Origin of the sequence: Rhodococcus sp. IEGM 1305 (assembly GCF_030058635.1) — a bacterium.
In the GTDB taxonomy this organism is placed as follows: Bacteria; Actinomycetota; Actinomycetes; order Mycobacteriales; family Mycobacteriaceae; genus Rhodococcus_F; species Rhodococcus_F opacus_D.
Map to the genome: position 1 here is coordinate 1 of NZ_JASHKX010000022.1, position 57,671 is coordinate 57,671.

General features: G+C 68.3%; 39 protein-coding genes and 1 pseudogene (1 of these 40 running past the window's edge). 19 read left to right on the forward strand and 21 right to left on the reverse strand.

The window, feature by feature from the left end; all coding sequences use genetic code 11:
- Nucleotides 1-10 precede the first annotated feature (10 nt).
- Complete coding sequence (locus QM693_RS25110; protein WP_280780504.1) at nt 11-1,087, forward strand: VIT1/CCC1 transporter family protein; 1,077 nt, start codon at nt 11-13, stop codon at nt 1,085-1,087.
- On the opposite strand, the gene QM693_RS25115 is transcribed toward QM693_RS25110, so the two are convergent.
- Both QM693_RS25115 and QM693_RS25120 read right to left on the reverse strand, forming a co-directional pair.
- On the reverse strand, nt 1,010-2,074 hold the full coding sequence (locus QM693_RS25115) for a GAF domain-containing protein (RefSeq protein ID WP_043779027.1): 1,065 nt from the start codon (nt 2,072-2,074) through the stop codon (nt 1,010-1,012). The two genes, QM693_RS25110 and QM693_RS25115, sit on opposite strands and share 78 nt — an antisense overlap.
- Nucleotides 2,075-2,154: 80 nt before the next feature.
- On the reverse strand, nt 2,155-2,469 hold the full coding sequence (locus QM693_RS25120) for an ArsR/SmtB family transcription factor (RefSeq protein WP_280780503.1): 315 nt from the start codon (nt 2,467-2,469) through the stop codon (nt 2,155-2,157).
- Nucleotides 2,470-2,602: 133 nt separating this feature from the next.
- On the opposite strand from QM693_RS25120, the gene QM693_RS25125 reads away from it, so the two are divergent.
- Nucleotides 2,603-4,177, forward strand: a complete 1,575-nt coding sequence (locus QM693_RS25125; protein ID WP_283353707.1) for an MFS transporter — start codon at nt 2,603-2,605, stop codon at nt 4,175-4,177.
- Nucleotides 4,174-5,694 carry an FAD-dependent oxidoreductase gene (locus QM693_RS25130; RefSeq protein WP_283353708.1) on the forward strand — a complete coding sequence of 507 codons (1,521 nt, stop codon included), beginning with the start codon at nt 4,174-4,176 and terminating at the stop codon, nt 5,692-5,694. Before QM693_RS25125 ends, QM693_RS25130 begins: the two co-directional genes overlap by 4 nt.
- Nucleotides 5,695-5,715: 21 nt before the next feature.
- On the opposite strand, the gene QM693_RS25135 is transcribed toward QM693_RS25130, so the two are convergent.
- From QM693_RS25135 to QM693_RS25150, 4 genes are read right to left on the reverse strand one after another with little or no spacing between them, the layout of a single operon-like run.
- Complete coding sequence (locus QM693_RS25135; RefSeq protein WP_283353709.1) at nt 5,716-6,948, reverse strand: cytochrome P450; 1,233 nt, start codon at nt 6,946-6,948, stop codon at nt 5,716-5,718.
- Nucleotides 6,949-6,973: 25 nt separating this feature from the next.
- On the reverse strand, nt 6,974-7,639 hold the full coding sequence (locus QM693_RS25140; protein WP_283333791.1) for an HAD family hydrolase: 666 nt from the start codon (nt 7,637-7,639) through the stop codon (nt 6,974-6,976).
- Entirely contained in the window at nt 7,636-7,905 is a 270-nt protein-coding gene (locus QM693_RS25145) for an AfsA-related hotdog domain-containing protein (RefSeq protein WP_283353710.1), read from the reverse strand. The genes QM693_RS25140 and QM693_RS25145 overlap by 4 nt, the downstream gene beginning before the upstream one ends.
- An 11-nt stretch (nt 7,906-7,916) precedes the next feature.
- Nucleotides 7,917-8,633: an AfsA-related hotdog domain-containing protein gene (locus QM693_RS25150; protein WP_283353711.1), complete on the reverse strand. Its 717-nt coding sequence runs from the start codon at nt 8,631-8,633 to the stop codon at nt 7,917-7,919.
- Nucleotides 8,634-9,116: 483 nt separating this feature from the next.
- Between QM693_RS25150 and QM693_RS25155 the strand changes: the two genes are divergently transcribed.
- The gene (locus tag QM693_RS25155; protein WP_283353712.1) at nt 9,117-10,589 is read left to right on the forward strand and encodes a glycoside hydrolase family 183 protein; all 1,473 of its coding nucleotides are present in this window, start codon (nt 9,117-9,119) and stop codon (nt 10,587-10,589) included.
- 56 nt (nt 10,590-10,645) lie between these two features.
- Here the strand turns inward: QM693_RS25155 and QM693_RS25160 are convergent, their stop codons facing one another.
- Nucleotides 10,646-11,857: an SfnB family sulfur acquisition oxidoreductase gene (locus tag QM693_RS25160; protein WP_283353713.1), complete on the reverse strand. Its 1,212-nt coding sequence runs from the start codon at nt 11,855-11,857 to the stop codon at nt 10,646-10,648.
- A gap of 126 nt (nt 11,858-11,983) precedes the next feature.
- On the opposite strand from QM693_RS25160, the gene sfnG reads away from it, so the two are divergent.
- Complete coding sequence (sfnG, locus tag QM693_RS25165) at nt 11,984-13,099, forward strand: dimethylsulfone monooxygenase SfnG (protein WP_105415672.1); 1,116 nt, start codon at nt 11,984-11,986, stop codon at nt 13,097-13,099.
- Between the two features lie 43 nt (nt 13,100-13,142).
- Here the strand turns inward: sfnG and QM693_RS25170 are convergent, their stop codons facing one another.
- The 3 genes from QM693_RS25170 to QM693_RS25180 form a co-directional block, all read right to left on the reverse strand.
- Complete coding sequence (locus QM693_RS25170; protein ID WP_280780495.1) at nt 13,143-14,798, reverse strand: FAD-binding dehydrogenase; 1,656 nt, start codon at nt 14,796-14,798, stop codon at nt 13,143-13,145.
- Nucleotides 14,795-15,502, reverse strand: coding sequence for a TetR/AcrR family transcriptional regulator (locus tag QM693_RS25175; protein ID WP_283353714.1), 708 nt, complete (start codon nt 15,500-15,502; stop codon nt 14,795-14,797). The genes QM693_RS25170 and QM693_RS25175 overlap by 4 nt, the downstream gene beginning before the upstream one ends.
- A gap of 107 nt (nt 15,503-15,609) precedes the next feature.
- On the reverse strand, nt 15,610-16,935 hold the full coding sequence (locus QM693_RS25180; RefSeq protein WP_283353715.1) for an MFS transporter: 1,326 nt from the start codon (nt 16,933-16,935) through the stop codon (nt 15,610-15,612).
- A 135-nt stretch (nt 16,936-17,070) separates the two neighbouring features.
- Between QM693_RS25180 and QM693_RS25185 the strand changes: the two genes are divergently transcribed.
- The 3 genes and pseudogenes from QM693_RS25185 to QM693_RS25195 all read left to right on the forward strand — a co-directional run bounded on the left by QM693_RS25185 (nt 17,071) and on the right by QM693_RS25195 (nt 19,891).
- A complete protein-coding gene (locus tag QM693_RS25185) occupies nt 17,071-18,240 on the forward strand; it encodes an LLM class flavin-dependent oxidoreductase (protein WP_283353716.1) in 1,170 nt (389 codons plus the stop codon).
- A 246-nt stretch (nt 18,241-18,486) separates the two neighbouring features.
- Nucleotides 18,487-18,738: pseudogene (locus tag QM693_RS37675) on the forward strand (VOC family protein); the annotation flags it as partial.
- A gap of 25 nt (nt 18,739-18,763) precedes the next feature.
- Nucleotides 18,764-19,891 (forward strand): RNA-guided endonuclease InsQ/TnpB family protein, encoded by a 1,128-nt coding sequence (locus QM693_RS25195; protein WP_502942673.1) that lies wholly within the window; start codon nt 18,764-18,766, stop codon nt 19,889-19,891.
- A gap of 185 nt (nt 19,892-20,076) precedes the next feature.
- Here QM693_RS25195 and QM693_RS25200 read toward each other — a convergent pair whose 3' ends face one another.
- A complete protein-coding gene (locus QM693_RS25200) occupies nt 20,077-20,589 on the reverse strand; it encodes a CGNR zinc finger domain-containing protein (protein ID WP_005258835.1) in 513 nt (170 codons plus the stop codon).
- Nucleotides 20,590-20,798: 209 nt separating this feature from the next.
- On the opposite strand from QM693_RS25200, the gene QM693_RS25205 reads away from it, so the two are divergent.
- From QM693_RS25205 to QM693_RS25220, 4 genes are read left to right on the forward strand one after another with little or no spacing between them, the layout of a single operon-like run.
- The gene (locus tag QM693_RS25205; protein WP_283353718.1) at nt 20,799-22,703 is read left to right on the forward strand and encodes a hypothetical protein; all 1,905 of its coding nucleotides are present in this window, start codon (nt 20,799-20,801) and stop codon (nt 22,701-22,703) included.
- Nucleotides 22,700-22,894: a hypothetical protein gene (locus QM693_RS25210; protein WP_280780487.1), complete on the forward strand. Its 195-nt coding sequence runs from the start codon at nt 22,700-22,702 to the stop codon at nt 22,892-22,894. Before QM693_RS25205 ends, QM693_RS25210 begins: the two co-directional genes overlap by 4 nt.
- Nucleotides 22,895-23,257 carry a hypothetical protein gene (locus QM693_RS25215; RefSeq protein ID WP_283353719.1) on the forward strand — a complete coding sequence of 121 codons (363 nt, stop codon included), beginning with the start codon at nt 22,895-22,897 and terminating at the stop codon, nt 23,255-23,257.
- Nucleotides 23,254-24,588, forward strand: coding sequence for a hypothetical protein (locus tag QM693_RS25220; protein WP_283353720.1), 1,335 nt, complete (start codon nt 23,254-23,256; stop codon nt 24,586-24,588). The genes QM693_RS25215 and QM693_RS25220 overlap by 4 nt, the downstream gene beginning before the upstream one ends.
- Nucleotides 24,589-24,604: 16 nt before the next feature.
- Here the strand turns inward: QM693_RS25220 and QM693_RS25225 are convergent, their stop codons facing one another.
- Nucleotides 24,605-25,411, reverse strand: coding sequence for a family 1 encapsulin nanocompartment shell protein (locus QM693_RS25225; protein ID WP_005251300.1), 807 nt, complete (start codon nt 25,409-25,411; stop codon nt 24,605-24,607).
- Nucleotides 25,408-26,460, reverse strand: coding sequence for a Dyp-type peroxidase (locus QM693_RS25230; RefSeq protein WP_283353721.1), 1,053 nt, complete (start codon nt 26,458-26,460; stop codon nt 25,408-25,410). Before QM693_RS25230 ends, QM693_RS25225 begins: the two co-directional genes overlap by 4 nt.
- A 153-nt stretch (nt 26,461-26,613) precedes the next feature.
- On the opposite strand from QM693_RS25230, the gene QM693_RS25235 reads away from it, so the two are divergent.
- Nucleotides 26,614-27,039 carry a pyridoxamine 5'-phosphate oxidase family protein gene (locus QM693_RS25235; protein WP_283353722.1) on the forward strand — a complete coding sequence of 142 codons (426 nt, stop codon included), beginning with the start codon at nt 26,614-26,616 and terminating at the stop codon, nt 27,037-27,039.
- 7 nt (nt 27,040-27,046) lie between these two features.
- Here QM693_RS25235 and QM693_RS25240 read toward each other — a convergent pair whose 3' ends face one another.
- Nucleotides 27,047-30,544, reverse strand: a complete 3,498-nt coding sequence (locus QM693_RS25240) for a serine/threonine-protein kinase (RefSeq protein WP_283353723.1) — start codon at nt 30,542-30,544, stop codon at nt 27,047-27,049.
- A gap of 69 nt (nt 30,545-30,613) precedes the next feature.
- On the opposite strand from QM693_RS25240, the gene QM693_RS25245 reads away from it, so the two are divergent.
- Nucleotides 30,614-31,285, forward strand: coding sequence for a cyclase family protein (locus QM693_RS25245; protein ID WP_280780463.1), 672 nt, complete (start codon nt 30,614-30,616; stop codon nt 31,283-31,285).
- Between the two features lie 6 nt (nt 31,286-31,291).
- Here the strand turns inward: QM693_RS25245 and QM693_RS25250 are convergent, their stop codons facing one another.
- The 3 genes from QM693_RS25250 to shbA are packed head-to-tail and all read right to left on the reverse strand — an operon-like array spanning nt 31,292 to nt 33,317.
- Nucleotides 31,292-31,582, reverse strand: a complete 291-nt coding sequence (locus tag QM693_RS25250; protein WP_280780462.1) for a MoaD/ThiS family protein — start codon at nt 31,580-31,582, stop codon at nt 31,292-31,294.
- Nucleotides 31,579-32,676: a WD40/YVTN/BNR-like repeat-containing protein gene (locus QM693_RS25255; protein ID WP_283333813.1), complete on the reverse strand. Its 1,098-nt coding sequence runs from the start codon at nt 32,674-32,676 to the stop codon at nt 31,579-31,581. The genes QM693_RS25250 and QM693_RS25255 overlap by 4 nt, the downstream gene beginning before the upstream one ends.
- A 53-nt stretch (nt 32,677-32,729) precedes the next feature.
- On the reverse strand, nt 32,730-33,317 hold the full coding sequence (shbA, locus tag QM693_RS25260) for an RNA polymerase sigma factor ShbA (RefSeq protein WP_283333814.1): 588 nt from the start codon (nt 33,315-33,317) through the stop codon (nt 32,730-32,732).
- 169 nt (nt 33,318-33,486) lie between these two features.
- On the opposite strand from shbA, the gene QM693_RS25265 reads away from it, so the two are divergent.
- The 3 genes from QM693_RS25265 (at nt 33,487) to QM693_RS25275 (ending at nt 37,505) form a co-directional block, all read left to right on the forward strand.
- Nucleotides 33,487-34,674, forward strand: coding sequence for a DUF8462 domain-containing protein (locus QM693_RS25265; RefSeq protein WP_029539211.1), 1,188 nt, complete (start codon nt 33,487-33,489; stop codon nt 34,672-34,674).
- Nucleotides 34,675-34,804: 130 nt separating this feature from the next.
- Nucleotides 34,805-36,760, forward strand: coding sequence for an aconitate hydratase (locus QM693_RS25270; RefSeq protein WP_283353724.1), 1,956 nt, complete (start codon nt 34,805-34,807; stop codon nt 36,758-36,760).
- A gap of 28 nt (nt 36,761-36,788) precedes the next feature.
- Nucleotides 36,789-37,505, forward strand: a complete 717-nt coding sequence (locus tag QM693_RS25275) for a M50 family metallopeptidase (protein WP_280780458.1) — start codon at nt 36,789-36,791, stop codon at nt 37,503-37,505.
- On the opposite strand, the gene QM693_RS25280 is transcribed toward QM693_RS25275, so the two are convergent.
- Both QM693_RS25280 and QM693_RS25285 read right to left on the reverse strand, forming a co-directional pair.
- Nucleotides 37,440-52,148 (reverse strand): non-ribosomal peptide synthetase, encoded by a 14,709-nt coding sequence (locus tag QM693_RS25280; RefSeq protein ID WP_283353725.1) that lies wholly within the window; start codon nt 52,146-52,148, stop codon nt 37,440-37,442. The genes QM693_RS25275 and QM693_RS25280 overlap by 66 nt on opposite strands.
- Before the next feature lie 134 nt (nt 52,149-52,282).
- Nucleotides 52,283-53,290 carry an NAD(P)H-dependent glycerol-3-phosphate dehydrogenase gene (locus QM693_RS25285; protein ID WP_105415523.1) on the reverse strand — a complete coding sequence of 336 codons (1,008 nt, stop codon included), beginning with the start codon at nt 53,288-53,290 and terminating at the stop codon, nt 52,283-52,285.
- Nucleotides 53,291-53,396: 106 nt separating this feature from the next.
- On the opposite strand from QM693_RS25285, the gene QM693_RS25290 reads away from it, so the two are divergent.
- Complete coding sequence (locus QM693_RS25290) at nt 53,397-54,065, forward strand: Rv1157c family protein (protein ID WP_283333823.1); 669 nt, start codon at nt 53,397-53,399, stop codon at nt 54,063-54,065.
- 8 nt (nt 54,066-54,073) lie between these two features.
- Here QM693_RS25290 and QM693_RS25295 read toward each other — a convergent pair whose 3' ends face one another.
- Nucleotides 54,074-55,390 carry an HNH endonuclease gene (locus QM693_RS25295; protein ID WP_283353726.1) on the reverse strand — a complete coding sequence of 439 codons (1,317 nt, stop codon included), beginning with the start codon at nt 55,388-55,390 and terminating at the stop codon, nt 54,074-54,076.
- Between the two features lie 121 nt (nt 55,391-55,511).
- On the opposite strand from QM693_RS25295, the gene QM693_RS25300 reads away from it, so the two are divergent.
- On the forward strand, nt 55,512-56,789 hold the full coding sequence (locus QM693_RS25300; protein WP_283353727.1) for a hypothetical protein: 1,278 nt from the start codon (nt 55,512-55,514) through the stop codon (nt 56,787-56,789).
- A gap of 96 nt (nt 56,790-56,885) precedes the next feature.
- On the opposite strand, the gene QM693_RS25305 is transcribed toward QM693_RS25300, so the two are convergent.
- On the reverse strand, nt 56,886-57,671 hold the 3' portion of the coding sequence (locus tag QM693_RS25305) for a class I SAM-dependent methyltransferase (protein WP_280780454.1). Its footprint extends 51 nt past the window's final position; 786 of the gene's 837 nt are visible here — the last part of the coding sequence; its start codon lies off the right edge, out of view; its stop codon occupies nt 56,886-56,888.

The window sequence follows — 57,671 nt, forward strand, 5'->3', positions numbered from 1 at the left end:
GAGGCGGACGATGGTTGGTGCACGACCGGATCCCGGTCCGCGTGAAATCCGGAAATGGCGTCGCTACCTCGCCGACGAACGCGCCGAGGCGGCCGTCTACCGCGACCTCGCGAAACGTCGGACCGGTGAGGAACGCGAGATTCTGCTGGCGCTCGCCGACGCCGAGGGACGGCACGAGGCGCACTGGCGCGGGCTGCTCGGCGAACATGTCGGCAAGCCCGTGCGCGGTGATCTCCGCACTCGCATCCTCGGTGTGCTGGCCCGGCGGTTCGGATCGGTGTTCGTGCTCGCCCTCGCGCAGCGCGCGGAGACCCGGTCGCCGTACCCGACCGACGTCGACGCCACCGACGCCATGGGCGCGGACGAGCGGATCCACGAAGAGGTGGTGCGGGCGCTGGCGGCGCGCGGGCGAAATCGGCTGTCCGGCACGTTTCGTGCCGCCGTGTTCGGTGCCAACGACGGCCTGGTCAGCAACCTCGCCCTCGTGCTCGGCATCAGTGGTAGCGGCGTCGACAATCACATCGTTTTGCTGACCGGCCTCGCCGGTTTGCTCGCGGGCGCGTTGTCGATGGGTGCGGGCGAGTATGTCTCCGTGCGGTCGCAGCGTGAACTGCTCGAGGCGTCGGCGCCGGGGCAGGGCGCCCGTGAGGCAGTGCCGCTCCTCGACGTCGACGCGAACGAACTTGCACTCGTGTACCGCGCGCGGGGCATGCCCGCGCAGGACGCCGAGAAACGCGCGGCCGACGTGCTGCGGAGAGCCGTTCAGCCCGAGCCCGTTTCGGGTACGGAAACCACCGACGAGCACGAGGCCATCGGCACCGGGCTCGGTGCGGCCGCCGCGAGTTTCTGCTTCTTCGCGTCCGGTGCGGTGATCCCCGTGTTGCCGTACCTCTTCGGCATGGAAGGCACCGCCGCGCTCGTGGTCGCAGCTGCGCTGGTCGGCGTCGCGTTGCTCGGGACCGGTCTGGTGGTGGGGTTGCTGTCGGGTGGACCCCCGGTCAAGCGCGCGTTACGCCAGCTGGCAATCGGGTACGGCGCAGCCGCCGCCACTTACCTGCTGGGCATGCTGTTCGGGACAGGCGCCTGAGAACGTCATCATCACCACGGGTGTGGAACCGTAGCCGGGGACGGGAAATGTGCGCACCGTGTGCCGGGACCAGGACCCGTCGGACAGGGCGACGCGGGCGACTCCGGGAACACGGGCCGTGATCCGTTGCCGCACCGCCGCGAGGTCTTCGCCGTGCAGCAGTCCGATCTGCCCGCCCTCCGCCGCGGCAGACAAACCCGCCAGCGGTGCGGTGATCCATTTGATGGCGTACCCGTGCTGTGAATCGACCAGTGCCGCATGAACCCCCGCGACCGCGTGCACGGTCGACGCGATATCGGAGTCCATCACCCGGATCGCCAGTTCGCCGACGTCGGTCTTGTGCGTGACGTCGTGATCGACGCCCCGCAGCACCACTCCCTCGGGTGTCGCGACGGCTCGGCGCACGAACCGGACGAGGCGCAGCGTTCCGTCGTCGTGGCGGGCGATGAGTTCGCCGGACAGGAACTCGCCGTCCCGCGCGTTGTCGACGCGTTCCATCAGCACCGCGATGTCGGAGAGCCGCGGCACCCTCCGGTACAGGTCGGCGAGACCGAAGTAGTGGTGCTCCGGCCGGGTGTCCGCGACTCCGTACAGATTCCGGAACTCACGCGTCCATCGAGTGCGTCGCGGACCCGCCGACACGGACAGGTTCCATTCCCACCCTGCCGCCCGGTGCGGTTGGGGCACCGGACTGTCCGCACGACCGGTGAAGATCTGCACCGCGAGGACGTCTCCGCCCGGACCGAGTACCGGTTTCCCCACGACGAGATCGATGTCGCCCACCGTCTCACCGAGGGTCACCTGCACCGGCTGTCCCGACGACCTGACCGTGTCGATGGCTCCCGTCACCAGCGTCAGCATCCTGCCGCGGTAGACGTTGCCGAGCGGCCGGCACTGCCGCTGTTTGATGCCCTCCGCGATCACCGTCGGTGCGTCTCCCAGGATTTCGACCAGTATCCAGCCGTCTCCGCTTCCCCGTTGTTCCACTCGTACCGCCCCCCTCATGGCGCACGATCATCGCACGGCGGCGATCCGGATGCTCGGCGAGACGGTCGCTGCGACGGCGTTCAGTCCGGTGTGGTCGCGACGGCGTCCAGGAGCCCGGGGAAGCGGGATTCGATGTCGGATCTGCGCAGCTGAGCCATCCGCGAATTGCCGCGGTCGACCTGCTTGATCAGCCCGGCTTCACGCAGAACCTTGAAGTGGTGGCTGCGGGTCGATTTGGACACCGGCAGCCCGAACGACGTGCAGTGACGTTCCGCCCCGTCCGCCTCCACCATGAGCTTCTGCACGACCTCCAGTCGCAGGGGGTCGGCGAGAGCGGCCAGGACGGAGACCAATTGGATCTCGTCGAGCGCGGGATGTCCCTCGGCGTCGGGCACGGCGCACCTCCAGGTTCGGGTCGTCGACCACCAGAGTGGAGGTTCGTCTTGCATCGAACCTAACTCTGGTGCATGGTTCGTATTGTATCGAACCTCTGGTGCACGGGGGCCGCACACTTCAGGAAGGATCGACATGACCTCGGAGCTGACCACGTCGGATGCCACGACACCGACGTCACCACCCGAAACACCACCGTCCGACCCGCGACGCGGGAACCTCACCCTCGCCGCCGTACTGCTGGCCGTTCTCGTCGTCCCGATGTCGATCTCCGGAACCGCGGTGGCGCTGCCCGCCATCTCCTCCGACATCGGTGGCGGCGCATCGGGCCAGCAGTGGGTGGTGAACGCGTTCAACCTGTCGTTCGCGTGCTTCACCCTGGTCTGGGGGTCGCTGTCGGACCATTTCGGCCGCGGCCGCCTGTTCGCCGCCGGTGCCGCCACGTTCGCGGTCGGGAGCGTCGCCAGCGCGCTGGCCCCGAACATCGTGGTCCTCGACGTCGCCCGCGGCGTCGCCGGTCTCGGTGGCGCCGCCATCTTCTCGTGCGGCGCGGCCATCCTGTCCTCCGCCTTCGACGGGCCCGCCCGTTTGCGTGCGTTCGCCCTGTTCGGGACGACCGCGGGCATCGGTGTGGCGCTCGGACCGACGCTGTCCGGGCTCCTCGTCGACACGGCAGGCTGGCGGCCCATCTTCGCGGTCCAGGCCGCCGTGCTGCTCGTGGTGCTCGCGGCGACCCCGGTGATCGGACTGGCACGACCGGCCGGCGAGGGGGCCGCGAAGTTCGACCTCCTCGGCACCGTCCTCCTGGTGCTGGGTCTGCTCGCCGCGATGGTCGGCATCGTCCAGGGCGAACCCTGGGGCTGGGGCAGCCCGGCGGTCGTGACGTCCTTCGTGCTCGCGGTCGCGCTGCTCGTCGCGTTCGCCCGCGTCGAATCGCGACGTCCGGCTCCGCTGCTGGACCTCGAACTGCTCACCCACGCCCGGTTCATGGCCCTGTGCCTCGTTCCGGTGGCGGCATCGTTCGGCTTCGTCACGTTGCTCACTTACTTCCCGACCTTCCTCCAGTTCGTGGCCGGCCAGTCTTCGGCGAAGGCGGGTCTGGTGATCGTGCTCCTCACGATTCCGGTCGTGGTGGGACCGCTCGCCGCAGGCCGTGCGGTGGGCGCCGGGGTGAACCCGCTCGTGGTGATCTGGATCAGCCTGGGAGCCTTGATTTCCGGTGACCTGGGACTTCTGTTGGCGGGACCTGACACGGTGGTCGCCGTCATCGCGGTGCCGCTGCTCCTCGCGGGCTGCGGAATGGGACTGTCCGCCGGTCTCGTCGACGGTCAGGCGCTCGCCCTCGTCCCCGAGGAGAAGGCAGGTATGGCTGCGGGCGTGGTGAACACGATGCGACTGGGCAGCGAGGCCATCGCGGTAGCGGTGTACGCGGCGCTGCTCACCGGTCTCGTCACCCGCAGGGGCGAGGAAGCGCTGGCCGGCGTCGACGGCGTGGGCAATGCGGCGGACGTCGTCGGCAAGGCCACCAGCGGCGATCTGGAGCAGGCCCTGGCGGCGGCCGGGCCGGACGTCCGGGACCAGGTGGCGCCGCTCGTGATCGACGCCTACAACAGTGCGTTCCACACGACGCTCGTCGTTCTGGCGGTCGTCGTCGCCGGATTGTCGGGTGTCATCGCGGTGCTGCTGCGACGCGGGGCGAGCGCGCGGTGACAGAGGCGGACGACCTGCGACAGCACTATCAGGTCGTGGTGGTCGGCGGTGGCCCGGTGGGATCGCTGACGGCGCTCGAGCTGGCGCGCAGCGGAATCGACGTCCTCGTCCTCGAGGCTGCCCCGCACACCACGGACGTTCCGAAGGCGGGGACGATCCACGCGCGGAGTATTCAGCTGCTCACTCGTCGAGGGCATTTCGCGGCGCCGGACGTCGGCGCAGGGGCCGCGTCGACCACCTTTCACTACGCCGGGGTCTGGGGTCTGGAGATCACGGCCCCGCCCGGCGAGGGACCGGCCATCGCCGGTATCGGGCAGAGCGATCTCGAACGACTCTTCACCGCACGGCTGATCGGTCTCGGCACCCCGGTGCTGAAGGCGGCGGTGGTCACGGACGTCGACCACGACGACGGCGGGGCGACGGTGACCTTCACCCAGGAAGGACGCACCCGGGTGGTGGCGGCCGACTGGGTGGTCGGCGCGGACGGCGCCCGCAGCATCGTGCGGCGAAGTGCGGGCTTCACGGCGACGGAAACGGCGCCGACCGCCGCCGCGCTCCTGGGCCTCGCCGTCCTCGACGACCCCGCGAACGCCCCCAGGGGGTGGGTGCGCACCGAACGGGGCTGGACCGTCCTCAACGTCAATCATGCCGGCTTCAGTCGCATCATCACGTTCGATCTCGGTGGTCCGCACGAGGATCATCGCCGGCCCCTCACCGCGGAGGAACTGCAGGAGACGGTCGACAGATTCGCGGGCCGTCCCGTTCCGTTCCGCAACGCGCGGTCGCTGTCCCGGTTCAGCGACTACTCGCGGCTGGTCGACGACTACCGGCTCGGCCGGGTCCTCCTCGTCGGTGACGCTGCGCACGTGCACTTTCCGCTCGGCGGGCAGGGGTTGAACCTCGGTATCGGCGACGCGATCGGCCTCGGCTGGCGTCTCGCCCTCGTCGCGGGGGGACAGGCCGACCCGTCGGTGCTGGACGTGTACTCGCGGGAACGGCGCGCGTGTGCGGCCGGGGTGATCGCCAACGTCGCGGATCAGCGTGAACGTATGCGAATCGGCGTCGACGGGGACCGCCTGCGACACGAACTCGGTGTCCTGCTGGAGGACCGCGACCGCAACCGGGCACTGGGTTCGGCGATCAGTGCACAGAGTCAGCCCGCGCCCAGCGCTCTCCAGGACGCGGCGCGCGGCGACTTCGCCGCGAACACCGTGATCGAGACGGACACCGGAGTCACCGACCTGATCCGGTTGCACGTCGCGGCAGGAAACCGGGGCCTCCTGCTGTGCGGGGACGCATCCGAATCCGTCCACGCAGTCGTCGAACCCCTCTGGGGCGAACGGGTGCGGCTGATTCGGGCGCGGAACCTCGGGGCCACCACCGTGCTCGTGCGCCCGGACGGTGAAGTGGCCTGGTCGGGGGAGTTGGGCGACGGCAGCGAACTCGTCGCCCGGCTCGCGGAGACGTTCGGCGGCTCCGCCGCCCGTGCGCGGTTGACGAGTACAGGTACTCGTTAACCGCGCACGGGCGCGAAGCGCCTACCAGCGGACGGGAAGCGACGTCGGACGCCGGAGAAGCACTCCCGAATCCCACGGCACCGCGGCCGGTTCGGTGGCGAGACCGAGAGTCGGGAACTCTTCCGCCAGCCGGACCAATGTCGTGGTGATCTCCATCCGGGCCAGCGACGCGCCCATGCAGTGATGCATGCCGTACCCGAACTGCAGATGGCGTTTCCCGTCTCGGAACGGGTCGATGAGTTCCGGGTGCGGGAACGTGTCGGGGTCCCGGTTCGCGGCGAAGGCGTCGGCGTAGACGAGGGCACCGACGGGGATCACGGAGTCCCGCAGCCGAACTTCGCGCGTGGCGATCCGGGGAAACGTCGAAATGTTTCCCAGCGGAAGCACCCGCAACAGCTCCTCGACCAACTGTGGCGCAGCGGCCGGTTCCTCCACCAGCAGCGACCACAGCGAAGGCGCCTGCAACAGGACGTACACGGCCTTCGCGAGCACGGACAGCACGTTCTGGTCGGCTCCGAGGACGGAGCCGAGCAGGATCGCGACGAGTTCGTCGTCGCTCAGCGGCGGTTCCGCCTCGCCCCGCGCCGCGAGGAATCGGTCGATCAACCCGCCCGGTTCGACGGGCCGCGTCCCCTGCACGAGATCGGTCACGTAGTGGTAGACGAGCCAGAAGTTCTCCAGCAGGCCGGGAATGTCGGTGTCGTGCGACAACTGCACGACCCGCGACGACGGGCGGAAGTAATCGATGTCCGACTCCGGGATTCCGAGGAATCCGGCATTCACCTCGACGGGCAGGCGGTCGAGCACCGTCGCGAACAGGTCGGGGTTCTCCTCGTTGCGCAGCAACGCGATCCGTCGGTCGAGGATGCGGCGGACCGACCCCTTCAGCTTCTCGACGCCGGTGGGGCTGTAGTCGGCGTTGACGAAACTCTTCATCCGCGCGTGATCCGGGGTGTCCAGATTCAGCAGAAGGTCCGAGGGCATCGTTGTGGGCTGAAAACTCGGCCCGCCTTCGACGTTGGTCTCCTTCCGGCCGAAGGACGGATCCGTGAGTACCTTCAGGACGTCGTCGTACCGTGTGACGTGCAGGGCGGTGTGACCGCTCGGCAGGGTGATTTCCGGCAGTCCGGTGGGCCCCTCCGCGGTCACCGCGGTGTACGCGACCGGCGGGTCGAGGTAGGGAATGTCGTTGATGGACACCGCGACATCGTGTCGGCGGCGACGTGGAGCGAGTGTCGAAATCTGGGTCGTCACGTCGTACTCCTTCTGTTGGTGGGATTCACAGGACGGCGGCGACGCCGGTCAGCCGGGACAATTCACTCGATGCCTGGGCATTGGTGCGGAAATGGACGGCACGCCAACCGCTCTCGCGTGCCGCGCGCACGTTCTGCTCGAGGTCGTCGATCAGGATGCACTGGCCGGCGTCGACGCCGGCCGTCTTCTCCGCGATCGCGAAGATCTGGGGGTCCGGCTTGCGCGCCCCGACCAGGCACGAGTCGACGAGAGCATCGAGCGGGCCGGCGGGTTCGATGATCGGTCTCCAGAATCGCTCCCATTCGACCACGTTGTTCGACAGGACGCCGACGCGCAGGCCGTGAGCCTTCAGGCCGCGTAGCGTCGCGGCCATCGCCGTGTTGACCGTGATCCCGTCGAACCACTGCTCGCCGAACGTCTCCAGCCGCGCCCGGGTGAGGTCCAGGCCGGGGTCGGCGGCGGCGAGGTGCTCTCTCAGTCTCGCACCCCACTCGCGCTCGGTGATCTGGGCCAATTCGATCGGGGCGAGAGGATGTGCTCCGAGGTCGTCGCCGACGGCGCTCATCGCCGCCTGCAGGGCGGCGGGTGCGATGCCCGTCTTCGTTTCGTACGCCGCGAAGAGTTCGGCGAGCGGGGGTGAGAGCACGCCACCGAAGTCGAACCAGACCATGGTGTCGTCCCGTGTCGTCATCGGACGATCCGGTCGAGAGCGGCAGTCGAGGCGCTCACTCGTTGCAGGGTGACCCGGCCGTGGGCGATCTGCCGGCCCTCCTGCGCCAGAGTGACGGACAGGACGACCTGGCGGGAGCAGATTTCCGCCTCGGCGACGGCTGCGCAATCGGTCGGCAACTCCAGCTCACCGAAGCTCTCGAAGACGGCGTCACACCCCACGAGGACGAGCATTCGCGGGGACAGGCCGAACAATTCGTGCGCGGCAACGAGGGCGGTCTGGCGCATGGCCTCGAAGATCAGGGCGCCCGGCACGTGGTCGAGCGGGTGACGAACAGGCCGGGATGGGCCTGATCGACCAGAACCTGGCTGCGCACGGTGTCGCCGGCGACACCGATCCGGCTGAGCACCACGTTGTCGAACGAATGTCGAGCCACCTCCCGAGGCTCGACCCGCTCGTGCAACGGATGCGGACGGGCGGGATCGAGTTGCAGCGGTGCCCGGCCCTTCTGCCGGAGGCGGTCCCACGCGTCGCCGGGCATCCACTGGATGGTCATGCTCATGGTGGCCGCGGCAGCTCCGTCCAGCGCCAGTGTCATTGCGAGCGTGATTCCGACGATGTCGGCGCCCCGTCGCTTCTCCGCGGTGATCGTGGCGTCCAGAACCCCCGCGGCGGGTGCGGGGCCCACTCTCACGGCGTCGAGGTCGACGACCTCGAGCGCTCCGGCATTGAACACGAACTTGGCGTCGAGCGGAGCTTCGACGTGCCGATGCGAGATGAGGATGGATGCCTGCCGGAACGTTTCGAGTAGCAGCAGCGGATCATACTGTCGTACAACGACATTGTGATCGCTGTAGTAGCTGTGGACTCTGGGGAGCTGCACACCGAGACGAAACTGTGGGTAGCTCTCGCAGATGATGTCGGTGAGGAAGACCTCGCAGATCGCGGCGCGGTGCACGTGTGCGCGGGGGATGGACGACGAATAGGACAGGGTCGGTTCCAGGACGGCGGTCATGTCGATTCCTTTCGTTGACAGCGGAATTCGCACGGGTCGACGCCGCCGAGCGACGACGGCGGTGATCGGTGGAATGCGGGACCCGTGCAGAACGGTGGTTCGCGCTGGAGCGGAAGAACGCGGGCGGGCCCGCAGCGCAGAGGGCGAGGAGCTCGGGGTCTCGTCGCGGACCGGGAATCCGGTGGATGCGCACGATCAGTGAATACCGGGCGATCCGGAGCGTCAACAGATGCAATCCGGTGTTCACCGATCCCTTGACGGTGTTCGGCACGCGAACACACCGGTCGAAAGTCGTTGACCTGCGGTATCGGTGACTCCGCGTACGGGTGACTTCCGCCGTCACGTGGCAGGAGTCACAGCCTCGATTTCGGATCGGGACAAAAATGTTACCGCCAGGTATGGCGTGTGGTAACCGGCGAGCGTACAAGCGCGATGCTATGTTCCCCTCGCCGGTAGTGGCCGGAGTTGACGGAGGGGTCGGGGATGTCGAAGAGGTGGGTCGCGTCGGTCGCGGCAGTGGCGATCGGCTCGGGCATGATCGCCTATTCGAACCAGAACACCGCCGTCGCGGAACCCGAGCCGGTGTCCAACGGCCTACCCGGCAGCGGTCCCTGCGCGAGCGAGGTGTCGAACGAGACACATTCGCTGATACCGGAGAAGCTCGAGATTCCGATCCCGTACCCCAAGATCACGACGGTGCCGTATCCCGCCCCCGTCACCGCGCCCGTCCGCGTGTCGCAGGCGTTGCCCGCCGACACGTGCACCGATCCGTGCCCCGACCTCACCGACGAGACCGACCACGCCCCGGGAAACCTGTCGAGCGTGCTGAACATCCCCGACGTCAGCGTGAAGTTCACACCCTTCCACTTCGGCATTCCCGTCCCGGGCGCCGACATCCAGTTGCCCCCGCCGCCGCCTCTCGTGCACCCCGCGACCGAGGAGGCGCCGCGCAGCGCGGCCCCGGCCACCCCGAAGATCGGCGACGTGACCCGCGTGGCCAAGGTGACCGGGTCCGGTTCCGTCAGCCGCACCGACAAGCGTTACCAGGTCAACGGCACCGACCTCGGCATCATGTGGGAGAGCGCCCCCGACCAGATCGCCGTCGCGTTCGGCGACACGGTCGGCAAGGGATTCCAGCCGCCCGGTGGTCAGGGCGACGACTGGCGCAGCAACGTCCTCGGTTTCAGCTCCGACCGCAACCTGTCCGACGGTATGAGCCTCGACAGCATGGTCCAGGACAGCCGATGCCACGCGGCGGAACTGCTCGACAGCCGCAAACTCGACAACATCGAGATCACCACCATCCCGACCTCGGGTTTCGCCGTCGGCAACCGGCAGTACATGAGCTACATGTCGATCCGCACCTGGAACAGCATCCCCGCCACGTGGTGGACGAACTACGGCGGCATCGCCTACTCGGACGACGGCGGATCGACGTGGACCAAGGACCCGTACGCGAAGTGGGACAACATCTTCGGTGTCACCAAGTTTCAGGTCGCGTCGATGGTCCCGGCCGGCGACTTCGTGTACATGTTCGGCACCCCCAACACGAGGCTCGGCGCCATCGGTCTGGCCCGCGTCCCGGCCGCGGACGTGCTGAACACGTCCGCGTACCAGTACTGGCAGAACGGCAACTGGACGCCCGTCGGTGGTTACACGGAGGCGACGCCGATCGTGGACGCCCCCGCCGCCGAATTGTCCGTGCGCTACGAGGAGGCCACCGGCAAATGGCAGATGGCGTACCTCGACACGTCCAAGGCGGCCATCGTTCTCCGTGAGTCCGACTCGCCGCAGGGCGTCTGGTCCGACGGGGCGCCGATGGTCAGCGCCGTCGAGTACCCGGAACTGTACGGCGGCTTCATCCACCCGTGGTCGAGCGGCGACGATCTGTACTTCACCATGTCGACCTGGTCCGACTACAACGTCTTCCTCATGAAGGCGGACATAGGCGGGTAGCGCCCGTGCGCCTTTTTGGTAGCTCCCGCAACCAGAAAGGCGCAGGCCCGGAGGGCTTACAGCAGGCCGTGGCGGGGTGGGACGGTGCCCGACAGTGTCCACCGGCCGATGTGCTGGATCTTCCACCGCGTGGGGTCGTGCAGGGTGTGGGTGCGGGCGTCGCGCCAGTACCGCGACAGGTTGGACGTTTCCGATGCACTGCGGGTGCCGCCCAGTTCGAACAGCACGCTCGACGCCTCGAGTGACGCGCGGGCGGCGGCGACCTTGGCTGCGGCGGCGTCGATCGAGGCGACCGCGGCGCTCTGCTCGGTGAGGTCGCGCCGGGCTGCGTCGATGCTGCGTGCACCCTCCCGGAGGAGTGCCGTCGCGGACCGGACGCTGACCGCCGCCTCACCGGCCAGTTGGATCAGCAGGGGATCGTCGACGGCGTCGGTGACGCCCGCCTCGAAATAGGGCCTTGCCTGACGCGCGGAGCGCACGCCCTCGTTCAGGGCCGCTGCGGCGATCCCGGCGTCGATGGCGGCGTGCAGGATCTGGGCCTGCGACCCGTACGTGGTGGGTGCGTCGAAGATGGGGGAGAACGGTACGACGTGGAACGCGGGCACCCGGACGGCGTCCAGGGTGACGGTTCCGCTCGCCGTGGTCTTCTGCCCCATGCCGTCCCAGTCGTCGACGATCGACAGTCCGGCGGTGGTGCGCGGCAGGTAGGCGACGGCCTTGGCGGGCGTCCCCGTCGGCGTCGTCGTCCCCGGAAGGGTGGCCCGTACCGCGATCCAGTCGGCGAACAGGGCGCCCGTGCTGTAGAACTTGCGCCCGTCGACGACGAAGTCGCCGCCCTGCTCGGTGAGCGTCGTGGCGTCGATATCGATCGTCTTGGTTCCGCGCTCGCTCTGGGCGTTGGCGAACCGGCGCCCCGCGAGCACCTCGGAGTAGAAGAATTCCTGCTGCGCGGGCGTGCCCTGGTGGCGCAGCACCTCGAGGAACGTGTAGTGGCTGTGCGGGATCTGCGCGATGCTCGGATCGCCCTCGGCGAGAAGGCGGAAGACTTCGGCGAGGGTTTCGGTCCGCGCGTCGATGCCGCCGTGCTTGCGGGGAACACCGAGTGCGAGCAGTCCGGACGCGGCGAGAGCGCCTACCTGTTCGTAGGGGAGTTGCCGACTGGCATCGCGGCCTGCCGCCTCCTCGGCGAACTGTGCGGCGAGCTCGGCAGCGACGGCGAGGGCTTCGGCCTCGTCACTGATGCGGTGGGCGCTCTGGACGGCGGTCATCCCTGACCTCCCTGTACTGCTGTCATGCCGTCGAACCTCACACGGACCCGCGAGCCGGGTGAAGGGTTGGACGCGCACTGATTGGAAGGGTGGGCGTGAGCCGGGCAGACGGGTTGCATGCTGGGTATGTCAACCGAACACATCGCTGAGCAGATCAAGTTCGCCTACTGGGTGCCCAACGTCAGTGGCGGGCTCGTCACGTCCGACATCGAACAGCGGACCAGCTGGGATTACGAGTACAACAAGAAGCTCGCCCAGACCGCCGAGAACAACGGTTTCGAGTACGCGCTCAGCCAGGTCCGGTACGAGGCCAGCTACGGGGCCGAGTTCCAGCACGAGTCGACCAGCTTCAGCCTCGCACTGCTGCTGGCCACCGAACGGTTGAAGGTGATCGCTGCCGTCCACCCGGGTCTGTGGCAGCCCGCGGTGCTGGCGAAGCTGGGGGCCACGGCCGACCACCTGTCGAACGGCCGGTTCGCCGTCAACGTCGTGAGCGGCTGGTTCAAGGACGAATTCACACACCTCGGGGAGCCGTGGCTCGAGCACGACGAGCGGTACCGGCGCAGCGCCGAGTTCCTGCAGGTGCTCCGCAAGATCTGGACCGAGGACGACGTCGACTTCCGTGGCGACTTCTACCGCATCCACGACTTCACCCTCAAGCCGAAGCCGCTGAACACGCCCGACCGTCCGAACCCCGAACTGTTCCAGGGCGGCAACTCCGCCGCCGCACGGCAGAACGCGGGCCGGTACTCCGACTGGTATTTCAGCAACGGCAAGGACTACGACGGCGTCACCGAACAGATCGTCGACGTGCGGAAGGTGGCGCGCGAGCACAACCGGGAAGTGAAGTTCGGGCTCAACGGATTCATCATCGCCCGCGACACCGAGAAGGAAGCACGCGACACCCTCCGCGAAATCATCGAGAAGGCGAACAAGCCCGCGGTCGAGGGATTCAGGTCCGCCGTCCAGCAGGCCGGCGCGTCCACCGCCGACAAGTCGGGGATGTGGGCCGACTCCACGTTCGAGGATCTCGTCCAGTACAACGACGGATTCCGCTCCCAGTTGATCGGGACGCCGGAGCAGATCGCCGAGCGCATCGTCGAATACCGCCGCCGCGGAGTCGACCTCATCCTGGGCGGATTCCTGCACTTCCAGGAGGAGATCGAATACTTCGGCGCCAACGTCCTGCCGCTGGTCCGCGAACTCGAGGCTTCCGAGAGGCTCGCGCCCGTGAGTGGTTAACGAGCCCAGGGACTCGTCAACCGCACACGGGTGGCGGAGCCGCCTACAGGTGCCGGGCCAGCGCGCGGCCCGCGGCCCGGCCGGAGAAGATGCAGCCGCCGAGGAAGGTGCCCTCGAGTGCGCTGTAACCGTGGACGCCGCCGCCGCCGAATCCGGCGACCTCACCGGCGGCGTAGAGACCCTCGAACGGTGTGCCGTCGGGCCTGATCACCTGCGAGTCCAGGTTGGTTTCGAGGCCGCCGAGGGTCTTGCGGGTCAGCAGGTGCAGCCGGACCGCGATCAGGGGACCGTTCTTGGGGTCGAGCAGTTCGTGGGGGCTCACGACGCGGGTGATCTTGTCGGCCAGCAGGTTCCGTGCATTGTGGATCGCCATGATCTGGAAATCCTTGGTGTAGCTGTTCTTCACCTCCCTGTCGCGGGCCACGATTTCACGTTCGAGGTCCTCGTACTTCAGCGGTGCCTCGGGGGTGAGGGCATTCATGCCGTCGACGAGGTCACGGAGATTGTCGCGGACGACGAAGTCCGCCCCGTGCTGTTTGAACGCCTCGACAGGACCGGGCGCGCCCTTCTTGAGGCGTTCGGCGAGCAGCTTGAAATCGCGGCCGGTGATGTCGGGGTTCTGCTCGGAGCCCGACAGCGCGAACTCCTTCTCGATGATCTTCTGGTCGAGGACGAACCACGTGTGGTGGTGGCCGCTGTTCATGATGTGGTCGAGGGTTCCCATGGTGTCGAAGCCGGGGAAGTTGGGGCTGGGCAGGCGTTTGCCGTTGCCGTCGAACCACATCGACGACGGTCCGGGGATGATGCGGATGCCGTGGTTCGGCCAGATCGGGTCCCAGTTCTGGATCCCCTCGGTGTAATGCCACATCCGGTCGCGGTTCACGATGTTGCCGCCCGCGTTCTCGGTGATCTCGAGCATGCGGCCGTCGACGTGCGCGGGGACGCCGGCGAGCATGTTCTCGGGAGCCTTGCCGAGGCGCGCGGGCCAATTCTTCTTGACCAGTTCGGGATTGCCGCCGATGCCGCCGGACGTGACGACCACGGCCTGCGCGGCGAATTCGAATTCTCCGACCGGGGTCCGCGAACTCTTCACACCGCGTGCTTCGGTGGACGGTTCGAGGACGGTGCCGCGCACGCCGGTGGCGGCGCCGTCGGTGACGACGATCTCGTCGACCTGGTGACGATGCTTGAACGTGACGAGGCCCCGCTTCGACGCGGCCATCACTCGGGTGAGGAAAACTTCGACGACCCCCGGTCCGGTGCCCCAGGTGATGTGGAAGCGTGGAACGGAATTACCCTGTCCGAGAGCGGATCCGCGTCCGCGTTCGGCCCACCCGACGTTCGGCATCAACCGCAGCCCGAGGTCGTGGAGGTACTGCCGCTTCTCGCCTGCGGCGAATTCGACGTACGCCTGGGCCCACAGCCGCGGCCACTGGTCTTCGCGGGCTCGATCGAAGGCCGCGGTGCCCATCCAGTCCTGGATCGCCAGTTCGTACGAGTCCTTGATGCCGAGGCGCCGCTGTTCGGGGCTGTCGACGAGGAACAGGCCGCCGAGCGACCAGAAGGCCTGCCCGCCGAGATTCGCGGAACTCTCCTGGTCGACGACGAGGACCTTCCGGCCCGCCTTGACCATCTCGTAGGTGGCGACGAGTCCGGCCAGTCCGGCGCCGACGACGATCACATCAGCCTGTTCGGTCACGAGGACCCCTCTTTCCGGTGGGTGTGGGTGTGGGTGGTGTCGGGTTCGGTGTACGCGGCCACGACGTGGGTGAACAATTCGAGACGTAGTTCCCGGGCGGACGCGTCGTCGTCCTCGATGAGGCACTGGACGCTCGTGCCGTCGTGCAGGGCCACGAGCGCGCGGCCGAGCACCCGCGGATCGCCGACGACGCGGCGCCCGAGCCGGTGCAGCGCCTTCTCGAGAATCGGCACGATGGTCGCCAGAATCGTGTCCTCACGTGCTGCGAGGGCCTTCTTCAGCGACGGGTTGCGCAGGGCGTGGGCGGTGAATTCCGCGTTGATCCGGTACCACTGGTCGTCGACGGGGACGACTCCGAGCACCAGTTCGGTGCCGGCGCGCAGCTTTTCGGCAGCCGTGAGCCCGGAGAGGTCGATGCTGGACGAGTCGGCGGCGAGCCGGATCTGTGCGAGCATCGCGCTGGAGCGCTGTTCCCACATGGCGAAGAACATCTCGTCCAGTGATGCAAAGTTGGAGTAGAAGGCGCCGCGGGTGTAGCCACCGCGTTCGCAGATCTGCTCGACCGTCGACCGTCCGAAGCCGTTTTCGGCGAACACCTCGACCGCGGCGTCGAGCAGACGCCGGCGTGTTTGGCCTCGCCGTTTCGTCACCCGGCGGGGTGTGTCGGTGGCAGGCTCGGTGGAGCGCGCCGGCGACGTCGGCATGGGCCCTCCTCCGATCGGGTCGACAGCAGCCGTCGATACACTAGCGTATCGGATACACCAGTGTATCGAACTCGGCTGTCAGAGCCCGTTCGGAGAATTCTGCGGTCTCAGAGGTAGAGGTCCTGCTTTCGGATCAGGGCCGTCGCCACCACGCTGACGACCGAGGTGGCGACGAGGTATCCGCAGGCCAGCCAGGGAGTTCCGCCGGCGACGGCGATCAGGGCCGTGAGGATCATCGGCGTGACGCCGGAGGCGTAGATCCCGGAGAACTGGTACACCACGGACAGGCCGGTGTAGCGGATCTCGGTGGGGTACAGGCTCGCATACAGCGTGCCCTGCGCTCCGTAGAAGAGGGCATGGACGACGCCGAACACGAGCACCATCGCGACACCGAACAGGATGAGATTCTCCGTGCCGAACAAGGCGAACGCGGGAAAGACCGCGAGCCCGTAGGCCCCGATCCCGACGAGGTAGATCCTCTTGGCGCCGTAACGGTCGACCAGCAGTCCGGAGAACGGCAGGAGCACGGCCATGACCGTTGCGGCGACGGTGACGACCAGGAGGACGGGGATCTTCGCGAACTCCAGATTCTTGGTGGCGTACGTGATCGCGAAGACGCCCCAGGTGTTGAACGCGGCGCCCTCACCCCAGCGCGAGAGCAGGCCGAGGAGGGTGCCCCGGCGGACCCGGCCGCGGAACACGTCCTTCAGCGGAGCGGAGGAGCGCTTCGCGAGGTCGTGCACTTCCTGGAACGCCGGGGTCTCCTCGACCTTCAGCCGGATCACGAATCCGACGAATACGAGAATCAGGCTGAGCAGGAAGGCGATCCGCCACCCGTAGGAGAGGAACTGGGCGTCGTCGAAGATCACCTGCAACGCGGCGAAGACGCCGGTGCCCAGGGCCAGGCCCAGCGCCAGGCCGATCTGGGGAATGCTGCCGAAGATGCCGCGCTTCTTCGCGGGACTGTGTTCGACGGCGAGGAGCACGGCGCCCGCCCATTCACCGCCCAGTGCGAACCCCTGCAGGATGCGCAGCAGGAGCAGCAGGATCGGTGCGATCACCCCGACCTGCGCGGCCGTGGGCAGCACACCCATCAGAGCGGTGGCGATGCCCATGATGAACATGGTGAGCGCGAGGGTCTTCTTGCGTCCGATGCGGTCGCCGATGTGGCCGAAGACGACTCCGCCGATCGGCCGGACCACGAAACCGACCGCGAACGTGGCGAACGCCAGCATGGTGCCGACGAACGAACTCTGATCGGGGAAGAACAGCTGGTTGAACACCAGGCTGGCGGCCGTCGCGTAGAGGAAGAAGTCGTACCACTCGACTGTCGTCCCCAGGAGGCTGGCGGCGACGACGGTGCGGAGCCGCTTGCGCCGCTCGAGGTCGGACTCGGTCGAAGGTGTGTACGGGGCGTCGGACAGCGTAGTCATAGCGCGGCGACCGTAACCCTGCCCGCTGCGGTCGGGCACGATTCCGAATCACGGTGATCGAAACCCTCGCGCCCTGGCTTCGTCGTTGATGAACTGGCCTGCGCTGCCCATCTGTCGTCGACAAGAGGATCGCGCGTGTCTCTGCATTTCCACTGGTTCCTTCCCACCTACGGTGATTCCCGCAACCTGATGGCGGGTGGTCACGGGAGTTCCATGGCAGGAGACCGTCCCGCCACGCTGCGGTACCTCAATCAGATCGGCGCGGCGGCGGAGTCGAACGGCTTCGAATCGGTGCTGACGCCCACCGGCGCGTGGTGCGAGGACGCCTGGCTCACCACGGCCATGATGCTGGAGACCACGGAGACGTTGAAATTTCTGGTCGCGCTGCGGCCGGGTCTGCTCAGTCCCACGCTGGCCGCGCAGATGGCGGCGACGTTCCAGTGGCAGTCGCAGGGGCGGTTGTTGCTCAACGTCGTCACCGGCGGCGAGGACCACGAGCAGCGCACCTACGGCGACTACCTCGACAAGAACCAGCGCTACGCCCGCTGCGGCGAGTTCCTCGACGTCATCCGTCAGCTGTGGGCGGGAACCGGACCGGTCGACTACGCAGGCGACTACATCCGGGTGGAGAACGCCCAGTTGCAGCGCATCCCCGACCCGGTGCCGCCGATCTTCTTCGGCGGTTCGTCGCCGGCCGCGGGCACCGTCGCGTCCCAGTTCGCTGACACCTACCTCACCTGGGGTGAACCGCCGAGCGCCGTCGCCGGGAAGATCGCCTGGATCCGCGACCTCGCCGACGTCCAGGGCCGCACGCTCGATTACGGCATCCGGCTGCACGTGATCAGCCGCGACACGTCCGAGGAGGCGTGGGCCGAGGCCGACCGCCTGCTCTCCGCCCTCGACCCGGCGACGGTCGAGCAGGCACAGCAGAGCCTCGCCCGGTCGGGTTCCGAAGGTCAGCGCCGCATGCGTGAACTGCACGGCGGGGGAAGCGCCTACTCCGAGGACGCCGGAGCGCGCGCCCTCGAGGTGGCCCCGAACCTGTGGTCCGGTGTCGGGCTGGTCCGCGGCGGCGCAGGCACCGCGCTGGTCGGCTCCCACGAGGAGGTCGCCGACCGCATCGCCGAGTACGCGGCGCTCGGGCTCGATCACTTCGTCCTCTCCGGCTACCCGCACCTCGAAGAGGCCTTCAACTTCGGCGAAGGGGTCCGGCCGATCCTCGAACGCCGCGGGCTCGTGCAGTCGCGCCGTCACCGCCCCGGCGACCTGTCCGGGTCGACGGCGTTCCTGTCCTCGAGTCGGTAGCCACTGCCAGACTGGGGGCATGGCAGCGGTCGGGCGAGCGCGAACCTGACGGTCACCGAGATCTGCCGCCTCGTCGGTACACCAGCCTCGGGTCGTTTAGTGTCCAAATTCCGCCAGCTGGTCGGCGCGTCGCCGTCGGTGTACCAGGCGAAGTTCGCCGAGCACGGGGCGCCGCGCATCCCGGGTGCCACGTGTTCATGCACGGCTGAGCGACCGCCGGTGACCGCCGCAATTTCGGAGAAGAGCCGCCCCCTCGACGCCGACATGGCAGACGCGGTCCGCCGGTCGCTCGAGAGCGGGACGATGGGCAGATTCGGGTTGACCACCACCGACTGTCACGAGACGTACCGGGATTTGGTCGCCAGGGTCGTCGAGTTCACGCAGCCGCCGGCCGAACGGCCTTACGGCATCGAGGCGGTGATTCGTGAATCTTTCGGCGCAAACCCGGTCCTTCAGGTCCGGGATAGCCGATCTGGTTTTGTCGGACTGTGTGGCTAGTGTCTGGGTTATGGCGGGGAGGGTGGTGAAGCGGGCGTTCAAGTACCGTTTCTATCCGACTGTGGTGCAGGCGGATCAGCTTGCTCGGACGTTCGGGTGCACTCGGTATGTCTACAATCGGGCGTTGGCGGAGCGCTCGCGTGCCTGGTCGCAGGAGCGGCGGCGGGTGACCTACGCGGACACCTCGAAGATGCTCACCGGGTGGAAGCGTGATGCGGGGACGGAGTGGTTGGCGGAGCCGTCGAAGGGGCCGTTGCAGGAGTCGCTGCGGCAGTTGCAGGGTGCGTTCGAGAGGTTCTGGCGCAAGCAGTCCCGCTACCCGCAGTTCAAGAGGAAGGGCCGCTCGCGGGATTCGGCGACCTTCTTCTCGAACTGCTTCACCTACCGCGGCGGGCAGATCCGGTTGGCCAAGCAGTCCGAACCCCTGGATATTCGGTGGTCGAGGCCGTTGCCGGAGGGGGCCGTGCCGTCGCAGGTGACGGTGTCGCGCAATGCACGCGGTCAATACCACGTCTCGATCCTCGCCGAGGACACGATCACCGAGGCCCCGTCGACGGATCGGGTGGTCGGGCTCGACGCTGGGATCACGAGCCTCTACACGCTCTCGACGGGGGAGAAGGTCACCAACCCGCGTCATGAGCGCAGGGACCGTGCGCGGCTGGCGCAGGCGCAGCGGGTGCTGGCCAAGAAGCAGAAGGGATCCCGTAACCGGGCCAAGGCCCGACTGAAAGTCGCGAAGATCCATGGCCGGATCGCCGATCGGCGTCGCGATCATCTGCACAAACTCTCTACTCGACTGGTGCGCGAAAACCAAGTGATCGCCATCGAGGATCTGAGTGTGCGGAACATGGTCAAGAATCGGTCGTTGTCTCGGGTGATCTCCGATGCGAGTTGGTCCGAGTTCCGGTCCATGCTCGAATACAAGGCCGACTGGTACGGGCGGCGGGTGGTGGCGATCGACCGGTTCTATCCCTCGTCGAAGACCTGCTCGGTGTGCGGGGCAATCGCCTCGACGATGCCGCTGACGGTCCGGGAGTGGACGTGCCGATGCGGCGCCGTCCACGACCGGGATGTGAACGCGGCGAAGAACATTTTGGCCGTCGGACTGACGGTGACAGCCTGCGGAGATGGTGTGAGACCTCCTCACACATAAAGTGTGGGGAGGCAACTGTCGGTGAAACAGGAACCTCGGGACGCGAGTCCCGAGGGGATTCTCGGTCGTTCACGGCCGAGAGGACGTCAAGCGGGACAATTCCGGCTTCTGGTGGAGAAGCGGGAGTACACGGGGGAAGATTTCGCTCACTGACGGCGAGCCGTCGATTGCATACTGACCAAGTGTCAGCGCGCCCGGTGGCGTCGAACGGCGTCCCGGTTCGCGCACTTCGGTGAGCAGTACCGCTGACGGCCGTTGCGGGACGTGTCGGCGTAGATGGCGGTGCACTCGTCGAGCGCGCAGCGGCCGAGCCGGTGCATGCCGCGGCCGACGAGGTGCAGTGCGGTGCCGACGGAGAAGAGCGCCTCGAGCACGCCTGCCAGCGACTGCTGGTCGTCACGGTAGTGGAGGTGCCAGCCGTCGCCGGCGTGGTTGGTCAGTCGCGGGTAGGCGGATGCCTTCGTGAGCATGAGGTTGACCTGTTCGGCCCGGGCTTCGTCGCTGGTGGTGTCCGCGATCGACGCCCACCGGTCGAGCATCGCGAGCACGTCGGCGAGGTCGTCGTCGGTGACGGGGAAGTCGACGACGATGCCGGCGTCGACGCATCGGTCGACGAGGTCGCCGGTCGAGTCGGGTGGGTGATTCGCGAGGTCGGCGGCGAGTGTGACCGCGTATTCGCCGTAAGGGTTGAGATGCACAATGCCATTACATCATGCTGGGTGCATGAGCGAACATCACGAACACGACTGGCAGGAAGTATCTCGGCATCGGACGAGCACGGGAGTCGTCACGTACCTCGGCTGCACGTGCGGGCGGTGGCAGTTATCGCTGGTCGAGGCTTCGATAGAGGAATCTAGCCATATCTACGTCTGATCGCAGATCTGAATAGATTTGCCTACGAACCGCCATGTGCCGGGTCGAGGGTCTGGCGTTTTCGGCACGAGGCGCACATAATCACCACGTGAGCCAAGTTACTGTTACTCCGAGTTCACCCATTCTTGCCCAATCGGGCGGAGAGGGTGGCGGTGCGGCGTTCGATCAGATCATCGGAATCTCGGTGGCGACGGCGATCATCACCGTCGGTCTGCTGTGGATCGCATACCTGCACCGCACACGCAAGATCACGTGGCTGCAGACGACCGCTGACACGGCGGCACGCGCGCTCGACCGGCCCCCGTGGGTCGCGCTGCCCCTGGTGACGTTCGTCGGGACCATCCTGACGGCGTTCTTCGGTTTCATCTGGGACGTCAGCCTGCACATCGGGCGAGGCCGCGACGACGGGCCGCTCGCGAACCCCGCGCACTATTTCATCCTCGTCGGACTCTTCCTGCTGTTCATCACCGGGATGCTGGCGATGATCCTGCCGCGCGACGAGAAACCCGGTCCGGCGGCGATCAAGATCACCCGCACCTGGTACGTCCCGGTCGGCGGCGTCCTGGTGGCCGGGGCGGGGCTGTACGCCCTCATCGGGTTTCCCCTCGACGACGTCTGGCACCGGATCTTCGGTCAGGACGTCACGCTGTGGGGGCCGACGCACCTGATGCTGATCGGCGGTGCGGGGCTGTCGCTGATCGGCGTCCTGCTCCTGGACTACGAGGGCCGGATGGCGACCCCCGGTGACACGAAGCAGGACAGCAGGCTGATCTGGTTCCTGCGGTGCGGCACGTTCGGTGGCCTGCTCATCGGCCTGTCCGTCTTCCAGATCGAATACGACTTCGGCGTCGAACAGTTCCGCCTCGTCCTGCAACCGATGATGATCGCGGGCGCGGCCGCGTTCACCCTGGTGGCGGCACGCATTGTTCTCGGACCCTTCGCGGCGATCGTGGCCGTGGCGGTGGCCGGCGTCGTGCGTGCGATCACGGCACTGATGGTGGGACCGGTTCTCGGCGCCCCCACGAACGTGTTCGAACTGTGCCTCGGCGCTGCGGTGCTGATCGAACTGCTCGCCCTGACACCGCTGATCAAGAATCGGGTGGCCTTCGGTGCCGTCGGCGGACTTCTCGTCGCGACGGTCGGGCTGTGGCTCGAGTCGCTGTGGATCGACGCCGTGTACATATACCCCTGGCCCACCAGCATGTGGCCGGAGGCGCTGGCCATGGCCGTGCCCGTGGGCATCGCGGCCGGGGCCTGCGGCGCCCTGCTCGGGCGGGTGCTCCGATCCGAGGGACTTCCGCGTCCCGCGATCAGCCGCACCATCGTCGTCGCCACGGTCGTGGTGATCGCCGGGGCCACGGCCAACGGACTCGTCGCGACCGTCCCGGACAACGCCACGGCGACAATCGCTCTCACGGAGGCCGCGCCGGACGGCGGCCGGATGGTCGACGCGGAGGTGCGTATCGACCCACCCGATCTCGCCAGTGACAATCCCGCCTGGGTGTCCATTCTGTCCTGGCAGGGCGGCACCGGACTGGGCAACGGATTCACGGTCGACCGACTCGAACGCACCGGGCCCGGCACCTACCGGACTCACGAACCGGTGCCGGTCCACGGAACGTGGAAGACGTTGCTGCGCGTGCAGGACGGGCGCACGATGACGGCCGTCCCGATCTACCTGCCCAGCGATCCGGGCATCGGAGCCGAGGAACTCCCCGCCGTCGCGTCCTCGACCCGTGACTTCGTCCCGGAAATCACCATCCTGCAGCGGGAGCGGAACTTCGATCACCCGTCCTGGCTGTTCGGTGCCGCGTCGCTGGTCGTGCTCGTGTGCACTCTTGCGCTGATCACCGCGCTGGCCTGGGGAGCGGGCCGGATCAGCAAGTACACGCAGGGGCAGGCGGCCACCGGCACCCGTGAGGACGTGACGGTGACATGAATCCGGTGAACGGCCCGGACGTCGTCTACCTCGCCGATCACTCGGTGCTGCTGGCGATTCCCGCGTTCGTCCCTGCGTTCCTGGTGGCCGGCCTGGTCATCTACCTGGCGGTCCGGGACCGCAAGGCGGAAGCGGCCGAGAACGCCGAGAACGCGAAACACGGCCCGAGTGAGAAAGACGAGGAGAATTAGGTGATCAGGCGGTTGGCCGGAGTTGTCGTGGTACCTGCTGTCGTCGCCGCCCTGGTGTCGGGCTGTGGAGGCGACAGCGACACGCCGGCAACGGAGGACGGTGTCGTGATCGACGTCGTGATCGACGGCGGTTCGGTGACACCGAGCAACGAGCGCATCGAGGCCGCGGTGGGGGAGACCGTCACCGTGCGGATCGAGAGCGACGCCGACGACGAACTGCACGTGCACGCCGTGCCGGAGCATTCGTTCGAGATTCACCCCGGAACCCAGGAAACCCAGTTCTCCGTGGACGTTCCGGGCCAGGTGGCGGTGGAATTGCACGACGCGGGTACGACGGTGGCCACCCTGCTCGTGCGTCCATGACCGTTGTTCTCGCGCACGGCCTCGGCGGATCCACCGACCTTCCGATCCCGTTCACGTACGCGCTGATCGGGGCGAGCTGGGCGCTCACCGTCTCCTTCGTGGTCCTGGCGTTCGCGTGGCGCACACCGAAGCTGGACCCGGACAGTCCCGGGCACCGGTTGCCCGGCTGGGTGACGCGGTTCGCCGACGCGCCGATCACGCGGAACGTGCTGGCGGCGTTCGGTCTGGTGTTCGCGGTGTGGGTGGCGCTCGCGGCGTTCTTCGGACCCTCGGAGTCCTCGGAGAATGCCCTGCCGGGCGTGTTCTACGTGCTGCTCTGGGTGGGACTGGTCGCGGTGTCGCTGGCGTTCGGACCGGTGTGGCGAGTACTCTCCCCGGTCCGCACGCTTCACCGATCGGTGTGCGCGGTGATCGGGCGCTCCCCGACGGAAGGCACTGCGCGGTACCGCAACTCGTGGGGGTACTGGCCCGCGGTCGCGGGACTGTTCGCCTTCGTCTGGCTCGAGCTCGCCTCCGGCGACCCGGGTTCCGTTGCCGCCGTGCGTACCTGGCTGCTGGTCTATGTCGTAGTCACGACGGTCGGGGCCTTCACCTGCGGCGAGCGCTGGTGTGAGCGGGGCGATCCGTTCGAGGTGTACAGCACGCTGGCGTCGCGGTTGTCTCCGCTGAGCAGGGATCGGCACGACGGCCGGATCGTGCTGCGCAATCCGCTGGACCACCTGGGATCGATGCCCGTCCGCGCCGGCTCGGTCGCGCTGATGGCAACGCTGCTGGGGTCCACGGCCTTCGACAGTTTCTCGGCGTTCCCGTGGTGGGCGCGGCTGGTGGACGGAATCGGTTCCCCGATCGGCGCGACTCTCGCGCGCACCGCCGGGCTCCTGGTGTTCATCGGCTTCGTCGGGGTGTCGTTCTGGGTGGCCTCGCGGGCCGCGGGCGGATTGCGGCCCGAGCAGCGCGCCGCCCTCCCGGGGCTGCTGTCGCATTCGCTGATCCCGATCATCATCGGCTACGTCTTCGCCCACTACCTGACGTATCTCGTGGAGAAGGGTCAGGCGACGGTGATCCTGCTGGCCGACCCGATGGGTCGGGGATGGAACCCGCTGGGACTCGGCGACGCGGAGGTCTGGTACGTGCTGTCCGAGCACCCGGCCGCGACGGCGTCGATCAAGGTGCTGTGCGTCCTCGCCGGGCACGTCCTCGGAGTGATTGCGGCACACGACAAATCCGTGCGGCTCCTGCCCCGGGGTCATCAGCTGACCGGGCAACTGGCACTGCTGTTCACGATGGTGACGTACACCTTCGGTGGGCTGTACCTGCTGTTCGGCGGTTGACGACCCCGGCCGGGGGTCAGCGTGCGAGGACGACCGCAGCCTCCGCGGTGAGCGAGGCGAACGTGAACGTCTCTTCGAGGTAGAGCGTGACGTCGGTGGCGGTGTGGCTGTCGTAGCCGATCGACAGGTCCGTGCCGAGGGTCAGCTGGTTGTCGCCACCGCGGGTGGACAGCACGTACCCACCGCTGATGGCGGGTGCCCAGATGATGTCGCCGGTGACCAGGTCGCGCAGGTGGTGGAACACGGGATGTCCCTCGTCGCGGGTCTCACTGACCGCGGTGTACGCGTCGGCGTCGAGCACCACCGAATACGGTCCCTCGACACCGGCGAGTCGCAGCGCCGACAGTGCGGACGCGACGGCGTCGGGGATGAGCAGCGGATCCTCCGGCAGACTGAGAACCGGGTTGTCGCTGGACGGTCCGAGTCCGCGGATGCCCGCCTCGTCGAATCCCTGGAAGATCGACTGGTCTTCCGCGAACGCGACGGCCTTCGCGGCGTCCTTGACGGGCTGCCAGTCGGAGTCGAGGGAACCCCGGGCGACGTCGTCGACCTCGGCCCGGCTGAGGGTGAACGGGAACCGGAGTTCGACGAGCGGGTCCACCTGCCGCTGCTGTGCGCGGATCCTGCTGTCCGACGTCTTGATCGGGGTGACCCGGCCGAGGTTGTGGGCCGAGTAGGAGTATCCGAACGGTCCCGCGACGTCGACGACGCGTCGACCGGCGACGTGGCGCTTGAACGTGCGGGCGGCCTCTTCGCCGATCTGCTGCCAGGCAACCTCGGTGACGGGTGCCAGGTTGCGGTGCAGATTGCTCGAATCACTCATTGCGATACTCCTTTGAGACCACCGATTTTCAGGGACAGGTCGTACGGGCCGGCCGCGGCGGGCCCGACCGGGTCTTCGGGTGCCGACTCCGCGTCGGCCGGCTCGTCGCCGAGCGATTCGAGCACATCCCGGCTCGGCACGAAGAACAACGTGCCGGTGGCCGCCGTGGAGAAGTCGAGGATGCGGTCGTAGTTGCCGGGCGGTTCGCCGAGAAACATGCGTCGCAACATCAGCTCGGTGACGGCGGGATCCTTGGCGTACCCGATGAAGTAGGTGCCGTATTCAGCCTCGCCGAGGCTGCCGAAAGCCATGTTGTCGCGGAGGATGTCGTGCTCGACGCCGTCGTCGTCGACGATGGTGTTGAGGGTGACGTGCGAATTGGCGGGCTGGACGTCGTCGTCGAGTTCGACGTTCTCGAGCTTGGTGCGCCCGATGACCCGTTCCTGTTCCTCGGTGCTCAGCGTGCTCCACGCGCTCATGTCGTGCAGGTACTTCTGCACGATCACGTAACTGCCGCCCCGGAAGTCGGGATCTTCGTCGCCGATCAGTGCGGCGTCCGCGGCGTCGTCGTCGGTGGGATTCTCGGTGCCGTCGACGAATCCGAGGAGGTCGCGGGAGTCGAAGTAGCGAAAGCCGTGCACCTCGTCGACCACGGTGGCGGCGGAGCCCAGCGCGGAGACGATCTGGCGGCCCAGTTCGAAGCACAGGTCCTTGCGGGCGGCCTTGATGTGGAACAGGACGTCACCCGGCGTGGAGGGCGCGCTGTGGACCGGCCCGGACAGCGGGACGAACGGATGCAGGTGCGCCGGCTTGGACGACGAGCTCACGCGGTCCCAGAACTGCGCACCGATACCGACCACGCAGGACAGCGAGCCGGCGAGTTCGCGGAATCCCACCGCCTTGAGCGGTCCGTCGATCCCGGAGATCACATCGCACACCGTCGTGCGGTCGTCGTCGGAGTCCCCGGCGACGAGCACCAGGAACAGGGAGGCAGGGCTGGGCGGAGTGAGGACTGCTTGGGGTGCCAATCTCGCGACTGGGCCTGGCATCTTTGTCTCCGTTCGCTTCGACGTACAACGCTGCACTGTCCGGAACCTCAGGTCCCATCTAACCGTTTCGAACCGCCAGGTTCCATTCAATCGGTCCGCCGCGCCGGTGCGGGGCCCCGGAATCTGTCGGTGGTGGCTCCTATCGTCGAGGTCATGCCATTGTCTGTGTCCGAGCGCGAACAGTTCCTGTCCGAGCCGCACATCGCGGCGCTGTCGGTTTCCGCCGGTGAGAACCGCGGACCTCTGACGGTCCCGATCTGGTATCAGTACGCCCCGGGGGGTGATCTGTGGGTACTGACCAGCGCCGGTTCGGAGAAGGCCCGCCTCATCGAGGCGGCCGGGCGATTCACCATGATGGTCGAACGCGTCGACCCCACCGTCCGATACGTCTCCGTCGAGGGCGCGGTGACGCGCACCGTCCCGGGAACCGACGACATGCTGCGGGAGGTCACCGAGCGCTACCTCGCGCCGGAGAAGGTCGACGCCTACCTCGACTTCGCCCGGGCCGAACTCGGTGAACAGGTCGCCATCCATCTCCGCCCCGAGCACTGGCGATCGGCTGACATGGGTCCCGCCTGACCGTGGATCACATCGTGTACGGAGCCGTCGCGTTCTGTAGCTCCTCGAGAAAGTCGGAGGGCACCGTCGCCCAGTCCGGCCGCCACTCTCCGGCCAGCTGATCGGCCCGCAGATCTGCGACCAGCGCGACGACGAAGGGTCCGCCGTCGGGAAGCACGCGGTGGAGTCCACGTGCCGCGCAGATCGAGGCGACGGAGGCGAGGGCCTGCTTCGCCTCCTCGTCGCGGCCCGCGGCAGCGAGGCACGCCACCCGGAGGCGCTCGGCCAGCAGGTAGGCGCGGTTGCGGCCGGTGCCGGCCAGCCGATCGGTCCACTCCTGCGCCCAGGGGCACGCCAGCTCGATGTTCTCGCGCGCCCCGGTGGCGAGCAGCATCCGAATCGCGGTGGCCTCCTCGACCTGCGCGACGATCTCGTCGATGCCCGACACCGGGCGCCGCCGGTCGTCGTGCCGAATCGGGTCCGGCGCCCCCAGTGAGGGATGCGGGGTGATGCCGAGCCGCCGGCGTTCGTTCTCGATGCGGGCCCGCAGGCGGGCGAGGGAGTAGGTCTGGGCCACCTCGAGTCCGGCGTGCAGGCGTGTCGTCGCCTCCTCACGGTCACCCCGGAGCGCCTTGACGTGAGCGCCGGTGACGAAGCGGGCGACCTTGAAGTCCACCCCACCGGTCTCGACAGCGAGGGTGTAACCGTCGTCGAGGAGACGTTCGGCTTCTTCGACGTCCCCGCGTTCGTAGAGCACCTCACCGAGCAGCGACCCCGCGAGCCGGGCGGACGGCGCTCGCGGCCCGCCCAGTTTCCGTCCGGCTCGGCGGGCCCGCCGGAAACGGTCGACGGCGTCGTCGACGTCGAGCTGCTCGTATGATGCGACACCCAGATAGCTCTGACCGTGAACAACGTTGTGCGGTCCGGTGTTCCGCTCGTAGTAGGGCCGGGCCACCTCCTGGATCCTGCGCACCTCCGCGAAGTCGAAGCGGTACACGGCGGCGAACGTCGTGACGTTGAAAGCGGCGCACACCACCCACGGGGACATGGCCTCCGGCCGCGCCAGGCAGTCGGCGGCGAGTTCGTCGATCCGGTCGCTGCGGTCGTTGCGCAGTTCGGCCACCGCACGGACGACGCCCGCCTCCGCCCGCAGATCCGCCGTGTCGCTCGCGCTCGCGCCGCTGTGTTCGAGTGCCCATTCGGCTCGCTCGAGCGCGCGTTCGGCGGCCATGGTCCGATTCGCCATCGCGTGCGCCCACGCCGTCGTGACCTGCAGCCGGGCGCTCGCGGCGACGAGAGCCGGTGGCAGCTTGTCGACCACCGCCGACAACGTCGCCGCTTGGGACTGCTCGAGCAGTGTCAGTCCGTCGGCCTCGACGAGCTCCACGGCGCGTTGCTCTTCGCCGCCGGCGATGGCGTGGTCGACGGCCTCGCGGAGCAGGCTGTGGTCGCAGAACCAGCGGGACGCGATGCGGTGCAGTTCCCGGACGCGGTCGGGTTGGTCGCGTTCGAGCCGGCGGCGCAGGAACTCCGCGAACAGGGTGTGGTACCGGAACCACGTCCGCTCGTCGTCGATGTGGCGCAGGAACAGGTCCCGGTCCTCGGCGGCCTCGAGCATCGCCTGCCCACGCGCGGTGTGCGCGAGGGCGCCGGCGAGGCTGCCGCACGTGCGCTCGGTGATCGAGGTGGCCAGCAGGAAGTCGAGCATCTCGGGTTCGAGGGTGTCGAGGACGTTCTCGGCGAGAAATTCGCCGATCGCGTGGTGACGGCCGGACAGTCCGGCGATCAGCTCGGAGGGGTCCGCTCGCCCGCGCAGTGACAGCGACGCCAGTTGGAGAGCCGCCACCCACCCGTCGGTGGAGTCGCGGAGCTCGGTGACGTCCTCACTGTCGAGGGGCAGGCCACCGAGGTCGACGAGGAACGACCGGGCTTCGGAATCGTCGAAACGCAGTTCGGAGTAGTCGATTTCGACGAGTTCGTCCTTGACACGCATCCGGCTCATCGGCAGCCCGGCCCTGGTCCGGCTCGTCACCACGACCTGCAGGTGGTGGCAGCCGTTGTCGAGGAGGAACTCCAGGGCGGCGATCGTCGCGGGCTCGGACACGCGCTGCCAGTCGTCGATGATCAGGGCGATCCGTTCGCCGCTCTCGTGGATCTGGTTGACGAGCGAGGTGAGCACGTAGCGTTCGGCCTCGTCGTCGTGCTCCTCGAGGACCTGGCCGAGTTCCTTGGCCAGGTTGGGACGCACGCGGCGGATCGCCTCGATGAGGTGCGCGACGAACCAGACCACGTTGTCGTCGTCGTTGTCGACGGTGAGCCACGCGACGGCCACCCCCTCGTCGGCGAGGACGTTCCGCCACTGGGCGGCCAGAGTGCTCTTGCCGAATCCGGTGGGGCCGTGGATCACGGTCAGCAGGCGCCGGCGTCCGGCCCGCAGCAGGTCGATCAGCCGGTTCCGCTCGACGAGCTGGCGGGTCGCGGCGGGGGGCCGGAACCGGGTGGCCGGCGCGGGCGGTGGCGTCGACGCGTAGCGCGCCCGTCCCGTCGTGGACGTCCGGAACGGACCGGAGATGGTCGAGACCGCCCCGGGCGAGGAATCCTCGACGTGGTGCACCCCGGCGTCGACGGGCATCGCCATCTCGTCCACAGCCAATCCATGGTGGCGTTCGACCTCCCGCAGTTCGTCCCCGAACGCGGCGGCGGACGCGGGGCGATCCTCCGGTTTACCGGACATCGCCCGCTGGATCACGGCGCTGAGGTCCTCGGGGAAACCCTCGGTCCGGAGGTCCGGGACGGGTTGGGTGGTGATGCGCAGGAACTGCGCGATCACCTCCTCGCCGTTGTGCCGTTCGAAAGCCGCGTGCCCGGTGATCGCGCTGAACAGGGTCGCACCGAGGCTGTACACGTCGGAGGCGGCGGTCGGGGTCCGCCCCGACAGCACCTCGGGTGCGGTAAATGCGGGGGAGCCGGTGACGGTGCCCGCAGTCGTCTCGAACGCCCCCGACATCCGCGCGATCCCGAAATCGGTGAGCTGCGGTTCGCCGTACTCCGTCAGCAGGATGTTTCCCGGTTTGACGTCCCGGTGCAGGATGCCCACCCGGTGCGCGGTTTCGAGCGCACCGGCAAGTTTCACCCCGACCCGCAGGGCGTCGCTCCAGGGGATGGGCCCGCGCCTGCGGATCTGCGCGTCCAGCGAATCGTGGGGATGGAACTGCATCACGATGTACGGCCGGCCGGTGTCGGTCGTCCCGACCTGCATGATGTTGACGATGTGCGGGTGGCCGCTCAGCCGGCCCATGGCGCGCTGCTCCCGCAGGAACCGTTCGAGGTTCTCGGCATCGAGTGCCGCGGTGAGGACCTTGACCGCCACGGTTCGATCGAGTTCCGGTTGGGCACACCGATAGACCACCCCGAACCCACCGTGCCCGATCTCCCTGGCGTCCTCGAGACCGACCGCGGACAGCTCGGTTGCGAGTGTTTTCGACACCGACTCACGCTGGGTGGCGAGCGGGTCAAAATCGGTCATTCCACCACCTCTTCGCTCGTCATCGAGCATATCGCGGTACGCGTGACCCCGAGGCCGGACAATCGAGCGATGCCACACGTGCGGAAAATCGTGGATCTGTCACACACGATCGGGCCGGGGATGCAGGTGTATCCCGGCGACCCGGTGCCGACGCTGATCCGGCACTGCACTCTCGAACGCGACGGCTACAACGTGCTGGACGTCAGGATCGGTTCGCAGTCCGGGACTCATGTCGACGCCCCGGCGCATCTGAAGGCGGGGGCCGCGACCGTCGACCGGCTGGCACCGGAGCTGTTCGTCGGCCGCGGCGTCGTGTTCGACCTGCGCGAGCTCGTTGCGCGGCAGCGGATTACCCGCGAACTGATCATGTCCCGGGCGGGCGACGTCGGGCCGGGCGACATCGCCGTGTTCCATACCGGGTGGTCTCGCCACTACGGAACGGATGCCTACTACACACATCCATTCCTCGACCCCGAGGCGTGCGCACTGCTGCTCGACCGGGGAGTGCGGACGTTCTGCCTCGACGCCCCGAGCATCGACGAGACTCCGGACGAGGACCACGCCGACGCCGGATACCCGGTTCACCATCTGATCGCCGACGCCGGCGGAGTGATCGGCGAGAATCTGTGCCGACTCGACCGGATCGACTTCCCCGACCCGCTCCTCAGCCTCCTGCCGATCGCCCTGGAGGCCGGGGACGGAGCGCCCACCCGGGCAGTGGCGATGGAGCTTGCGGAGTAGTCGCGCTCAGCCGCCGGCCACGGACTGCAGAATCTGCAGTTCCTGCCCGGGCGTCACCTCGGTGCCGACGCCGCCGAGGAGCCGGACGTCCTCGCCGTCCACGTAGACATTGACGTACCGCCGCAGGGCGCCGGTCTCGTCGCGAATCCGCCGGCCGAGAATCGGGAACTCGCCCGCGAGGACGTCGAGCACGTGGGACACCGTCGAGGCGGCGTCGAGGGGAACGTGCACGGAGCGTTCACCGCCGACGATCGACGCCAGTGCCCGCGGAACCCGCACGGTGACGCCCCCGCTCATGACGCGATCACCGCGGCCCGCACACACAGGACGTCGGGCAGATGCGCCGCGACCGTGCCGAACGAGGCACCCTCGTCGGCGCTCCCGTAGACCTCGCCGCCGCGCGTGCCGAAATACACCCCGACCGGGTCGGCGGTGTCCACTGCGGCGGCATCGCGCAGCACCACGTTGTAGTCGCGTTCCGGCAGCCCGCTGTCGAGGCGGGTCCAGCTGTTCCCGGCGTCCTCGCTCCGGTAGACGGCCAGCCGGCCGTCGGGTGGGATCCGTTTGCCGTCCGCCTCGATCGGAACGACCCAGATGGTTCCCTCCCGGCGGGGATGGGTGAGCATCACGAACCCGAAGTCCGTCGGCAGTCCGTCCGCGATCGACTTCCACGTGTCGCCGCTGTCGTCGGAGCGGTAGACGCCGTGATGGTTCTGGGCGTACAACCGGTCAGGAACGACGGCGTCGCGGGCGATCTTGTGGACGCACTGGCCGAACTCCGGGTTCGGGTCCGGCAGGAAGTAGGCCGTGATCCCGGTGTTGCGCGGCTCCCAGGACGCGCCCCCGTCCGTGGTGCGGTAGACACCTCCGGTGCTCATCGCGACATGCACCGTGTTCTCGTCCTGTGGATGAGGGGCGACGGAATGCGCTGCGGCACCGCCATATCCGGCTCCCCACTCGAGGCGGTGCGGATGGTCCCACAGCCCACGTTCGAGGTCGAAATGCTCGCCGCCGTCGACCGACCGCCACACCGAGATGGGTTCGCACCCCGCCCACACGACGCCCGGACGGTCGTCCGTGTCGGGCCGGAGCTGCCACACTCGCTCGAGCGCGGCGCCGTCACCGTCGCCGAAGCGGATGGCGCCGTGGTCCGGTTCGGTCCAGGTGGCACCCAGGTCGTCGGAGTGCGCGACGGTGGGACCCCAGTGCTCGGATCGGACCCCGACCAGAATGCGGGTGCGGCCGGCCCGCGTGTCGATCCCGATACTCGGAATCTCGTTCATCAGGAAGTGCGGGCCTGACAACGCCCAGGTGGCGCGGTCGCGGCTGGTGGCCAGCCACAGGCCCTTCTTCGTTCCGATAGCGACCAGGACCGTGTCGGGTGCGCTCATGAATCCATCGGACCACTCGGCCCCCGCAATTGGCAACGACGGGGCGGGAACTCTCAGCGGGCAGGCCCGTGCCCGATCCTCGCCCGCAGGTGGCTCAGCGCCCGGTGCTGGGCGACACGGACGGCGCCCGGAGTGGTGTCCAGGACCCGTGCGGTCTGCTCGGCCGACATTCCCACGATGACGCGCATGAAGAGGATCTGCTGGTGCCGGACCGGAAGGGTCTCGACGAGCTGGCCCATCTCGCCGCGCAGTTCGCGGCGCAGGACGTGATGCTCGGGGCCGTCCTCGACGTCCACCACATGATGTGCGGCAGCGCCGCGCGCGGTGGTCGGTGCGGACAACCGGGTGGCGCGGCGCCGCGCGTCGGACACCTTGTGCGCGGCGATGCCGAAGATGAACGACAGCAGCGACTTCCCCTGATTCTCGTACGTCCGCAGGGAACTCATCAACGCGAGGCACACATCCTGGGTGACGTCGTCGGCGGTGGCGTGCGGGTGATCCACCGACTCGAGCCTGCTCGTGCAGTAGCGGTGCACGAGTGGGTGCGCGATGCGGAGAACCTCTTCGACGGCGTTCTCATCGCCCGTCGCTGCGTGCGGCGCGAGGCGTTCCAACTCGGCTCTGGCGTCCAACTCGATCATGGTGTTCTCCCTGTTCCTGGTGCTGCATCCAGCCTCGGGGGAACGCGCGATCGTCGATAGGCACCGAAGGGTGCGAAAGTCACCACCCCGGCTAGGACTTCATAGTGGGATCTAGGACACGCGCTAGATGAGCGCAGATTCGGCAACAGAGGTTGTTACCTTCGTGGCCATGGACCCTGTCCGTAACCCCTATGCGCCCGGCGCGGGGCAACGCCCGCCGGAGCTCGCGGGCCGAACCAGGCAGCTCGACGCGTTCGACGTGGTGCTCGAGCGGATCGCGCGCGGTCGCCCGGAACGCAGCGTGATGCTCACGGGTCTGCGCGGCGTGGGGAAGACGGTCCTGTTGAACCACCTGCGGTCGGCCGCCATCTCGCGGCGGTGGGGCACGGGGAAGATCGAGGCCCGCCCGGATCAGGATCTGCGGCGGCCGCTGTCGTCGGCGTTGCACATGGCGGTTCGGGAGATCGCGGGCTCGCATCGCGACCCCGACCGGGTGGAGGAGTTCCTCGGCGTCCTGAAGTCGTTCGCCCTGCGGGCGACGGCCGACAAGGGCATGCGGGAGCGGTGGCAGCCGGGCATCGACGCCCCCGCGGTGAAGGGTCGCGCAGATTCCGGCGACATCGAGATCGACCTGGTGGAACTGCTGCTCGACGCGTCGTCCCTGGCCCGCGACGTCGGGGTCGGGATCGCACTGTTCATCGACGAGATGCAGGACCTCGGCGCCGCGGACGTCTCGGCGGTGTGCGGGGCGTGCCACGAGCTCAGCCAGGACGCGGCGCCGCTGATCGTGGTCGGAGCCGGCCTGCCGCACCTGCCCGCGGTGCTGTCGGCGTCCAAGAGTTACTCGGAGCGGCTGTTCAGCTATCACCGCATCGACCGGCTGGACCGGGTGTCGGCCGATCGGGCATTGATCGCGCCCGCCGAGCGGGAGGACGTGAAGTTCACGGACGAGGCGCTCGACGCGTTGTACGCCGCGGCCGACGGCTACCCCTATTTCGTCCAGGCCTACGGCAAGGCGACGTGGGACGTGGCCGCGGCCAGCCCGATCACCGAGGAGGACGTGCGGGTGGCCGCCCCCACCGCGGAGGAGGAACTCGCGGTCGGGTTCTTCGGGTCGCGGTACGAGCGCGCGACGCCTGCCGAGCGGGAGTACATGCGGGCGATGGCCGACCTCTCCGGGGACGACGGACCGGTCGCCACGTCGGCGATCGCCTCCGAGCTCGGCCGCAAACCCGCGTCGCTGTCACCGGCGCGGGACGGGCTGATCAAGAAGGGCCTGATCTATTCGGCCGAGCGCGGGTCGATCGGATTCACCGTGCCGCACTTCGGCAAGTATCTGCGGGCGCAGAACGACTAGCGGAATCTAGCTTTCTCTACGAATTTGCCTAGATAGCCGAAGATTGTCCTGTCGAGTGCCGGACGTGTTCGGGGCGCTGGCCCTCGCCGTGACTCCGGCGCATCCTGGAGGTACGACGAAGGGATCAGCGATGTCGGACACTGTCGCCCGCAAGGTCATCGGTGCACACCTCCTCGACGGCCGGATGGAACCGGGCGAGGAGATCTCGATCCGGATCGACCAGACCCTCACCCAGGACGCCACCGGAACCCTGGTGATGCAGGAACTCGAGGCGCTCCACCTCGATCGCATCAAGACCGAGTTGAGCGCGCAATACGTCGACCACAATCTGCTGCAGACCGACGAGAAGAACGCCGAGGACCACGAGTTCCTCCGCACCGCCGCGCTGCGGTACGGGTTGTGGTTCTCGAAGCCGGGCAACGGGGTCTCTCATCCCACCCACATGCAGCGCTTCGGTGTTCCCGGCAAGACCATGGTCGGTTCCGACTCGCACACACCGGCGGCGGGATCGCTGGGCATGCTCGCGATCGGCGTCGGTGGGCTCGAGGTCGCCATGGCGATCGCGGGTCAGCCCCTGCACCTGCGGATGCCTCAGATCTGGGGTGTGGAGTTGACCGGCAGGCTCCCCGACTGGAGTTCGGCGAAGGACGTCATCCTCGAGATGCTCCGCCGCCACGTGGTCAAGGGCGGGCTCAACAGAATCATCGAATACCACGGTGAGGGGCTCGCAACGTTGACGGCGATGGATCGTCACGTGATCGCGAACATGGGCGCCGAACTGGGCGCCACGACGTCCATCTTTCCCGCCGACGACGCCGTCCGCGATTTCCTGCGCGCCGAGGGCAGGGAAGCCGACTTCGTGGAACTGCTCGCCGATGCAGGCGCGGAATACGACGTGCACGAACACCTCGACCTGTCGACGATCGAGCCGCTGATCGCGAAACCGTCTTCGTCGGGAAACGTGGTGCCCGTCCGGGAGGTCGCCGGTGAGGACGTCAGCCAGGTGGTGATCGGGTCGTCCGCCAATCCCGGGCTGCGCGATTTCGCGATCGCTGCGGCCATGGTGTCGGGGAGGCAGACCGACCCGAGCGTGAGCTTCGACGTCAATCCGAGTTCGCGGGAGATCCTTTCCGATCTGACGAAGATGGGCGCCACGCTCGCGCTCGTCGTGGCAGGCGCGCGAATTCATCAATCCGGGTGCATGGGCTGCATCGGCATGGGCCAGGCGCCGGCGACCGGCCGGAATTCCCTCCGGACGATGCCCCGCAATTTCCCGGGGCGTTCGGGCACCCGTGAGGATTCCGTGTGGCTGTGTTCACCCGAGACGGCGGCGGCGTCGGCTCTCACCGGGGTGATCACCGACCCGCGGGACTGGGCGGAGAAAGTGGGGATGCCGTACCCGGAGATCACACTTCCGGACGAGGCCACCGTCAACACGGCCATGCTGGTGGCTCCGCTGCCCGAGGAGGAGGCTCGGCTCGTCGAACTCGTGAAGGGTCCCAACATCTCGTCCCTGCCCGAGTTTCCGCCCCTGCCCGACCGCATCGAGGCACCGGTACTTCTGAAGGTCGGTGACAACATCTCCACCGACGAGATCTCTCCGGCCGGGGCGCGGGCCCTGCCGTTCCGCTCCAACATTCCCAAGCTGTCCCGGTTCACGTTCACCCAGGTGGACGAGACCTATCCGGCGCGCGCGGAGGAGACGGCGAAGACCACCGGGCATTTCATCGTCGGCGGTGACAACTACGGGCAGGGGTCCTCGCGTGAGCACGCCGCGATCACCCCGCGCTACCTCGGGTTGCACGCGGTGATCGCCACCTCGTTCGCCCGTATCCACTGGCAGAACCTCGCCAACTTCGGTGTCCTCGCGCTCGAATTCGAGAACCCGGACGACTACGACACGATCCGGCAGGACGACGTGCTTGTCCTAGACGGGGTTCGGGAGGCCATTCGTTCCGGCCCCCACCTGACCCTGTTCGACTCGACCCGTGACGTGGAGATCCCGGTGCGTCATCGGCTGTCCCCACGTCAGGTCGACGACGTGCTCGCGGGCGGATTGATTCCACAGCTGGCACGCAGGGAGTGAGCAGCCGGTCGCCGTACACTCGGCGCCGATGAATGGAATTCAATCGCTGTGGGAGCGCATGAGCGCCGTCAGCCCCGCGCCGGCTCCCTGGATCGTTCAGGTCACGGCGGTGGTGGCGGTGATACTCGTCCTCGAACCGCACGCCTGGCGAGTCACCCGCAACGTGGTGACCATCGTGCACGAGGGCGCGCATCTGGTGGTCGCCCTGCTGTTCGGTCGAACGCTGAAGGGGGTGCGGCTGCACTCGGACACATCGGGTGTCGCCATCTCGTCAGGCAAACCGACCGGGCTCGGTGTGGTCCTCATGACGTTCGCCGGCTACGTGGGTCCTGCCGTTCTGGGGCTCGGTGCGGCCTGGGTGCTGGGCACCCAGCACGCGGTCGCGGTGCTGTGGATCGGTGTCGTCGCTCTTGCGGCCATGCTGATCCTCGTCCGAAACCTGTACGGGTTGTTCTCCCTGACGGTGGTCGGGGCGCTGCTGTTCGGACTCGTGTGGTTCGGGACGCAGGACCAGCAGGTGGCCGCGGCGTATCTGATCACGCTGTTCATGCTCGTCGCCGCGCCGCGCCCGGTCCTCGAACTGCAGCGGCAACGCGCCCGCGGCGCAGCACCGGAGTCGGATGCGGATCAGCTGGCGCGGCTCACCCGCGTTCCCGGCATCGTCTGGGTGGGTCTGTCCCTACTCGTAACGCTGAGCTGCCTCGCACTGGGTGGCTGGTGGATTCTCCGTCCCGTCGGTGGCTGAGGCGCCCGCCAGGTATTCGGCCAGGATCGGTCCGATGACGGCCAGCGCCTCCGGGTCGGTCATCCGGGTGTGTGGGCGGTCGACGGTGTGCGCGATGACGTCCCCATCGATCCACGGCCGCCACGTCGCGCTCGCCGGAGCGGGCTGGGATCCGTTCCCGGCAGCGCCGAAGAACACCAGGTCGCCGTCGAAGTGTCCCGGCACGAAGTCGGCGGCAGCGTCGACGACGTCGACGTAGTCCTCGTACAACCGGGTCAGCTGCTCCGGTCCGAGGTGCTCCGACGCCCCGCCGCCGAATTCCGTGAGCAGTTCCGGCAGTGTCGGTGCCGGGGTGTCCCGCTCCGCCGCCGCGTAGCTGTCGATCATCGCGAGCACACGCACCTCCTCGCCGAGCGAGCGCAACTCGACGGCCATCGCGTGCGCGATCACGCCGCCCACCGAGTACCCGAGCAGGTGATACGGCCCCCGCGGCTGCACACGGTGAATCTCCTCCACATATCGATGGGCCCGCTGCGTGATCGACGAAAACCGTTCGCCGGGCATGGTCACGGCGGGCGACTGCACCCCCCAGACGGGGCGGTCGGGGCCGAGATGCGCACTCAATCCCGCATAGCACCAGGCCAACCCGATGGCCGGATGGATGCAGAACAGCGGCTCCCGTCCACCGTCCGGGTGCAGCGGCAGCAACACCCCGAGTCCGGCGGAAGCGTCGGAGGCCGCCGCGAAACTCGACGAGATTCGCGCGGCGATGCTCTCCGCGGTCGCGTCGGCGAAGAACCATTCGAGCCGGACCTCGACCCGAGTCGATGTGTGCAGCCGTGACGCAGCCCTGGTCGCGGACAGCGAGTTGCCGCCCAGTTCGAAGAAATTGTCGTCCAGCCCCACCAGACCCGTGCCGAGAACGTCCGCGAACACCGCGGTGACCAGTTTCTCGGTGCGGGTCGTCGGGGGACGGAACCGCTGCGCCCGCGGCACCCCCGGATCCGGAAGCGCCCGTCGATCCAGCTTGCCGTGGGGTGTGGACGGTAGCGCCTCCAGCACCACGACCTGGTTGGGCACCATGTAGCGAGGCAGCCGCTGTGCCAGTTCCGCCGACACGGCACGGGTGTCCACCACCATGTCCGGACGCGGCACCACGTAGCCGACCAGCCGGGCCCCCGTGCCGGCTGATTCGTACACGGCCGCCGCGGACTGCGCGACGGCAGCATGGCTTCGCAGCGCCGTCTCGATCTCCTCCAGTTCGACGCGCTGACCGCGGATCTTCACCTGGAGATCGCGCCGGCCGAGATAGTCGATCGTCCCGTCTCTGCGGCGACTCACCACGTCGCCGGTCCGGTACATCCGCTGACCGGGCGGTCCCCACGGATTGGCGGGGAATCGGGCGGCCGTCACCCCCGGCTGCCCGAGATAGCCGCGCGCCAACTGGGCACCGGCGAGGTAGAGCTCACCCGGAACGCCGACGGGCACCGGATGCAGCCGCGAATCCAGCACGAGCACGCCGACGCCCTTCTGCGGCACACCGATCGGGACGGTCGCGGCCTCCGTGCCGACGACCGTGCGGGTCACAGCGACCGCCGTCTCGGTCGGGCCGTACTCGTTGTACAGCACGGCATCCGGGCACCGCGCGTGGAAACTGTGTGCCGTGCCGGGAGGCAGGACCTCCCCGCCACAGGACACCTGCCGCAGTGACGTGAGGTCTGCGTCAGGGATCGCGAGGATCTCGGCCAGCATCAGGGGAAGGAAGTATCCCGCGGTCACCCGGTGCCGTCCGATCAGCTCGGCGAGATGCCGCGGGTCGCGGTGGCCGTCCGGTCGAGCGATCACCAGCCGCGCACCGGCGATCAGCGGCCACCAGAATTCGCGGACCGAGGCGTCGAACGTGTACTGCAATTTGAGCATCACCGTGTCGTCCGCGCCGAGCGGGTCGGTGTCCTGACGCCAACTCAGGAAGCTCACGACGGCCGCATGGGTCACGACGACTCCCTTCGGGGTGCCCGTCGATCCCGACGTGTGGATCACGTACGCGGGGTGCTGAGCGAGCAGGGGAGCGATCCGGTCCAGGTCGGAGATCGGCGACGGATCGACGCCGGACAGGTCCACCCGGTCGATGACGACGAGCTGTGTCTCCGCGGGCAGGACGTCGGAGAGGTCGAACCGATCGCGCTCGGTGGTGAGGACGACACGCGCGGCCGACGACCGGATGACCTGGGCATTGCGCTGCGCGGGCTGATCGGGGTCGATCGGCACGTACGCCCCACCCGCTTTCGCGACGGCATACATTCCGACGAGGAGGTCGACCGAGCGGCGAATCGCCAGTCCCACCATGGACTCCGGGCCGACGCCGGCGCCGATCAGGTGGCGGGCCAGGCGATTCACGTGCTCGTCGAGTTCACGGTAGGTGAGCGCACGATCTCCGGAGACGAGTGCGGTCGCGTCAGGTGAACCGGTGACCTGCCGCTCGAACAGATCGACGAGAGTCTCGCCGGAGGACGGCGCGGCGGTGGGGACGTCCGGGTCCGGATCGAGGAGGGCGAGGTCGCCGACGGACGTATCCGGTTGTGCGACGGCCTCGCTCAACATCCGGATGAACCGTTCGCCGATGTCCGCGACGGTGTGGTGGTCGAACAGGTCGGTGGCGTACGTGAACACCGCCGCACGCCGGGTGCGTTCCGTCGACGGGTCCGGATCGACGGTCACGGTGAGTTGCAGGTCGAATCGGGCCGACCGGGTAGGGGGAGTCATCGCCGACACCCGCAGTCCGGGCAGGGTGAGCGGGGTGTGGTCGAGGTTCTGGAACGCCAGGGCCACCTGAAACAGTGGATTGCGTGCACGTGACCGGGCGGGATCGAGCACCTCGACCACGGTTTCGAACGGAACGGTGGAGTGCGCGAACGCGTCCAGGTCGACCTCTCGCACGCGGCCGAGCAGGTCCGCGAAGCTTTCCGCGGGAATCACGTCGGTGCGCAGGACCAGGTTGTTGACGAACATGCCCACCAGGTCGTCGAGGGCTTGATCCCCGCGTCCCGCGACGGGAGTGCCGATCACGATGTCGGTGGATCCGCTGAGCCTCGCGAGCAACACCGCGAATACCGCGTGCACGACCATGAACGGGGTGACGGCAAGGGCCGTAGCGGTGTGCTCGACCGCGCGATAGAGCACGTCGTCGAGCGCGAATTCGACTGTTCCGCCGCGGTGCGACGCAATGGCGGGATGCGGCCGGTCTGCAGGGAGGGACAGCTGTTCCGGCGCACCCGACAACGTGTCCTTCCAGTACGACAGTTGCTGGGCGGCAACGGACTGCGGGTCGTCGCGGTCGCCCAGCAACTCGTGCTGCCACAGGGTGTAATCCGTGTACTGGACCGGTAACTCGGGCCACCGCGGTGCCTCGCCCGAGACCCGCGCCGCGTAGGCGGTCATCACGTCGCGGACGAGCACCGGCACCGAGAACCCGTCCGTGCTGATGTGGTGGACCATGACGGCGAGCACCCATTCGTCGGGGGCCGGGGCGAACAGCCGGGCACGGATCGGCGGTTCGGCGTCCAGGGCGAAACCCTTCGACGCGAACGTCGCAACCCGCGCGGCGACGTCACCGCGGGACACGGGTATCGGTCGGAGTGTGGGAGCGGCCCGCGACACCGGGATCAACTGCTGGTAGGCCACGCCGTCAGTGTCGGGATACACGGTGCGCAGCGGTTCGTGACGGCCCACCACGTCCGCGACGGCCGCGGTGAGCGCGGCGACGTCGAGTGCCCCGGTCAGCCGCAATGCCATCGGGATGGTGTATTCGGGGGAGCCGGGTGCGAGGCGGGCGAGGAACCACAGTCTTTGCTGCGCAGGCGACAGCGGCACGCGGGCCGGGCGCGGACGCACGGTGAGTGCGACGTGCGTCGCGCCGTCGGTCTGCTCGGTGACAGATGCCGCGAGCGCCGAGACGGTCGGCGTGTCGAACACCGCGCGCACCGGCACCGTCGTGTGCAGTGCGGCACCGATCCGGGACGCGGCGCGCGTGGCGGACAGAGAACTGCCGCCCACGGCGAAGAAGTTGGCCTCACGACCCACGAGGTCGAGTCCGAGCACCTCGGCGAACACTGTGGCCACCACCCGTTCGGCGGGCGTGTGCGGGGCCTCGAATTCGGTCGCCGGAGGGACGGGGTCGGGCAGCGCCGAGCGGTCCAGTTTCCCGTTCACGGTGAGCGGGACGGCGTCCACCACGACCACGATCGCGGGCACCAGCGTCGTCGGCAGACGCGTCGCCGCGTAGCGGATCAGCTGATCCGGATCGACCGTCTCGTTCCGTGCGGGGATCACGTACGACACGAGTGCGTCGACGCCGTCCCGCAGTTCACGCACATCCGTCGCCGCGAATCGCACGGTCGAATGGGTGAGAAGGGTGGCGTCGATCTCGCCGAGTTCGATTCGGACGCCGCGCAGTTCGATCTGCGAGTCGTTGCGGTGCAGATACTCGATCGACCCGTCGCGGCGCCACCGACCCACATCGCCCGTCCGATACATCCGCTCCCCGGAGGGGCCGAACGGGGAGGCGACGAAGCGCGCGGCGGTCAGCGCGGGCCTGCGATGATAGCCGCGGGCGACGCCCGGACCGCAGATGTAGAGTTCGCCGGCCACTCCCGTCGGAACCGGATGCAGACGCGAATCCAGCAGGAGTACGGTGGCGCCGCGGACCGGACGGCCGATGGTGACCGGCCTGCCGGCCGCCAGGGGATCACTGATACTCGCCATGACCGTCGTCTCGGTCGGGCCGTATCCGTTGAACATCTGCTCCTGCGCCGCCCACACCGCCACGAGTTCCGGTGGGCAGGGTTCGCCGCCCACCACGACGACCCGGAGGTCGTGCAGGCCGCGCGGGTCGACCGTCGCCAGCACCGTCGGCGTGGTGAACACGTGGCTGACCCGCTCGCGGGCCAGCAGGTCCGTGAGCGGGTCGTCGGCCTGGACCGTCGGTGGTGCGAGCACCATGCAGGCGCCCGCACCGAGCGCGAGCAGTATCTCCAGCACCGAGCCGTCGAAGCTGGGCGACGACGCGTGCAGGGTGCGCGACGACGCCGTCACCGAATACCGCTCCCGCTGTTCCGCCGTGAAGTCGGCGAGACCGGTGTGGATCACCACCACTCCCTTGGGATTTCCCGTCGAACCGGATGTGTAGATCACGTACGCGGGGTGGCGCGCATCGAGCGGCCGAGCACGGTCGGCATCGGTGACCGGGGCCGAAGAGTAGCCGCGACATTCTGTTCGGAAGTCCGGGTCGTCGAGCAACAGCCAGTCCGTACCGTCCGGCAGGGCCTCGCGGTCCGCGGCGGTGGTCAGCCCGAGGGCGGCGCCGGAGTCGTCCATCAGGTACCGGACCCGCGCGGCGGGGTAGTGCGGGTCGACGGGCACGAACGCGGCACCCGTCTTCGCGACCGCCCACACGGAGACGACGGACAGGACCGAGCGCGGCACCCCGAGGGCCACGAGAGCCTCGGGTCCCACCCCGCGCCGCATCAGGGCGCGGGCGAGCCGATTCGACTCGGCGTCGAGTTCGCGATACGTCATCGACCGGCCGTCCGCCGTCAGCGCCGATTCCCCCGGACTCTGCCGGGCGGCAGCGGACATCAGGTCGGGCAGGGTGCGCTGAGGCACCGAAGGCGGTCCGTGATGCTGCGCCTGCTGTTCCGCGACGTCCCGCACGTCGATGTCGCCGATCACGGCGGACGGGTGTGCGAGCGCGGCCCGCAGAAGGCGCTGGAACCGGTCCGCGACTCCCGAGACCGTGTCGTCGTCGAACAGATCGGTGGCGTAGGTGAAAACGCACGATATCGGTCCCGGGGCGCCTGCGTCGTCCACTGATTCGGTGACCGTGAGCTGGAGGTCGAATTTCGCGGTGTGCGTCTCGATCTCGACGATGTCGGCGGAGATCTCCGGCAGGTCGATCACGACCGGCGCCGTGTTGTGATAGGCGAGCGCCAGCTGGAACAGCGGATTACGACTGCGGGACCGAGCGGGCGCGACCGCCTGCACAACCTCCTCGAACGAGACGTCCGCATGGGCGTACGCGGCCAGATCGACGTCCCGCACGCGGCCGATCATGTCGGCGAACGTGGTGTGCAGCGGGACGTCTGTCCGGAGCACCAGTGTATTGACGAACATCCCGACGAGATCGTCGAGTGCGCGGGGCCCGCGACCCGCGATCGGCGTGCCGACGACGATGTCCGACGTGTCGCCGAGTCTGGCCGCGAGGACGGCCAGCGCCGCATGCACCACCATGAACGGAGTGGCGTCGTGAGTACGCGCGAGAGCACGAATCCGCCGATGAATCTCGGCGTCGAGAATGAACTCGACGCTCGCGCCCCGGTGCGTCGTGACGGGCGGGCGCGCACGGTCGAACGGCAGGGGGAGCAGTTCGGGCAACCCGGACAGGGTCTGCGTCCAATACGCCAGTCCGCGCTGCCCGTCCTGCAGTTCACGCTGCCAGAGGGCGTAGTCGGCGTAGCGGACGGGAAGGGGCATCCAGACCGGCGAGTTGCCCTGCGCCCGGGCGCGATATGCGGCCATCACATCCCGGGCGAGCGGTCCCAGCGAGAACCCGTCCGCACTGATGTGATGGACGACGAGGGCCAGCACCCATTCGTCGGCGCTCACCGCGAGAAGTTCGGTGCGAACCGGGGGTTCGGCGGTGAGGTCGAATCCGGTCGACAGCAGGCCGCGGACCCGGCCGATCGGGTCCGTCGTCGTCCGCACCGTGCACGGCGGCACCGCGGAGGTGGGGAGAACATGCTGGCAGGGGACCCCGTCGTGCTCGGGATAGACGGTGCGCAGGGGTTCGTGTCGTTCGATCACGTCACCCACCGCCGCACACAGTGCCGATTCGTCGAGCGTGCCGGTGAGGCGGAGCACGACGGGAATGCTGTCGGTCGCCGAGCGTCCGTCGAGCCGGTTCAGGAACCACAGTCGCTGCTGTGCCAGGGACAGCGGCACGTGGGCGGTCGGGGCGCGGGGGACCAGGGGCGCCCGCCCGGTCTGGTGCGTTCGCTTCGCGAGATACTCCGACAGGTCCGCGACCGTCGGGTGGTCGAACAGTGCGCGGACGTCGACGGAGATTCCCAGCGCCGCTCCGACGCGGGCGACGGCTTGCGCCGCGGTCAGCGAGTTTCCGCCCGCCGCAAAGAAGTTGTCGTGCCTGCCCACCCCGCCGGTGCCGGTGACCTCCGCGAACACGAACGCGACCACGTCCTCGGTGGGGGTGACGGGCGGGTCGAAAGAGGAGGTCGCGGAGGCCGGTTCCGGTAGGGCGGCGCGATCCAGCTTTCCACTGGTGGTGAGTGGTAGTGCCGCGAGCGGGACGACGGCGGAGGGAATCATGTAGTCCGGGAGCAGACCGGCGAGACGGTCGACGATCCGACGCTCATCCGGCGGCACACCGTGCGCGGCTACGACATAGGCGATCAGCCGATCTCCCGCTTTCGCGTCACGGTGCACCGTGACCGCCGCGTGGGTCACAGCCGGGTCGGACGTGAGCGCGGACTCGATCTCGCCGGGTTCGATGCGCTGGCCGCGGAGTTTGATCTGGAAGTCGGTGCGCCCGAGATACTCGAGCCGGCCCGACTGATTCCACCGCACCACGTCGCCGGTGCGGTACATCCGTCCACCGGTTCCGCCGAAGGGATCGGCGACGAAGCGTTCGGCGGTCAGGTCGGGGTGTCCGGCATACCCGCGCGCCAAGTACGCACCGGCAAGGTACAACTCGCCCCTTGTCCCGATCGGCGCCGGCCGGAGCCGGCTGTCGAGTACATACGTACGTATGTTGGAAATGGGACGGCCGATGGCGACCGCGGTGCCGAACTCGTTGCCGTCGACCGACTCCGAGGTCGCCGCCGCCGCCTCGCACGGGCCGTACCAGTTGTACAGCGCGGCGGGACTGCGTCCCTCGAATCGCGATGCCGTCGCCGCGGACAGGGGTTCACCCGCCGAGTACACGCGGCGCAGCGGGGCGAGTTCCCGCGGCCCGCACTGCTCCAGAAAGGCGTCGAGCATCGACGGCACGACATGGAGAGTCGTGATCGACTCCTGCGCGACGATCCGTGCGAGGTAGCGGGGATCGCGGTGTCCGTCGGGTGCGGCGATCACCACCCGTGCACCGGTATGCAAGGGCCACAGCAGTTCCCACGCGGAAATGTCGAACGTGAGAGGCGTCTTGTGCAATACCGCATCGGAACCGTCGAGCGGTGTCAGCGTCTGCGCCCAGCGGAACTGGTTCACCATCATCTCGTGGGTCACCGTCACGCCCTTGGGCCGGCCCGTGGAACCGGACGTGTAGATGACGTACGCGGCGTTCGCCGGATGCAGCGGTGCGCGTCTCTCGGAATCCGTGATCGATCGGGGGTCGTACCCGGTGAGGTCCAACAGATCGAGATCCGCGACGGCGACTCCGTCCGGGACCGTGCGATTGCGGGAATCGGACGTGAGGACCAGCGCGGGTGAGGCCGAGTCGATGACGAGTGCCGTTCGTCCGAGCGGGTGCTCGGGGTCCATCGGCAGGTAGGCGCCGCCGGCTTTCAGTACCGCGTGCAGCGCCACGAGAAGCTGGATCGAGCGGGGTACCGCGACACCGACGACGGTTTCCGGTCCGATTCCCTTCGCGACGAGATACCGGGCGAGTCGATTCACCCGTGCGTCGAACTCCGCGTACGTCAGTCGATCCGGGCCGAAGACCACCGCGACGGCCTCCGGGGAACGCTCGGCCTGCGCGTCGAACAGGTCCACCAGGGTCTGCGAGGGTACCGGTGCGTCCGTCGCGTTCCAGGTGCGCAGCACCCGCTCGCGCTCCTGATCGCCGAGGAGGTCGAGCCTGCCGAGGACGACGTGCGGATCCCCGTTGATGCACTCGAGGACGCGCCCGACGCGGGCGAGCAGGGCTTTCTCGTCGTATCGATGTGACCGGCACTTCGCCGTCAACCGGAGGGTCCGGGCGACTGTCACCGCCAGCGTCACGGCGTAGTGCGACGCATCGTGTGCGCGGACCTCGTCCAGTGTGAGTCCGTCGACGGGTTCCGGCAGCGCGGTGCGGTCCACGGGGTACGACTCGAACGCGACCAGCGTGTCGAACAGCGGCGCCACGCCGACTGCCTGCTGGATGTCCGCCAGGCCCAGATGGTGATGGTCCAGGAGGCGCACATGGTCGGCCTGTAGGCGGGTGAGCAGCATGGCGGTGTCGGTATCGGGGACCAGCGGGATCCGCACGGGCACGGTGTTGACGAACAATCCCACCGCACTCTCCACCCCGGCGACGTCCGCGGGCCTGCCGGAGACGGTCGCGCCGATCACGACGTCGTCCCGGGCGGTCGCCTGCCCGAGAACGATTCCCCAGGCCGCCTGCACGATCGTGCTCAGCGTGACGCCGAGCTCGGTCGCTCGCGCGGTCAGCTTCCGGGTGTCCTCCTCGCTCAGCTCCAGCACCGTCTCCGACGTGGTGGGGGTGGGTTCGGCCGACGCGGCGGGCTCGGTGATGCCGTCGAGAGCCGCGACCCACGCCCGCGCCGAGGCCTCGGTGTCCTTCGTCGCCAGCCATTCCAGGTAGTCGCGGTACGGGCTCGAATCCGGCGGCTCGGTGCGGACATCGTCGCGTTGGTAGGCGGTGAAGAGTTCGCGCACCAGCAACGGCATGGACCAGCCGTCCAGCACGATGTGGTGGGCGGTGATCGCCAGGTCGACGCGGTTCGGCCCCCGCGACAGCAGGGTGAACCGAATCAGCGGTGGGGCAGACATGTCGAAGCGGGTGGTGCGGTCGTCGCGCAGGACCTCGGGATCCTCTGTGACGTCCGTGAGGTCGACGTGCCGCCACCGCAGCGGCACGTCGTCGAGCACGAGTTGCACCGGGACGCCGCGACTGTCGCGCACGAATGCGGTGCGCAGGTTCGCGTGCCCCGCAAGGACGGCGCCGCATGCGCGCCGGAGCCGATCCTGATCGAGGTGTCCGGACAGGGTCAGGATCACCTGCATCGCATACGGATCGGCATCCGTACCCGCGAGTGCCGCGTGGAACAGCAGGCCCGACTGCAACGGCGTCAGCGGCCACACGTCGAGCAGACCCGGATGGTCCCGCTCCCACTCGTCGATGTCGTTGCGGTCCACGGCGACGAGCGGCAGATCGGACGGGGTGAGCCCACCGGCGCGCGGAGACCGCGCCACCGCGGCGAGCGCTGTCAGCGCCTGCTCCCACAGATCGCCCAGCGCCCGCACGTCCTCGGGCGCAATCGCACCCGCCGGGTATGCGAAGGTGGCGTCGAGGACACCGCGGGCGGTGAACGCGGTGATGTCGATCAGCGCGGTGACCGGCATCGACGGTTCCGCCGACGAGAACACGGCGGTGTCGTCCCGCACGGGGCGCCAATCATGTTCTGTCTCCGCGGTATCGAGCCGGCCGAGGTAGTTGAAGGCGACCTGGCCGAGGTCGTCCCCCGGATACCGCAACTGCCCGTAGCCGATGCCCTTGTCGGGCACCGCACGCAACTGTTCCTTGACCAACTTGATCGCGGTGCTTGCAGCAGGGCCGCCCGCGAACGCCTCGTCCAGGTCGACGTCCCCGAGGTCGAGGCGAATCGGGAAGATACTGGTGAACCACCCGACGGTGCGGGAAAGGTCGGCGCCGGGGAGCACCCCTTCCTCGCGGCCGTGCCCCTCGAGCCGGATCACCGGCGCGGTGGCCGGTCGTCCCCGCCGGCGCTGCCACTGCGCGAGGGCGAGGGTGAGCGCGGTGAGCAGTGCGTCGTTGACCTCACAGCGGAAGGCGGCCGGGAGGCCGGTGAGCAACGAGTGTGTGACGTCCGCAGACACGTCCGTGTGGACCCGATCCACGGTGGAATTCACGTCACGCCGCGTGTCGAGGGGGCGGGTGCCGAGCGGCGAATCCTCGTACGCGGTCATCTCACGCCAGAACGGCAGCTCGGACCTGCGGCCCGGCCGCTGCGCCTCCTCGATCAGGCCGTGCGACCACCGGCGCAGGGAGGTGCCGATCGGTGCCAGGGTAGGCGATATCCCCGCCTCCACCTGCGCCCACGCTGCCGCGAGATCGCCGATCAGGATTCGCCACGAGACCCCGTCGATCACCAGGTGATGGGCGACGAGGAGGAGCCGCCCGCGGCGCGTGGTGTCTTCCGGTCCGGGATCGAGCCAGACGCACTGCACCATCACGCCCGCAGCAGGATTCAACCGGCGGACTGCGGCCTCGTGTTCGTCCCGCGTACGCTGCGCCGGGTCGGCGTGGTCGGGCAGCGGGACCCGCAGGATCGTGCCCGCCGGCAGCGGTGCGCCTGCCGGGCTCACGGTGAGGAACGCCGTCCCGTCCGAGCCGCGCACGAGGCGCGCCCGCAGTGCGTCGTGCCGATCGACGACGGCGCCGATCACACTGTCCAGCGTGTCGGGATATACAGCGCGTGGCAGTTCCACCGTCACCGCCTGTGCGTACCGGTCGATGACGCCCGCCCGGTCGAGGAGAAATCGGGCCGCCGGGGTGAGCGGCATGTCGCCGACCCCGCCGCCCGGCAGTTCCGCGAGGACCGGTCTGTCGAGGTCGCTCCCCGCGACGTGGCCGAGACGGGAGATCGTGCGCTGCTCGAAAACGTCGCGCGGAGTGAACGAAATTCCCGCACTCCTCGCCCGGGAGGCCAATTGGATCGCCATGATGCTGTCGCCGCCGAGCGCGAAGAACGACTCGTCCACACCGAAATCGGACGTGCCGAGAACGTCGGCGTACAGGCCGTGGAGTGTGCGTTCGCGCTCGCTTCTGGGGGCGGTCCGGGAACGTGACCGGCGGCTGTGCTCGGGGAGGGCAGTGCGGTCCAGCTTGCCCGACGGGGTCAACGGAATGTGGGAGAGCACGACGACGGCGGCCGGCACCAGATGCGGTGGCAGTTCGGCGGTGAGGAACGACAGCAGCTCCTGCTCGGCCAGGGTGTCGGCGCCCACCACATACGACACGAGCTGATCGCCGGCCGTCTGCGAGCGAATCACGGTGACGGCGAATCGAACCGCCGGATGCCGGCGGAGTGTCGCGTCGATCTCGCCGGGCTCGACGCGTAGACCCCGGAGGTTCACCTGTTCGTCGCTGCGTCCGAGGTACTCGAGTTCGTGGTCCCGGGTCCAGCGGACCGTGTCGCCGGTGCGGTACATGCGGGTGCCCGCTGGTCCGTACGGGTCGGCGACGAACCGTTCCGACGTCTGCCGAACCCTGCGGTGGTACCCGCGGGCCAGGGCGGTCCCCGCGACGTACAGCTCGCCGACCACACCGGCGGGGACCGGGCGGAGCCGGTGGTCGAGGACCACGGCCCTCGTTCCGTGGATCGGCCGGCCGATGGTGACCGGTCCGGACTCGGCGAGAGGCGCGCTGACGGTCGCCATGACGGTAGTCTCCGCCGGACCGTACGCGTCGATTATCCGGCATCGGGATGCCCACCGAGACAACAGTTCCGGCGGACACTTCTCACCCGCGACGACGAGTGTGCGCAGGCCTCCGACCTCCCCGGGGTCCATCGACGCCAGGACCGACGGGGTGATCACCGCGTGGGTGACGCGTTCGGTGGTCATCAGCCGTGCGAGAGGGGATCCACCGAACACTGCGGGTGAGGCGATGACGAGCGCAGCACCGGAGCCGAAGGCCATCAGCATCTCGAAGACGGAGGCGTCGAAGCTCGGTGATGCGACATGCAGAACCCTTGCCGCGCTGTCGAGGCCGAGTCGGGTGCGCTGCGCGGAGACCAGATTGGCGATCCCGCGGTGGGTGACCACGACTCCCTTGGGAACTCCGGTGGATCCGGATGTGTAGATGAGGTAGGCGGCGTCGTCGAATCGTATTGTCGGCGGGGGCACATCGTCGGCGGTCGAGCCGCCCGACTCGTCGAGCAGTAGCCACTCGGTGCTGTCCGGCAGCGTGTTCGTGTATTCGACGGACGTCAACCCAACTGCCGCGTGGGAGTCGTCGAGCATGTGCCGAACACGGGCGACCGGGGAGGTCGGATCCACCGGCAGGAATGCCGCCCCCGTCTTCGCGACGGCCCAGACCGCACAGACATAGTCGGAGGACCGCGGCAAAGCCACCGCGACGATGTCGCCGGACCCGACGCCGAATCGTGCCAGCGTCGCAGCGATCCGATCCGATCGCCCGTCGAGTTCGCGGTAGGTGATCTCGCGGCCGGCGCTGACGACGGCGGTCGCGTCCGGATGCTGTGCGGCGGAGGCGCGAAACACGTGGGCGAGCGTGACGGGCACGCTGTCGGGCGGTCCGGGGAAGGGGACCAGTGCCGCGGTTTCGTTCTCCGTGAGGACCGGGAGTTCACCGATCGGGTGGGCGGCATCGGCGTCGAGGAAGTGCCGGAAGTACCGCAGGAATCTCGTATGGTGCCCCTCGAGCTCGTCCTGCGAATACAGTCGCGGGTTCGCCTTGAAATCGAGGTGCACACGTCCGCGGGGACCGTACCGGTACAGATTCACCAGGAGGTCTTCGATCGGACCCGAAGACAACACATGCAATTGGCTGCGTAGCGAACCGAGTTCCAACTCCTCGGGGAACAGCATGATGTTGACGGCGGGGCCGAACAGTCGCGGCCCGGACAGTGCGCTTCCCAGGTCTGCGCGAATGTCCTCGTGCCGGTACCGCTGATGCCGCAGGGCGCCCGACATCACGAGGCGCGTGCGGGACACCAGATCGCCGACAGTCCCTGTCCCCGCGGACGTGATGCGCAGCGGCACCACGTTGGACACCATTCCGCCGGACCGGCGCAGCGCCGCCGTCGTGCGTGCCGACACCGGCAGGCTGAGCGTGACGTCGTCCTCGCCGGTCATTCGCGCCAGATAGCCCGCGACCGCACAGACGGTGAGCGTCGCAGGATTGACGCCGTGCGCTGCCGCGCTCTTCTCGAGTTGATCGACGACCTCGGTGGTCAACGTTGCGCCGACGTGCCGGGAACCGGCGGTCGGCGGCGCGGAGCCGCGCGCGAGGGTGCTCGCGTGGGTGACACCACGCATCGTTTCTGTCCAGTAGTCCCGGTCGGATTCCCGGCGGGCGGAGGTGCGGTAGTCGGTCTCGAGTTCGTGGATGCGCCGCAGACCGACCGGACTGCTCGCGGGTGGTGGCAGTCCGTGCACCGCGGCGGTGTAGAGCGCGGCGATCCGGTAGAGCATCGTGACGGACCCGAAACCGTCCATCGCGATGTGGTGGGCGCGCGAATACCAGAAGTAATGGTCGTGTCCGACGTGGAGAAGGAACGAGACGGTCAGACGGTCACGCTGGATGTCGATCGGATCGGCGGTCTCGGTGCGCATCCACGCGTGCGCCGACGCCTCCGGGTCCGGCGTGTCCCGGAAGTCGAGGTAGCCGACGGAGGCGTCCAGGCTCGGGTCCACCCATTGCAGCGGTTGCCCGTCGATCTCGGAGACCTTCAGGAAAAACGACTCGAACTCGGCGGCCGCGCGGACACACGCGTCTGTGAGGGCGCTCCGGTCCAGGTCGCCGTGGATGTCGACGTACTGGGCGACCGACACCGGAACCGCGGGATCGACGTGCTGCGCGAGCCACATCCCCGCTTGCGCGGGTGACAGGGGGAACGCGCGCGCCGACGAGTCTCCGGGACCAACCGAGGTCGGTGAACTCATGCTGACTTCTCTCACGCATACGTCCCCGCACGACGCTGCTTGCTGGGGTGCCTCCATTCAGGAGTCTGCCCCAGTTTTCTAGGAGATTGCTTAGAAACGTCTAGATAGTGCTACTGCCGGTTGCAGTCGTGCGGTCATGCCACCTCGTGCTCTCCGCCGGCAGCGACTTTCCGCAGGCCACGGTAGGCGCCTTCCGGCGTCTGCCGACCCGCGACCACCGCCTCGACCTCGGCGGCAATGGGCATCTCCACGTTGTAGTCGCGGGCCAGTTCCATCACGGTGGGGGCCGTCTTCACGCCCTCGGCCACCTGCCCCAACTTTGCGACCGCCTCGTCGACCGTCATGCCGCGGGCGATGTACTCGCCCACCCGCCGGTTACGCGAACTCGGGCTCATACAGGTGGCGATCAGGTCTCCGACCCCGGTGAGTCCCGCGAACGTCCGCGGGTTCGCGCCCATCGCCTCACCCAGCCGGGTCATCTCGGCCAACCCTCGCGCCAGGACCATCGCGCGCGTGTTGTCGCCGACATCCAGCCCGTCGGCCATTCCCGAGGCGATCGCCACGATGTTCTTCAGCACGCCACCGAGTTCGCAGCCCAGCACATCGGTGTTCCGGTACACCCGGAACACGGCGGACGCGAACAACGGCTGCAACGCGGTGGCCACCCGAACGTCCTGGGTGGCCACGACCGACGCGGCCGCCAGTCCGTCCACGATCTCCCGCGCAATATTCGGGCCCGCGAGAAGCCCGACCGGATGCCCGGGCAGGCACTCGGCGATCACCTCGGTGGGTCGCAGCCGTGTTCCCGGCTCCAGCCCCTTCGCCAGCGACAGCACCGGCACCCACGCCCGCACCTCGTTGGCGATCTGAGCGAGGGTGCTGCGGACCGCGTGCGACGGCACCCCAACCACGAGAACGTCGGCTTCATGGGCCGCTTCGACGATGTCGGCTGTGGAGCGCATGGAGTCGGGGAGCGGGCGGTCGCCGAGGTAGCGGGAGTTGCGGTGCTCGTTGTTGATCTCGTCGGCCGTATCCGAGTTCCGCGCCCACAGCAGGGTCGGTGTGTTGTGGGCGGCGAGACCTGCCACCGTCGTCCCCCACGAGCCGGCGCCGAGCACGACGACGCGTACCGGGCGGGCCATTACCGGTCACCCATCGAGTTGATGCTGTCCATGACCTCAAGCCTGGCACTTGCCGGGCGTTCACGAAGCTGATTCGGCAAGTCCCTGTGGCCGCTAGCATCCATTCATGCGTGGACGAATTGCAGGACTTGCGGCGTGTGTCGGTGTGCTCGTCTCCATGGCGGCCGGTGAAGCGCGCGCCGTGCCCCCGCCGCTCGGCGACGTGGCGGCAGTGCGAGCCGCCCTCCAATCGGCCGCCATGCCGATCAGCACCCGCACCGCGCAGTCGATCACGACCACCATCGAGCGCATCGCCGACGGTACACCGCGCTACAACTACTTCCCCCGATCGGTTCATCTCGTCGAGGGCACCGCCCAGCCGTTCCTGTACGACACCACCGCAGCCGACTGCCTCCCTGCCGGCTTCGGAGAGCAGAACGATTCGGTCGGTATCGCTCGCGCGATAGCAGGCCCCGCCGTCGACGAGAACCTTCCTGTCCCAGTCATTCCGCCGGGGAAGGTCAATGTCTTCTTCAGCGGGATGAACACGGCAATGTCGTCGCCACTGCAGGGCGACCTCGTCGAGGTCGCCTGGCTGAACCTCACCACCATGCAGTCGGGGCGAGCGCCGTTGTATCAGGAGCGGCCGGCCGACTACATCGTCACGCTGTCCAATACCCTCGAGACAGGCAGGGGCACAATCGTGTTCGTCGTCTTCGGGAGCATCCTCGACAACACCAGCCGGGCATTGCCGCCATGTGATTACGCCCCGGTGGTCGGCGTCGTCCAGGCGTGATCGCGCTGTCACGACGCACGCAGGCGTGCGATCAGTACCGCCTCGACCTCCGACTGTCGTGCCGCGGCCGGGAGCGGCGGGGCCGCCGATCGGTAGTGGTGCCCGGTCGGGGTGCCGAGGTCGATGAGGTGGGTGCCGCCGGGCCTGCTCACGGGACGTGCTGTCCAACCCGGTGCTTCCTTCGCGTAGTTGCAGGCCTCGCAGAGCCCGGACCCGTTTCGCGCGGTGGTCTTACCCAATTTACTGCGTGAGCGGATGTGATCGTGATGCCGGATCGGCGCATCGCACCACGGAGTCCGGCACGTCCGATCCCGGAGGTCGATCAGCTTTCGCAGGCTCTTCGGGAACGTGCGCGACCGGGACTCCATCGCCGTCAACGCCCCCGACTGGGGGCACGAATACACCCGCTGCAACGACGTCTCGGTGCCACTATCGACGGCCTCGGCCACCAGTTGCCGGGCAATCCCCGCCGGCACCGGCCCGAACCCCTGCAACTGCGCGGCCTCGTGCCCACCGGCCAGCAAGGTCTCGTCCGAGAGCACCAGATTCACCGCCACCGGCACCCCCGCCGCCACCGACGCTCCGGTGCCGCGGTCGAACAACAGGCCCACCATCAGCTGATTGCGGGTCCGGCCGCCACTGTTCCCGGTCGCGATCAGACTGTCGGCATCCCGCCCCAACGTGGCCTGGAGGCACACTGCTTGCTCCACCGGCATCAACACACTGAGGTAGGCCATCGAATCCGGCGCCGGCCGTGTCGTGACCCGACGCTCGGACACCGCCTTGCGATGCCGGGCTACAACCGCCGCGGCGTCGAGTTCGACCGCCAACGCTTTCGCCCGCGCGATCAGCCCGCGGTCGCCGACCCCGTCGAGAGTGGCCGGGTCCGAACACAACCGACGGTCCACGATGCCCCGATCCGTCGCCGACAGGCACGCCGTCTCCCGCACCAACAACGTGGCACGCCATTCGTTCAACCGGCCCGACCGCAACATCGCCAGGGTGTGCGGCATCTCGTGCACCAACGCCCGCGCGAACCCGAGATGCCGACCACCACGGTTCGGGGATTCCCTGCGCGCCAACGCAATCTGCGAGGCAATGCCGCGGTCCCACTCCGCCCGCGGCAACCCGGCAGCCTTGCGGTCCGCGCGGATAGACGTGGCGACGTCGTCGGTGATCACCGCCTGCGCCGCGCACCCGACCGACTTCAACGTCTCGATCGCGTCGAGCAGATCGATGCCCAATCCCGCATCGCCACTCGCCGCCTCGGCACATTGCAACCGCGCCGTGAACGCGCGCAATTCCTCGAGAAGTAATGCCCCCACAACCAACCTCCCCCAAGGTCATTCGAATACATGTTCGACTCTAGCAACCCGTTCCGGACCGGGCAATACCCAAGTTGCCGAATGGGTAACGTGTGCATGGTCGGGGTGGAGGGGGAGTGCGATGACCCAGCGGGTCGAGTCGAAATGGCGCAAGAGCATCTGGATGGACGTGACGGCGGTCGTGTCGGTGGTGGCGGTGGGGATCGTGGTCGCGGGCATGCTGAACGAGCCTGCCGAAGAATCGTCCGCCGACTCGCGCATCCCGGGCTGCGACGTCGTCGAGCCGCCCATGGAGCCGAGACGCTTCAGCGTCGCGTATTCCCCGTCACAGGACTACTACAACGCGAAGTACCAATGGTTTTCCGGTCCGAAGGCGACCGCGATGACGAACGCCGTCATCCAATCTCTGCCCGCCGATGTGGACGTGGTGTTCGCCAGTCCCGGCGAGTCGCTCGAGTTTCAGCCGATCGATGACATCGCACAATCGCAGTTGCCCGATGATGTCGACGCGGCACTGTTCAATGGGTCGACCAGTGCTCGGGGCTCGCTGGTCCGGGACGGACAGGTCGGCACGCTGACAGTCGATGTCCGCGCGTGGGATCGGCCGGTGCCGCCTTGCGTAGCCGGCGGATTGGACCGGCGCGAAATGCTACCGAACGGCACCGTGCTCGACTTGCAGGAAACGTGGGCCGAAAGCAACGGTGTGCGACACCTGAAGCGCGACGTAGTGGCGTACCTACCGGACGGAACCAGGGTCGTCGCCAGAGTCGACGACAGCGACTCGACGGAGCCGAACGCCCGAACCCGGCACGCCGGCCGCACCCCGCTGACCCTCGACGACCTCACTGCCATCGCGACGACGCCGGATTTGGCTGTCGCAGCCGGGGTTCCGCCGGGCACGTTGCCGCCGATGCGTGCGTGCAGTACCGAATCGAACGGGACGGGACCCGTGTTGACCCGGGGAGCCGTTGCCGACATCAATCGGGCACTCGATGAGCGGTGGTCCGGTGTGTCGAGCACCGGCGTCTCCCTGGACCGTCCGATCGGTTCGCTGCGTCCGGGGGATTTCGGCAGAGACAACGTGTGCGAGGTGCTCACGACAACATCCGGGGGCGGCTCCGGTCGGCTCGAGATCGCGCTCCTGAGCGGTAGGGATACTCCGTCGCCTCACGAGCAACTTTTGTCGGAACTCGACCGGGACAGGAAGTCCGAAACGCTGCAAGACGGTTCCGTCATCGTTCGCGCGGCCTACCCGTCGAACGGCGGTGCCTTCGTGTCGGTCACCCGGCCGTCCGGTGCGCAGGTCGTGGTCAGCGCGTCGGCGCCCGAAGGATCCGCGTCGCCGTTGACACTGGAGGAACTCGAGTTCATCGCCACCACACCGGGCGTCGTGCCGTGATCAGCAGCGACGCACCGGTCGTCGACGGTCAGACGACGAAGATCTGGTACGACGCTGCCGACCCGGGCAACGAGAGGACGATCGTGGTCGACCTCGCTACCACTTCCGTGCGGTGAGGAGGAGGTATTCCCAGTTCATCACGGTGCTGCCGGTGCCGTGGTCGAAACGACGTGCGAGATCGGCGAGTTCGTGATCCAGCGCGGCGACGCGGGCGGGGTCGTCAGCGATGTTCCGGTACACGGCGATGGTCGGGCCGTAGCGGGATTTGAAGTAGTCACGGAAGTCCTCGGGCGACCGGAATTGATCGATGCGCACGGTGTGCCGGGTTGCCACGATGTCGGTGACGCGATGGCCGAACAATGCCCGGACGTGTTCTTCACGACCCCACAGTGGCGGAGGCTGCGCGCCCGGAGGGGGCGGGGGTGCATACGGTTTCATCGTTGCGAACATCTGCCCGATGAAACCTTCGGGGGTCCAGCTGAGTAGGCCGATCGTTCCTCCCGGTCGGCAGACGCGGACGAGTTCGTCGGCGCTCGCCTGATGGTGCGGGGCGAACATGACGCCGACGCACGACAGCACGGTGTCGAACTCGTTGTCGGCGAACGGCATGGCCTCGGCGTCGGCTTCGCGCCACTCCACCTCGGCTCCGAGTTCGGCGGCACGGCGGCGTCCGGCGTCGAACAGTTCGGGGGTGAGGTCACCGGCGACGACGCTCGCCCCGGACAGTGCCGCGGGGATGGCGGCGTTGCCGGAGCCTGCCGCGACGTCGAGAACGCGGTCGCCGGGCCTGACCCGGCTGGCGCGGACCAGGGCGGGCCCGAGGCCGGCGATGATGTCGGTGGCCAGGGCGGGGTAGTCGCCGAGAGCCCACATGGCGCGGTG

Bases quoted from the DNA above. Each gene is read 5' to 3' on its own strand.
- QM693_RS25110 (WP_280780504.1), top strand. From the start codon at position 11: ATGGTTGGTGCACGACCGGATCCCGGTCCGCGTGAAATCCGGAAATGG.
- QM693_RS25125 (WP_283353707.1), top strand. From the start codon at position 2,603: ATGACCTCGGAGCTGACCACGTCGGATGCCACGACACCGACGTCACCA.
- QM693_RS25140 (WP_283333791.1), bottom strand. From the start codon at position 7,639: ATGACGACACGGGACGACACCATGGTCTGGTTCGACTTCGGTGGCGTG.
- QM693_RS25145 (WP_283353710.1), bottom strand. From the start codon at position 7,905: ATGCGCCAGACCGCCCTCGTTGCCGCGCACGAATTGTTCGGCCTGTCC.
- QM693_RS25150 (WP_283353711.1), bottom strand. From the start codon at position 8,633: ATGACCGCCGTCCTGGAACCGACCCTGTCCTATTCGTCGTCCATCCCC.
- QM693_RS25155 (WP_283353712.1), top strand. From the start codon at position 9,117: ATGTCGAAGAGGTGGGTCGCGTCGGTCGCGGCAGTGGCGATCGGCTCG.
- QM693_RS25160 (WP_283353713.1), bottom strand. From the start codon at position 11,857: ATGACCGCCGTCCAGAGCGCCCACCGCATCAGTGACGAGGCCGAAGCC.
- sfnG (WP_105415672.1), top strand. From the start codon at position 11,984: ATGTCAACCGAACACATCGCTGAGCAGATCAAGTTCGCCTACTGGGTG.
- QM693_RS25175 (WP_283353714.1), bottom strand. From the start codon at position 15,502: ATGCCGACGTCGCCGGCGCGCTCCACCGAGCCTGCCACCGACACACCC.
- QM693_RS25180 (WP_283353715.1), bottom strand. From the start codon at position 16,935: ATGACTACGCTGTCCGACGCCCCGTACACACCTTCGACCGAGTCCGAC.
- QM693_RS25205 (WP_283353718.1), top strand. From the start codon at position 20,799: ATGTGCCGGGTCGAGGGTCTGGCGTTTTCGGCACGAGGCGCACATAAT.
- QM693_RS25210 (WP_280780487.1), top strand. From the start codon at position 22,700: ATGAATCCGGTGAACGGCCCGGACGTCGTCTACCTCGCCGATCACTCG.
- QM693_RS25220 (WP_283353720.1), top strand. From the start codon at position 23,254: ATGACCGTTGTTCTCGCGCACGGCCTCGGCGGATCCACCGACCTTCCG.
- QM693_RS25225 (WP_005251300.1), bottom strand. From the start codon at position 25,411: ATGAGTGATTCGAGCAATCTGCACCGCAACCTGGCACCCGTCACCGAG.
- QM693_RS25230 (WP_283353721.1), bottom strand. From the start codon at position 26,460: ATGCCAGGCCCAGTCGCGAGATTGGCACCCCAAGCAGTCCTCACTCCG.
- QM693_RS25235 (WP_283353722.1), top strand. From the start codon at position 26,614: ATGCCATTGTCTGTGTCCGAGCGCGAACAGTTCCTGTCCGAGCCGCAC.
- QM693_RS25240 (WP_283353723.1), bottom strand. From the start codon at position 30,544: ATGACCGATTTTGACCCGCTCGCCACCCAGCGTGAGTCGGTGTCGAAA.
- QM693_RS25245 (WP_280780463.1), top strand. From the start codon at position 30,614: ATGCCACACGTGCGGAAAATCGTGGATCTGTCACACACGATCGGGCCG.
- QM693_RS25250 (WP_280780462.1), bottom strand. From the start codon at position 31,582: ATGAGCGGGGGCGTCACCGTGCGGGTTCCGCGGGCACTGGCGTCGATC.
- QM693_RS25255 (WP_283333813.1), bottom strand. From the start codon at position 32,676: ATGAGCGCACCCGACACGGTCCTGGTCGCTATCGGAACGAAGAAGGGC.
- shbA (WP_283333814.1), bottom strand. From the start codon at position 33,317: ATGATCGAGTTGGACGCCAGAGCCGAGTTGGAACGCCTCGCGCCGCAC.
- QM693_RS25265 (WP_029539211.1), top strand. From the start codon at position 33,487: ATGGACCCTGTCCGTAACCCCTATGCGCCCGGCGCGGGGCAACGCCCG.
- QM693_RS25270 (WP_283353724.1), top strand. From the start codon at position 34,805: ATGTCGGACACTGTCGCCCGCAAGGTCATCGGTGCACACCTCCTCGAC.
- QM693_RS25275 (WP_280780458.1), top strand. From the start codon at position 36,789: ATGAATGGAATTCAATCGCTGTGGGAGCGCATGAGCGCCGTCAGCCCC.
- QM693_RS25280 (WP_283353725.1), bottom strand. From the start codon at position 52,148: ATGAGTTCACCGACCTCGGTTGGTCCCGGAGACTCGTCGGCGCGCGCG.
- QM693_RS25285 (WP_105415523.1), bottom strand. From the start codon at position 53,290: ATGGCCCGCCCGGTACGCGTCGTCGTGCTCGGCGCCGGCTCGTGGGGG.
- QM693_RS25290 (WP_283333823.1), top strand. From the start codon at position 53,397: ATGCGTGGACGAATTGCAGGACTTGCGGCGTGTGTCGGTGTGCTCGTC.
- QM693_RS25300 (WP_283353727.1), top strand. From the start codon at position 55,512: ATGACCCAGCGGGTCGAGTCGAAATGGCGCAAGAGCATCTGGATGGAC.